This is a genomic window from Azohydromonas lata (genome assembly GCF_034427735.1).
Lineage (GTDB): Bacteria > Pseudomonadota > Gammaproteobacteria > Burkholderiales > Burkholderiaceae_C > Azohydromonas > Azohydromonas lata.
The window spans coordinates 57672-113207 of record NZ_JAXOJX010000011.1 but is presented as its reverse complement, the minus strand read 5'-3'; the positions used below and the strand labels follow the sequence as shown (position 1 = coordinate 113207).

Genomic DNA, 55536 nt, shown 5'->3' with positions numbered 1-55536 from the left:
CCGATCCGGCCAGCGTCGAGGATTACTACGCCAGTGACGCCGAGCGCGTGCTGCGTCCGGTGCGCAGCTTTCTCAAGCGCCATGGCATCCAGCCCACCTTTGTGCACAAGATCTGCCCACCGGCCCGGGAGATCGCCCGGCTGGCCAACACGGGCAAGTTTGATGTGGCGGTCATGGGCAGCCAGGGACGTGGTGCCGTGGGCGGTGCCGTGCTGGGCTCGGTCGTGCAGCAGGTGTTGGCCTCGACAAGGCTGCCGGTGCTCATCATCCGCTGAAAGAAGTAGCCTGGGAGAGCCCCACAAGAGCAGCCCCCATGGGACTGGACGGATCCTGGCCATAGGCCCCCCGGCGCGGGGCAGGTCGATGCGCCGGGCTGCTGCTTCGTCCGCGTGAAGCCCAGGCTGATATTTCTCAAGGGAGCCGTATCCTTTTCGCCAGCGAACGGAAAAGTGATCGGGCTGCGTAATCAACGGTTGCAGGCATTAGCCTGCACTTACGCCATAAGCACCTTGTCTATATTTTTCCGGGATTTGGCTGGACTTGTTTCGCACACTTGAATGCTTGCAAGCGGACCTGTCGTGACAGGAAGAATTTGTGTGCCGAGGGTGCGCCACAGCAGGTGACCGATACCGTGACCGCACACCCATCAAACAGCGACCGCCAACTGCAAGCCGTGAGGTACGGGAAAGGGAGGGGGTGAATGTTGAACGGACAAGTGCTGTACACAATGTTCAGTGGCGTAGCGAAGGCGTGTTCCGGCGGGAATCCCGCTTGGGCTGCGGGCCGCAGCGTCCACGGAGCAGGGCTGTGAGCGCGGTGCATATAACCGTCGTGGACGACGATCCCGACATTACGCAGCTGCTGGCGAACTACCTGCAGCCCCATGGTTTTCGAGTGAGCCAATTGCATGATGGTGCCGCGCTGATGGCGCTCATGGCGGCTGATGCACCGCAACTTGTGCTGTTGGACTTGGGGCTGCCGGGTGAGGATGGATTTGCCATCGCACGGCGGCTGCGTGAGCACTGGCACTGCGGGCTGGTCATCGTTACCGGGCGTCGTGACTCGGTGGACAAGGTGGTGGGCCTAGAGATTGGCGCTGACGACTACGTCACCAAGCCTTTTGATTTGCGCGAGCTGCTGGCGCGGGTGAAGGCGGTGCTGCGGCGTGTGGCGCCCACGGACGACCCGCCGGTGACTGCGCAGGCTTTGGCGCCGTCTGCGTCGCGCTCACGTTACCGCTTTCAGGATTGGAAGCTGGACACCGCCGCCCGCCGGCTGCTTGCCCCTGACGGGCGCGAAGTGACGTTGACCACCGGCGAGTTCGATTGCTGGCGGTGTTCGTTCAGCACCCCGGGCACGTGCTGTCACGCGACTCATTGCTGCAGGCCACGCACCGGCGTGAAGCCGCGCCTTTCGACCGCACGATCGACGTGCAGGTCGGCCGTCTGCGCCGCAAGCTCGAAGACTCGGCCGATGAGCCTCGCATCATCAAGTCGGTGCGTGGCGCGGGCTACCTCTTTGTGCCCAAGATCGAACTGCGCTGAATGCACTGCATCCCCGGTGCCTCGCAATCCATGGCGCTCCACCTTGCACAAACATCGGGTGCGTCGGCCGAAGGGGTCGACGAAGGCATGGTGTACCGCTCCATGTTCACCGCCTCGCCGGACGCGCTGTTGCTGGTGAGTACCGACGGCGACATCGTCCTGGCCAATCCGGCCGCGGCGCAGCTGCTGGGCTACACGGTGCAGGAGCTGCGCGGTCTGAACGTGGACGCATTGGTGCCAGAGGCTGCCCGGTCCCGCCACGCTGGCTACCGCGCCGGCTACGCGCAGCAGCCGCTTTGGCGGCGACGAGCTTCATTACCTGCAGTCGCTGGCCAACCTGCTGGCCAGCAGCTTGCAGCGCGCACATGGCGAAGAGGCGCTGTAGCACGCGCAGCGGCTGGAGAGCGTGGGCCAGCTCACCGGCGGCATTGCGCACGACTTCAACAACCTGCTCACGGTCATCCAGGGCAATCTGCAGGTGTTGCAGGATCTGCCTTTGCTGGTCGCGGACAGTTACGGCCAGCAGTTGATGGAGGCGGCGTTGCGGGGCTGCCGCCGTGGTGCGGACCTGACGACCCAGCTGCTGGCGTTTTTGCGCCGCCAGGTACTGCAGCCTCGCGAGGTCGATGCCGCGCAGCTTGTGGCCTCGCTGGCGGAGATGCTGCGGCGCACGCTGGGACAGAGCATCGAGATCGCCGTCGATATCCAGTCGACCCCACCCCTGCTCGCCGACCCGGGCCAGCTCGAGTCCGCGCTGCTCAACATCGCCTCAATGCCCGCGACGCCATGCCCGCGGGCGGGCAACTGCGCTTCAGTTGCCGCGCCTGCGACACGCTGCCGCCTGGAGCGGCGCGCGAGAGCGGGTTGCCGGCAGCTGAGGCGGGCTATGTCGCCATCGCCGTCAGCGACAGCGGCGTAGGCATGCCGGAGTCGGTGCGCGAGCGCGCCTTCGAGCCCTTCTTCACCACCAAGCCCGCGGGCCGCGGCACGGGTCTGGGGCTGAGCACGGTGTACGGTTTCGTGGCCCAGTCGCAAGGCCTGGTGACGCTGGACTCCGCGCCCGGCGAAGGCACGACGGTGACGCTGTACATCCCATGCGTGCCTGTGGCCACGGCGGCTGCGGTGACCGAGACCGTGCAGTGCGCAGCCGCACTGCCGGCTGGACTGAAGGCGCTGCTGGTGGAGGACGACGCTGAGGTGCGCGAGGTGATGCGCAACTTCCTGCTGTCGTTCGGCTGCGAGGTCACGGCCTGTTCAAGCGCCGAGCAGGCCCTGCTGTTGACCCCGCCGGCCGCCTTCGAGCTGCTGGTGAGCGACGTGGTGCTGCGCGCCGGCATGCGCGGGACCGAATTGGTCCGCCGCACCGTGTCGCGCTGGCCAGGGCTGGCCGTGGTGCTGATGACGGGCTACTTCAATCAGCCTGGGACGGCGCAAGATGCCCATCGCCATGCCTGGCGGCTGCTGCAAAAACCTTGCAGTCGCGAGCAGCTTGCGCAGGCGGCGGCGCAGGCGCTGCAGCGGCGCTGAACATGGGCTTTGGTGCAAGCGCCTGGCGAAAGGCGTTACTGCAGCGCAGCCGGCTCAGGCGTCAGGCTGCGTGCGATGTACGCGCCCAGTGCCTGCGAGTCCGCGATCCGCACGTGGCGACGGCCTTTCTCGGCGAAGTTGATCACGCCCTCGCGCACGAGCCTGGACAGCGCGCGGCTCACGCTCTCCAGCGTCATGCCCAGGAAGTTGCCGATCTCGGCGCGAGTCAGGCACAGCGTGATGCGGTCGGTGCGCAGGCCACGCCTGTCCAGCGCCTCGACCCATTGGCGCAGGAAGTCGGCCACGCGAGCGTCGGCCGACAGCGTGCACAGCGACAGGATCGATTCGCGCTCGCGCGCCATCTGGCGGCTCATGGCGGCGTGCAGCATGCCGGTGACGCCCGGCTTGTTCGCCGACAGTGTCAGCAGCGCCTCGTAGTACACGGACCAGACTTCGCCCACGTCCAGCGCCACGGCGTCGCAGGTGTAGGCACCGCTGGCGATGCCATCGAAGCCCAGCCAGTCGCCCTTGAAGTGCAGCCCCACCACCTGCTCGCGGCCATCGGCCGTGATGGTGACCATTTTGAAGAAGCCGGAGTGCAGCACATGCAGCGCCTTGAAGGCTTCGCCGCAGCGGTACACGGTGTCGCCGGCATGCACCAGCCGGCGATGCAGTGGCAGGCCCGACTCGCGCAAACGCTGCAGCGTGTCTGCGATCAGCGCTTGCGTGGCAGCGGCGGGGTCGGCCGCGGACCGGCGAGCCAGGAAAGTGGGGCGCAGGGGCGCCGTGCCTGCGGCAAGCGCGTTGGACGGGGTAGCTGCGTGGAGCATCATCGTGGACACCTGTGTGGGGTGGCAGGTGTACGCAGCATCGCGCCGCAAAGGCAACCGCCCGCCAATGGCATGCGTCTCTCGGTAACGCCGGGTGAACCAACGGTGAACGGGCCGTGACGATGGCCGTGCATACCGCCGCAGCGGTTCACAGCAACGTATGCACCAGCATGGCCTGCAGCAGGAGGCGATGACCGTCCTCGTCATGGGCGGGCGCGCCAGGCCCCTGTGCCTGGTCCCTGTCCAGGTGGGGCAGCAGTTGCGCCAGCGGATGGTCGCGGCGGCCCAGCCCCTCGTACACAGGTATGCCGCTGTCGCGGCGCAGGCTGTGGACCCACTCGGCCGGCAAACCCTCGCAATCCAGCGCGTCATAGAACCGTCCCAGCAGCCGTGTGGCTTCGTGGGCCTGTGGGCCACTGCCCACCTCCAACCCCATGGGCGGTACCCAGGCCACGCGTGCCCCGAGCCCACGCGCGGCGTCCGCCACCACACCCTGGGAAGGGCTGTGCCGGCCCTGGCACAAAAGGCCCAGGTGCTTGCTGTCCAGCAGCTGCGGCACGGAACCAGCCTGCATCATGGTGCGCAGCGTGTGGGCCAGGCGCAGCAGGGCTTCGCCATGATGTGTGGGAGAGGCGTCCTGCGTGAGCAGGGGCGGGACGAAGGGTGAATGCATCGACAAAACGGGCGCCAGTGTTCCGGCGCCCCATCCGTGCAGCTCAGGTACCTGGAACAGGCAAAACTCGGGCGCAGTCAATTGTGTCAGCGGCTGTCCGAACCATGAAATTGCTGGCGGCCACAATTCACACATGAGCCGATTCTTGCAACGCATCCGGCGCCGCAGCGGCATGGCACTGCTGCTGCTGTGCAGTGCGTGCTGGGCCGGACCCTGGGTCCAGGAAGGCCGGCCGGCGCTTGAGGCTCACGAGGCGCTGCAACTGCTGGAGGCCGCCGGTAGCCACGGCCTGGAGCCGCGCGACTATGGCACCGAAGCACTGCTCGGCGCGCTGCAGCGGCTGGAGCAGGCCGCCGACGCCGACACACAGGCTGGCGAGCAGTTCCAGCAAGCGCTGGACACCGCCCTGCAGCGCTACCTGCGCGAGCTGCACGGGGGGCGCGTCGACCCCGCTGCGCTGTACCCGGGCTGGAAGCACCCGGCGCCTGATGCGTTCGACCCCGCCGCGGTACTGGCGGCGGCATTGGCGCAGCACCGACTGCAGGATGCAGTCAATGCCGCCGTGCCACCGCTGCCCCAGTACCAGCAACTGCGCACCGCGCTGGAGCGCTACCGCCGTCTGGAAGCCCACCCGGCATGGGCGCAGCCACTGCCACCGTTGCCGACGCGCCCGCGCAGCCGGGGCTCGGCAGCACTGGAGCCGGGCCATGCCTGGGTCGGCCTGCCGCTGCTGGCGCAGCGCCTGCAGGCACTGGGCGACTTGCCAAGTGGGCCGGTGCCTCCGCGCTACGAGGGCGTGCTGGTGGAAGCGGTGCGGTCTTTCCAGCGCCGCCACGGGCTGCATGCCGACGGCTTGCTGGGCCGCGACAGCCGGGCGGCACTGGAAGTGCCGCCAGCAGCGCGGGCACGCCAGATTGCTCTGACGCTGGAACGGTTGCGATGGACGCCGCTGTTGCGCGCGTCGCGCATGGTGGTGGTCAACCTGCCGGAGTTCGTGCTGCGCGCCTACGAAGTGCGCGCGGGCCGCATCGAGCTGCGGCTGGAAATGAAGGTCATCATCGGCAAGGCGCTGGATACGCGCACGCCGCTATTGGACCAAGACATGCGTGCCATCGAGTTCAGCCCCTACTGGAACGTGCCGCCCTCGATCGCGCGCGGCGAGCTGGTGCCGCGGCTGCGGCGCGATCCGGCGTACTGGGCACGCGAGGGCTTCGAGTTCGTTGCCGCCGACGGCAGCGTGGAGTCCACGCTCACGACGGCGCGGCTGAATGCCGTGCTCGCCGGCGCGCTGCGCATCCGCCAGCGGCCGGGGCCGCGCAACGCGCTGGGCGACATCAAGTTCGTGTTTCCCAACGCCGAGAACATCTACCTGCACCACACGCCGGCGACGGCGCTGTTCGCGCGCGAGCGGCGCGACTTCAGCCACGGCTGCATCCGCGTGGAGCAGCCGGCCGAGCTGGCAGCATTCGTGCTGGAGGGCCAACCGGGCTGGGACGCCGCCCGCATCCGCGAGGCCATGGCCCGGGGCGAGTCCAGCACGCTGCGGCTGCAGCGACCGTTGCCCGTGCTCATCGCCTACGGCACGGCCCTGGTCAAGGGCGGCCAGGCGTACTTCTTCGAAGACCTCTACGGTCACGACCGCGTGCTGGACGCCGCGTTGCACAACCGCCCGGTCCCACCCTTGCCGGAGCCTGCCCGATGAACGCTGATCAAGCGCGACGCGTTTTCTTTCTGCGCCATTGCGGCGCGCTGGCGGCGTAGGCTTCTACCCGCACGAGCAGTTCGTGCACACGGACACGGGCCGTGTGCGCCCCTGGTAGGCTGGCCGCTCGCGCGCGTGACGCAAGGACCGCCGACGGGCAAGCAGCGCCCGCCGGCGGTTTCACTTCAGTCCCCGGCCCCCTCTTCGATCTGAATCCGGTTCACCACCCAGCGCACTCCCGGCGCTGCGCGAACCGTGCCTTCCGCCGCGCAGCGTTCGTGCCAGGAGTGCACTGTTCCCCGTAGCGTCACGGTGCCGCTGGGATGGGCCTGCACTTTGATGTGAAGCGCTTCGCGCTCGGCTTGTCGCACCAGCGCACGCCGAATGCGGTCGTTCAGATCTGGCGGCATGGAGTGATGCTTGAGCGTGATGTCGTTGGACACGCCCACGACGCCCGTGAGGTGGCTGATGGTCTTCTCCACCAGGCGGCGCTGAAACTCCCAGTCCACCTCACCCTGCAGCGTGATCCAGCCCTTGTCCACCATCAGCCGCACGGCGGCGGCGGGCAGCACGGCGAGTTGCTGCAATGCCGCCTGCGCGAATTGGGCGATCTCGGTGTCACTGCGCCGGTGGTTGGGCGCCAGAAGCACGTCCAGCTCCAGCGCATAAGCCTTGACCCCGGCCACGCGCCGCAGCGCCTTCTGCACCGCCCATTTCTGCGCATAGGTCTGCAGGTGGCCCGAGAGCGTGACCACGCCGTGTCCCACTGCCACGCCGATGGTGGTGGCATCCACGGCCGGATCCCATTCCAGCTCGTCCTGCACGTCCTGTTTCAGCTCGGCATCGGTCTTCATGGGCTTCTCCTTGACGACAGGATCGTGTCTCAGGCAGATGTGTCCTGCTGTCTCACCAGCAACACCGGCACCGGCGCACAGCGCACGGTGATCTCGGCATCGCTGCCCATGACCAGGCGACTGACGCCGCGGCGGCCGTGCGTGCCCATCACGATGAGCCGGCAGTCGCGTACCCGAGCCTGCTCGGCGATCACATCGCCAACACGGCCGGAAGCCATCTCGTGCAACAGGGTTTCGCACGGCACGCCGGCCGCCGTGGCGTCGCGGCTGGCCTTGGCCAGCAACTCATTGCCGCGCTTGATGAGGCCTTCGTGGATGTCGGCGATGCTGCTCACGGAGGCCATTTCCACCAGCATCGGGAACTCGTTGACCACATGCAGCAGCACCAGCGTCGCGTGCAGATCGCGCGCCAGGGCCAGCGCCTCACGCAAACCCGACGCGGCGGTATCACTGCCATCCAGGGGAACGAGGATCCTGGAGTACATCGCAATTCTCCTCGTGGGAGCCGTCCAGCGGCGGATGAGGTGCATGGTGACGAGACCCGCGCGGCGCGGGTTGCGAATTCTCAATTCCGGGGTCGATCCGCCCACGATGGCAGGACGACACGACGCCTGCCTCGCGGACGCCGATCCGAAAGCGGAGCCAGGGAACCTCGCTTGGGATGGTCACCCTGGCCCGGCTGCTGGCAACACAGCCGGTGCGCACGCTGCGCGTGCTGTCTCCTTTCGGCTTTGCCTGGGAGCGCATGATCCTGTTGTGCATGCAGACACTCGAAGGCCACCTCACGATGTGCTGGGTGCGGCGGTGGTTCTGGCCGTTCTCGAAGCGGCTGGTCACGCACGGGCGCAGCCTCCCGACCTTCATTCCGGAGGCCAATGCGTTCGCCGTCAGGGCCGCGCAGGCCGCCGGCGGCGTTCCAGTGTCCTCGGTGACCGCAGGAACCGCGTCTTCAACTACCGGAACATGTACATCTGCGACGGCTCCATGCTCGGTGCCAACCTGGGCGTCAACGCATGACGGCTGGCGACGTTCCACCGCCGCTGCAGGTGCGAAACCAGGACATCCGGCTTGTACTGAGGTAGCACGAAGATTTGGCGGATCTCCGAGTTGTACAAATTGCTCAGCACAAGATCGATGATTCGCCAACATCCTGCCAGCGGCAGAGCCGGCTTGGGCAGCGCCAGCGTGAACGGGCGAAGGCGGGTGCCTTCACCCCCCGCTAGGACAAACGCCGCGATGCGCCGTGCAGCCATGTCATCCCCTGCAATACCTGGCCGCGGTTTCCGAGGCGCCCCCGCTCACGTGTGCCCCGCACAGCTCATGGGTCTCCATCATTCGACCTTGAGTTGATTGGTGACCCAGTGCACCCCCGCTGCCGACCGGACGGTACCCTCGGCCGCGCTGCGCTCAGCCCAGGAGTGCACGACGCCGGTGAGCGTCACGCTGCCGTTGCCGCTGGTCTTGATTTCGATGTGGCGCGCCTCGCGTTCCGCCCGCCGCACCAGGGCCTTGCGGATGCGCTCGGCCAAGTCGGGCGGTTGGGGGCGATGCCTGAGCGCGATGTCGTTCGAGACACCAACCACGCCCCTGAGGTGGCTGACGGACTTCTCCACCAGCCGGCGCTGGTAGTCCCATTCCAGCTCGCCCTGGAGCGTCACCCAGCCCTTGTCCACCATCACCCGCACGGCATTGGCGGGAACGGAGGACAACTGCTCCACCGTGGCCTCGGCGGCCTGGGCGATGTCCGTGTCGCTGCGCCTGTGATCCGGCGACAGGCGCACGTCAAGCTCCAGCGCCACGGCCTTGACGCCGGCCACACGCTGCAATGCTTTCTGGATGGCCCACTTCTCGGGATAGGTCAACAGGTGCCCCGAGATCGAGACCACACCGTCCTTGACCGCCACCCCCAACGCCGTGGCGTTCACCGCGGGATCCCAGTCCAGCTCGACCTCGACGTCCTTCTTCAGTTCAGCATCCGTCTTCATAGGTTTCTCCTTGAAGCGCAACCTGCGGCCGCGCCGGCTCAGAGCAGTGCTGCTGCGCTGTCGCGCACCTCGGCACCGGCTCGACACATGGCGTCCAGCGCCTTGGCGCCGTCGCCGGGCTGCACGTCCACCGCGGCTATCGTGTCTCGCAGTACCACCACATCAGACCCAGCGGCAGCGCATCCGGCGTCGTGCGCCGCACGCAGTCGTCGGTGGCCAGGCCGCTTGAACACGCACAGGCCGCGGTTCAACGGCGCAAGCACCCGGTTGCCCAGGGGTGCGGCCAGTGCGCTACCAGGCAGGAAGTCATGCTGCACATCGACGATGGGCAGGGCGTCCCGGCCGTCTCGCTGGTGCGCGCGGCCACCTCGCGCAACAGCTGTGCGCCCATGTTCTCGAAGCGGTCCGGCAACTCGATGGCCCTGGCCACCACCACGCCGGAGTTGACGATCTGCGGTGCGCCAAACGCCCGGTCCAGGATGACGGTGCGTCCGCGCGGGCCAAGGGTCACCTTCACCGCATCGGCCAGGGCAACGGCGCCGCGACGGATCTTTTCACGTGCCTCGTCGCGAAAGAGCAGTTGCTTGACAGCCATGCTTGAACCTCCAATGAAGCGAGCTGCAGGCCGGCTCCAGGGTGTTGCGCGCCTACAGCGTCATCTGTGTGCCTGCAACGCCAGCAAGGCGGCGTCTGTACGGCGGACATGACTCAGCGGCGCTCGGCGGCGATTCGCGTCATGCTCGTGCCTCGGCCGGGGCGCTCATTGAGATTTCGCAAATGCGGCGGATGTCTTGCGACCCGAGAGGACAGCGACCACATTCATCGGTCTTGTCCTGGCGCACCAACAGCATCACACGCCACGCCGCACCCCTGCGTACGGAGTTGATTTTCCGCAAGCCATGCCACACCGGCCGGCCTAGATTGGAAGTGTCCTGTCTGCCGCGGCGCGCAGTGACGTGAGTTGATCCGCAGGCCACGGTTGCATTTGCATCCTAGAAAGTGGCCCATGGAAAGGAGTTCCCAATGACTGCTCTGACCCCGCTGTCGCGTTTCGACGACCTGTTCTCCGAGTTCCGCCGCCTGCTGCCCTCATTGGCCCAAGGCGCCGAGATCATGGGCATGGGCGACATCCGCCTGGACGTCGAGGAAAAGGACAAGAGCTACGCCGTGTGCGCCGAGCTGCCCGACGTGAAGAAGGAGGACATTCGGGTCGAAGTGGACGGTAACCGCGTCGGCATCCATGCCGAAATCCGCAGGCACACCGAGGAAAAGGACCCGAAAGACAAGGCCCGCGTGCTCATGCGCGAGACCTACCGGGGCAGCATCTCGCGCAGCTTCACGCTGCCCAGCGAGATTGATGAGGCCGGCGCGGCAAGGAGAAAGTGAATGAATTCCGTGGCTTCCATCCTGGTGCACGTCGATGCACTGCCGCGCAGCCGCATGCGGCTGGAGCTGGCCCAAACGCTGGCGCAGCGTCTGGACGCGGCGGTACAGGCACTGTATGCCGTCATGCCGACGGTGCTGGAGGAAACGACGCCGTTTGCAGACAACGGCGTTTTCATGCCGGGCATGCTGGAGACCGACTTCCAGCGCCGCGATCTGGCGCGCGCACTGGTCGATGCCGCGCAAGGTGATGGGACGCACGTGCGCTGGGCCGAGCTGAGTCCGCTGCACGCCCTGTATCCCGGCTTCGTGCACGAATGCTTTCATCACGACCTGGTGGTGCTGGGCCAGTACGACGGCAGCGATCCTGCAGGCGCCGGTGTGCCGCCGGACTTCGTGCCGTCGGTTGTCGTGGACAGCGGCAAACCCGTGCTGGTCGTGCCTTGGGCAGGCGACTTCGACGACGTAGGCCATCGGGTGCTGATTGCCTGGAAGCCCACTCGCGAGGCGACCCGCGCGCTGTCCGCCGTGCTGCCCCTGTTGCAGCCGGGCGCGACGGTTCACGTGGCGGGCTGGGACTGCGATCCTGAGGAGATACGGCTATTCCTGCTGCGCCACGGCATTGAAGCGACCTGTTCACGTGAGCGGGCGGCTGAAGTCCGGGTGGGGGAGGACGTGCTTTCGCGCGCGGCCGACCTGAACGCGGACCTGCTGGTGATGGGCTGCTACGGCCACACCCGAGCGCGTGAATTGCTGCTGGGCGGCGCCACGCGCACGGTGCTGACGTCCATGACGCTGCCCGTGCTGATGGCGCATTGACGCCGCTGCAACGGGTGGTCGGCATGAGCGAGCAGAGATTCACCGAGGCCGTATTGCGCCGCTATGCGTGGACCATCTCGATTTCATAGGGCATTTGCGCCTGGACGTGGAGCGCACCGTGACCGGGCCCAGCCTGCTGGACGAGCAGGGTCCCGCGCTCATCGCGGTCAACTATTCCTATACGCCATTTGCGCAGACGCGCTACGACAACGCATTGCGCCTGAATTCCAGCTCGCCCCTACAGGCCAGCTTGTCCCAGAGGTTGGTGTTCAGGTACGAAAACGCCACGGCCGAGCAGGGCAGTGGAATCTTCCGCGTGGAGGTGCAAGCGCAAGGCTTCACGTTTGCCAAGCCGGCGCTGCATGCGCTGTCGCTGGCGGCGCCTGTTCCTGAGCCCGGCAGCGCCGTGCTCGCACGGTGTGGTCTTGGCGTGGGGGCCGGTGCAGCGCGGTACACGCGGCGGCGCCAAGGCGGATAGGGCGGCCCAACCCTTGCAGGCCAGGCATGGCGCGGCGCGCATGCCCTGGCACGCGCGCTCTTTCAGCCGCGTGGAAAACCCTGCTCGAACTGGTGGACGCCATGCATGAGCGCCTCCTCCAGGCCCGGCGCCTCCTTGAGCAGATCGTGGTGCGTGAAGACCACCGCATGCGCGGCCTCGATGAGGGTGTCGATCACGGCGGTCGGGTCGCTCACCTCACAGGCGCGCGCCAGATCCACCAGGCCCAGCCGCGCGGCAAAAATCGACTTTCCGCCCGCGAGCTTCAGGGCCAGCGTGTCACCGGGCAGGTACAGCGTGGTATTGACGATGTCGAAGGCGGGGCTGAGCTGCACGTCGCCGCTGCCCGGCCAGGTGTAGGTCAGCCCGAAGTTCTTGAGGTGCGCGTCGCCGTTGCCGAGCATGCACGACAGCGCCACGCTGCTGAAGAGCTCGCGCAGCGAGCGCCGCAGGTGCGCCGCGTCGGCGTAGAGCCGCACCGCCTTGGCCACCATCTCGTAGGAGCCTTCGTACTTCTGCAGCGGCGTGCGCCCGGTGAGGACCGCGAAATCCTCGAAGCCCAGCGGCGCGCCGTCGGCTGTGCGGTCGAAGCGGCGCATGACGAACAGCTGCCGGTTGTCCGAGAGGAAGAACTCAGGCGTGCGCAGCCCGGCCTCGCGGGCGATGGACATGCAGACGAACTCGTTGACCGCCAGGTGCGGGAACTCGTCCTGGCCGCTCTTGACGATGAGGTTGTTGGTCAGCGTCGTGACCTTGCCGCCCTTGAGCGTGGCCTCGGGCACCAGCACCTTGGGCTGCACGCCGGAGATGCCGGAGCTCATAACGTACTTGTCGAAGAGCTCGTCGAACAGATCCTGCGCACCGTCCCAGGCCAGGATCTGCGCCAGGCTCTCGCCCGGCTCCGTGACGCCGTCCTTGGCGCTGTCGTTGTCGAGCAAGCAGCGCAGCCGTCCAATGGGCGCTTTCGCGCCGGTGAGCGACAGCAGCAGCATCGGGTCCACGGCGGTGGTCTTGGCCAGCCGGTAGCGGATCGCTTCGAGCACCCGGCCCTCGGGCAGGTTCATCTGGAAGATCGGGGGCAGTTCGCGCGATTCGTAGGGCCGGGCGCGGTGCGGCATCGACAGGCACACCTCGGTTGTCGGCTGCGTGCCGGGCGTGCTCAGCCAGTAGCCCGAGGCATCGTGGCTGAGGCTGGCGCACCAGCCTTGGGGCGCATGGACCTGCAGTTGGCGCACCGTCACCGGAACGTCTCCTTGAGCTCCTCGAACACCGGACGCCGGTAGGCCTCCAAGGCGAGCTGAAGGCCCAGGCTGCGGGCGACCCGGGCGTACGCGCCGATGGCCACACTGGCTGAGCCGCGTTCGATGTCGATGACGCGCAGCCGCGTCACGCCTGCCATCTCGGCGAGTTGCTGCTGGCTCAGGCCGCGATGAATGCGGGCCTCGCGCAGCGACTGGCTCAAGCTGTGCAGCAGCGGGTCCGGCTCGGAACGGGCAGTGGACGACATGTATGAAAAATCATACTCTAACCTCAAAAAGTATGCTATTTCATACACGAGGATCGAAAATGACCTGCGCCGCACGACCCGGCTACTGCGCAGCGCCAAGGTCGGCTGGCCTTGCATTTGGGCGGCGGGGCCGCCCGTGGTGCGGATGGACTTGGCGCCACACACCCGCGGCGGCCAAGTGCGCTGTGCGTGAAAACGGATACGAACCCTGCAACCTCAGATAGCTCGACGCCGGCATCCACGCAAGCCTGCACGGTGCCAAGTGCAACCACAGCTGAGCGGCCTGCCTTGCAGACGCCAAGCAGCCCGGCTCGTTGCGAACCGGCTGGGCGCACACGTTGGACAGCGCGTCGATTCCGGTTTCCCACTGGCCATCGGCAAGAGGCGTAGAGCCATGGCCACTTCCCTCAGGCTTGGGCGTGCGCGGCCGCACGGCCTGATGCTGCTCGCAGCGTGCCTGGCTACCCCATTGACCGCCGTGACGACAGGCGCAGCACACGCGGCCGTGAGCGGCACGGTCGTGGGCTGGGGCGCCAACGACTCGGGCCAGAGCAGTGCTCCGAGTGGACTGCACGACGTCGTGGCCGTCGCCGCTGGCGCCTACCACACGGTGGCGCTCAAGCGCGACGGCAGCGTAGTGGCCGGGGAGCCAGCTGGACATCCCTGCCGGGCTGCGTGACGTAATGGCCATCGGCGCCGGGCACTTCACCTCACTGGCGGTGCGCAGCAGCTACCGCCAATGCCCGCACCGACGAGGTCGAGCATAGTTGGCCTGCGCTTGTTTTGAGGCCGTACCCTGCTTCGCGACCAGCCACAAGGTCGAAGATGCCCGCGCAACACAACATGTGAACGCCAACCAGCTGTTGGTTCGACGGCGGGATGGCATTCCCATAACGCCAGCGGTGAGCCTGCGCTGTCAATTGGCTGGCAGTCTCCACTATTGAGCCGGCACTAATGAACTTGAATCAGGCGGCATAGCGAACCGGCTCGTGCTCGAAATAGCTGCGGATGCGATCGGGCTGGCGCTGCACGCTGCGCAGGTGCTGCGCGGTGGCCTTGACCAGTTGCAGCTTCGTGCGCGCCGGCGCCAACTTCGTGACGGCCAGCTTCAGGTCCGCGTTGGCCATTTCGTCGGGATTGAGCTCGGGGCTATAGCTTGGCAAATAGAACACCTCGATGGCTTCACGGTGCTTGGCCAGCCATGCTTTGACGGGCTTGGCATGGTGGACGCGCAAGTTGTCCACGATCAGGAAGATTTTCTTGGGCGCGCCCTTGATGAGTCGGCGCAGGAAGTCGATGAAGATGGTGGCGTTGAGCGCGCCATCGAAGATCTTCCAGCGCATCTGGCCGCGGTTGGTGACGGTGGAGATGACCGACAAGCCATGGCGCTTGTTGTTCACACGCACCACCGGCGTCTGCCCCTTGGGAGCAAAGCCGCGGCCACGCACGTCATCACTGCGCAGCCCGCTTTCGTCTCCCCAGTGGATCTCAGCGCCTTCGGCCTTGGCGCGCGTGGCGACGACGGGGTAGTCCTCTTGCAGCCACTTGCGCACGGCCGCGGGCGACTGCTCGTAGGCCTTCTTCATGGGCTTTTGGGGCGTGAAGCCCCAGCGTGACAGGTACAGCCCCATCGTGCGCACGGGCAGCCGGATGCCAAAGCGCTGCTCGATGAGTTGTGCCACTGCTTGGCGCGTCCACAGCGCGTAGACCATCTTCAACTGGTCCGGTGTCTTGTCGGCAATCAGGCGTTGCACCTCGTGCTCCTGGCTGGCGTCGAGCCGGCGGTGCTCGCCGAGCTTGCGGCCTGCCTCGGCGTCGTGCAGTCCATCAGCACCCTTGGCCGCGTGGCGCTTGCAGATGTCGAACACGCCCGTACGACTCAGGCCCGTAAACGCTGCGATCTCGTCGTAGGTGTGCTCCGCCTCACGCAGCCGAATGACCTGCGCGCGCCTCTCGTGTCGCGCCTCGCGCGACAGCGACCTCATGTCCATTACCTTCATCACCGCGCGATCATGACGCGGCAAGATTTCAAGAACATTACTGCCGGCTCAATAACTTGCTCAAAGTGACTGGGTGCGTGGGCTATCTGCCGCTGCTGTGGTCCGGGATGGGGTAATTGAATGGACGCCTCCACTCGACAGCGTTCGCCAGCCCACAGACAGCGCGCTCCCTGGTAGAGGGAATTGGAGCAACTGGGCAACCGCATGGTGGTGGCCTGCCGGACAGCGGCAATGGCGACTCGCCGGTGCAGCAGGCGGTGAAGCGCGTACGACCACATCTCCCAGCTCTAGCAGCAGTTGCAGTAGCCCGGCAGGGCTGCTGCGACGGCGAGGTTCCCGCGCGCCCCCCGCCGTACGGCATGCCGCCAGAGCATGCGACGCATGAGAACTTGTCGTTTGAGCCGGACGGGCACAGTTCCTAGCATCTGCGCCATCGACACCCTCGGCCTGCTCGCAACGACAGATGGACCCCTGCGCTTCCACGCCCCAGCCCGTCTCCTTCCCCGCTGCGGACGGGTACCGGCTCAACGGTTTCGCCTGGCAGCATCCCAGCCCCGCTCGGGAGCGCTCGGTGGTCGTGATCAACCCGGCTACCTCGGTGCGCTGCCGCTACTACGCGCGCTTTGCCGCCTTCCTGCATGCGCACGGCTTCGACGTGCTTTGCTACGACTACCGCGGCATCGGCGAATCGCGCCCGCGCAGCCTGCGCGGCTTCGAGGCGGGGTGGATCGATTGGGGCCGGCTGGACTTCGAAGCAGCACTGCAGTTTGCGTTGTGCCGTTTCCCGGGCCAGCCGATGCAGGTCGTGGCGCACAGCGTTGGCGGTTTCTTGATCGGGCTGGCTGCCTCCAGCCACCGTGTCTCGCGCGTGTTCACCATGGGCGCGCAATACGCCCATTGGCGCGACTACCACCGCGCCGGGCGCCTGCGCCTGCTGCTGAAGTGGCACGTGGTGATGCCGGCGCTGACCGCCGTGCTGGGTTACTTTCCGGGCCGGCGCCTGGACTGGCTGGAAGACACGCCGCGTGGCGTGGTGCGTGACTGGACCGCACCATATCCGCGCTTCGAGGACAACTGGCGCCGCGGCGCGCTGGTGCTGCCGCAGGCCGAGCTCGACGAGTTGGTGGAGCGCTTCGCAGCGGTGCACGGCGCGACGCTGGCACTGAGCCTGAGTGATGACGAGTTCGGCACGGTGGATGCGGTGCAACGGCTGCTGCGCTACTACCGCAACAGCGCGCGCACGCACCTGCACCTGAGGCCCGAGAACATTGGCCAGGCACAGGTGGGCCACTTCGCCTTTTTCCACAGCCGCTTCGAGCACAGCCTGTGGCCGCTGGCGCTGGAGTGGTTGCGCTACGGGCGGCTGCCGGCGCAGCCGCGGGGCGAGATTTTTACGCTGCCGCCGGGCACGCCTGCGCCGCCGCAGCCGGTGCGCCAGGTCGCGTAGCGGCGGCGCAAGGACAGCCGCTCAACATCCGACGGCCTGCGCCTCGGCACGGATCCAGTCTATGAACTCCCGAACCTCCGTCGCCGGGTTCGCCTCGGCTTGAATTAACCAGTACTCCACCGGGGCGGTTTGCGGCGCGCCAAGCGCGACCAGCCGCCCGTCGGCAAGCATCGGTGCGATCAGTGCGCGCCGCCCCAGTGCGATGCCCTGGCCGGCCACGGCCGCGTGGATGAGCTGGTCGTACTGGTTGAAGCGGAGCACGCCGCGCGGATGCAGCGCCTTGCAGCCCTGGCGCTCCAGCCAGTGGCTCCATTGCAGCCAGGGCCGGTAGGGGCCGTCGAACTCCAGCAGCACCTGCGCCTGCACACTCTGCGGCGCCGACAGCGCCGCAAGGCCCAGCGACGGGTGCGCCACCGGCACGATCTCTTCGCCGAACAGGCGCTCCGCGCCCGCCGGCATGGCCTCGCGCGCGCCGTAGCGGATCGCCAGGTCGATGCCCTCGGCCTGCAATTCCATCGAGCGGCTGTTGGCCGAAACGCGCACCTCGATGTCAGGATGCCGCTGCAAGAAGGCGCCCAGCCGTGGCATCAACCACAGCCCGGTCACGCCGATGGTGGACGTCAGCGTGACCATGCGCCGCCCGGTGCGTCCGGTCAGCGCGCCCACCACGTCCTGCAACTGCTGCACCGCGCTGTCGGCGCTGCGGAACAGCCGCTCGCCTTCAGGCGTGAAAGCAATGCTGCGGTGGCCACGTACCAGCAGCTTCAAACCCAGCGCCTCCTCCAACGCCAGGATCTGGCGGCTGACCGCCGATTGCGTCAGGCAGAGGTCCTGCGCCGCCAGCGTGATGCTCATGCGGCGCCCGACCGCAACGAAACCGCGCACGAGGTCCAGCGAGGGGAGGCGGATCAGAGGTGGTGACATTCCCTAAACGCATGCGTTGCTGACCAAGAACTCGTTTGATGCGCTCTTGTGCCGCCAGTGTAATGGCCGCATTCGACAACGCGGGCGCCGAGCGTGCGGGCCGGGCAGGAGCATGGAATGACTGCAGTACAGGAATGTGAAGCGACCCAGCGCGGCCGACCGTGGACCATCGTCGTGGCCGGCGGGCTGGTGATGGGCCTGGAGCTCGGGGTACGACATGCGCAGGGCATCTTCCTGGTGCCGATCACGCTGGATCACGGCTGGCCGCGGGAAGCCTTCGGCTTTGCCCTCGCGGTACAGAACCTGGTATGGGGCCTGGCTCAACCGTTCACCGGCATGGTCGCGGACCGCTACGGCTCGCGCTGGATGGTCGTCGCCGGGCTGCTCTGCTACGCGGCAGGCCTGGTGCTGATGTCTCTCGCTCCCACACCGGCGGCCTTCACGCTTTCAGCCGGACTGTGCATCGGCATGGCGCTTTCGGGCACTGCATTCGGCACGGTATACGGCGCGCTTAACCGCCTGGTGGTGCCGCAGCAGCGTAGCTGGGCGCTGGGTATGGCCGGTGCGGTGGGTGGGCTGGGGCAGTTCCTGGTGCTGCCCTTGTCGCAGGGGCTGATCGCGCAGCTCGGCTGGGCCGGGGCGCTGGCAGCGCTGAGCCTGCTGTGCGCGCTGCTGCTGCCCTGCGCGAAGCCGCTGAACGACCACCCGGCCACTGCGGGGCCGGGCCAGCAACGGCTGTCCAGCGCCTTGCGCGAGGCCTTTGGACATCGCGGCTTCTGGCTGCTCAACCTGGGGTTCCTGGCCTGCGGCTTTCAGCTTGCGTTCATTGCCGCGCACTTGCCGGCCTACGTGCTGGACCGGGGCCTCTCGGCCCGCCACGCCGTGGCTGGTCTGGCACTGGTGGCGCTGGCCAACGTCGCGGGCACCTACGTGCTGGGGAGCCTGGGCGGTAGGTACCGTCGCAAGCACCTGCTGGCCGGTGTCTACCTCGCGCGCTCGCTGGCAATGGCCGCCTTCGTGCTGCTGCCGCTGAGCCCATGGAGCCTGTACGCCTTTTGCGCAGTCATGGGCTTTCTTTGGCTAGGGACGGTGCCGCTGACCAACGGCTTGGTGTTGCAGGTATTCGGCGTGCAATACATCGCCACGCTGTTCGGCTTCGTGTTCTTCGGACACCAGTTGGGCGCGTTCCTGGGCGTATGGCTCGGCGCGGCGGTGTTCGATGCGACGCGCTCCTATGACGTGATCTGGCTGGCCGGCATCGGCCTGGGGCTGCTGGCCGCGCTGCTGCACTGGCCCATTGACGACCGGCCGCTCGTGTCTGCCACGCCGGCTGCCGCATGAGGCTTGTGCGTCGACTTGCCCTGGCCGTCGCGCTGGGCGCCGCCGTGGCCTGGGCTTTCAGCCAATGGTTGCGCCCGGAACGCCTCTTTGACCTCTTGGCCAGCCTTTCGTTCTGTCGCTAGAGGGTGCTATGAACTTTGGGCTTGCCTGAGCGGCTATGGTCCCATCTTGGCTGGATGAGCAGGAAGCCGTACCCGAGTGACTTGAGCCAGGAGACATGGGAGGTCGTGGCCCCGTACCTCACGCTGCTGAAGGAGCACGCGCCACAGCGCGAACACAGCTCGCGCGAGGTATTCAACGCGCTGCGCTGGTTGGCCCGGGCCGATGCGCCGTCGCGCATACTGCCCAGCGACTTTCCACCCTGGGCAGCCGTGCACCAGCAGTTCCGGCGCTGGAGCGAAGTGGGCTGCTTCGAGGCGGCGTGCGGCCATGCGTTGGAGCTGTTTTCCCGTACAGTTCAAGCTGGCCCGTCGCTTGACGGACCGCGTGCCAGCGACCTATGCAGTTCTCCTGGGCGCCAGGCATCTGTTGGAAGGAGCATGTTCATGGACGCTATCCAGGGTGAGCAGTGGATGCAGCGATTGGCGTCGATTCATCCCTCCGGTCTGCGGCACGAAGGCAAGCTGCTGGCACATGACCATGCGGCGCTGGTGTACTGGTCGCGGCAGGAATTTCTCGACACGATCGTGCCATTCCTGGTGGATGGAATCCGCGCTGGCGATCTGGTCGTCCACATTGCTCACGACGAGCCCCTGGCGCCCGTTGTTGACGCGTTGGCAGACGCCGGCATCGACGTGGCTTCTGCCGCCGCGCAGGGTCGGCTCATGCTGCTGAGCGCCCAGCAAGCGTTCGCTCCAAACGGCCGCTTTGACCTTGAGGCGGCCACCGCAGGCATCAAGGCCATGATCGAAGCGGCACAACTTGATGGCGCCCGCCAAGTGCGGTTCTCCGTGGACATCAGCTACGTGCTCTCGGGCACGCCGGGCATCGAGGACTTCATGGTGCTCGATGCGCGGGCCAATGACGACATCTTTCCCAGCCAGCCCTTCATCTGTGTCTGCGCGTACAACGCCGCGCGGGGCTCAAATCACATGGTCGAGGACATGTTCTTGACCCACCCGCTGGTATTCGTGCGCGGCATTCCGATGGCCAATCCTTACTACCAGCTGTGGGCGCAGATCTCGTCCCGCGCCGACTACCTGCAACGCTGGAAGGCGCGATACAGCGCGGTGGCCTCTGGTGCAGCCACCTGAGCCTGCCAACCGGCCTGCGCCAGCTGCCCAGCCAGTCGAAGGCGACGGTACCGCTTCGCCCTTTGAGCAACTGCTGCAACGGCGCAATCAGATCGAGAGCATCCTGCAAGTCGTCGTGGGCGACGATGGCGTCGTCGTCCAGGACTTCACCGGGCGCATCGTCTACGCCAACGAGCCAGCGGCCCGGCTGCTGGGTGACGACACCGTAACGGCGCTGCTGCGCACGCCCAGCGCCGACTTGCTGGCTCACCTTGTCATCCACGATGAGGCCGGGCGGGACGTTTCGGGCGAACTGCCTGGCACGGCCATCCTTCGAGGCTCCCCACCCGGTGAACGGACGCTGCGCATTCGCAACGCGGCGGCGCGCGAGCGCTGGGTGACGGTGCGCACCTTGGCCATGCGCGACGACCGTGGGACCGTGGCCACGAGCGTGAGCATTTTTCGGGACGTCACCGAGCAACGGCGCACGGCCGAGTTCCGCGAGAACCTGCTGGGCATTGCGAGTCATGACCTGAGGAACCCTCTTTCGGCCATCTCGACGGCAGCCGCTGTGCTGGCCCGGTTTCCGGACCGGCTGGACTCCTCGACAGCGGCAAAACTGGTGCGCCAGATCCAAACCTCTACCGACCGGGCCACCCGGCTGGTTCGCGACCTGCTCGACTTGACACAGGCCCAGCTCGGCGGCGGCATACCGGTTGCTAGGCGGGAGGTTGATGTCGAGGCGCTGGTAGCCGGCGCAGTCGAAGAGGTCACGACGGCCTTGCCTGACCGCACCATGGTGCTCAACTGCTCCCAAGCCGGCACGGCGTATTGGGACCCTGACCGGATCAGCCAAGTACTGGGCAATTTGCTGAGCAACGCCATGACCTACGGCACCCCCGACAAGACCATCACCGTGGACGTGTGCCCGGCACTGTCAACGGTCGCGATTGCCGTCCACAACCATGGCCCGGCCATCGCTGCTGATGAACTGCCGCGGGTCTTCGAGCCGTTCATGCGAGGCGTGACAGCACCCAACCCGCAGCGCAGCGTGGGACTTGGCCTATATGTGGTCAAGGAAGTCGTTGCCGCTCACGGTGGCACCGTGAGCGTCATGTCGGGGCCCCACAGCGGTACCAAGTTCACCGTCATCCTGCCGCGGCAGCTGTAACACGCTGATCCAGGCAGTGCCGTAGAGATTTGACGCTCAAGACACATCGGATGGAGCCAACACCGTTCCAATCGATCGGCACAACGCCCTGTGCAGGGTTGCCCATGTCCATTTTCAGCCAGCACAACGTCAAAGTTATCGGAAACCAAGCCGCGTCCATCGTGTTCATGCACGGCTATGGCTGTGATCAGCAGGTCTGGCGCCACGTAGCGCCCGCATTCGCACAGGATCACCGCATTGTTTTGTTTGACCTCCTTGGTTCGGCGGCGTCCAACAGCGGTACCTTCGACCGGCACAAGTACGCCAGCCTGGAAGGGTATGCGCGTGATCTCATCGAGGTATGTCGTGCAGCGGACCTGGAGCGCCCTGTGTTGGTGGGTCATTCCATCAGCGCGATGATTGCCATTGTCGCTGCACGCATGGCACCGGACCTGTTCGACCGCCTGGTACTGCTGGCGCCCAATCCCTGCTATCTCAAGGATGGCAACTACGACGGCGGATTCAGCCGAGAGGACATCGACCAGTTGCTCGACACGCTGGACAGCAACTTCTTCTCGTGGGCGCACATGATGGCGCCGGTGATTATGAACGCGCCCGAGCGCCCGGAGCTGGCCGAGGAACTCGCCAACCGCTTTTGCGCCATGGACCCGCGTGTGGCCCGCCACTTTGCCAAGGTCACCTTCCTGTCTGACTGCCGGCACGAGTTGTCGCATGTGCAGCTGCCTTGCCTGGTACTTCAATGTTCAGACGACGCCTTGGCGCCGTTGCACGTGGGCGAGTACCTTTGCGAGCAGCTGCCGCATGCTGAACTGGTCGTCATGCGGGCCACCGGCCACTGTCCGCACCTCAGCGCACCGCAGGAGACCATTGAGCTGATACGTCGTTACCTTGTCTCACCCGTGTCCCAGCCGGAGCCTGCACGTTGAACCAGGATGCACTGCTCGAGCACGTGCCTTGCGGTCATCTGCTGGTGCGGCACGACGGCTTGGTCCTGCGCAGCAACCGGCTCTTTTCGAACTGGTGCGGCCGGCCCGTTGGCGACATCGAGGGACAGCTGCGGCTGCGTGATGTGTTGACCGCGGCCAGCCGCATTTACCACGACACGTCTTACGTGCCGCTGCTGGCGTTGCAGGGCTTCGCCCACGAGATCTCCTTCGAACTGGCCGTGCCGGACGCTCCACCGCTGCCGATACTGCTCAATGCCCAGATGCAGCCGCGCCGGGACGGCCTGGAGCCTGTCACCAGCGTTACGGTCTTCAATGCCAGTGCCACGCGGCGCCACGAGCGCGCGCTGATGGTTGCCCGGCGTGAGGCGGAAGCATTCTCCGATGAGCTGGCCGACCGCAATGCCGAGCTGCAGGCGCAGCAGGAGCGGCTGCGCGTTACCCTGGACGCGATGGCCGACGCCATGGTGTCCGTGGATGCCGGAGGGCGCATTGATCTGGTCAACCCAGCTGCCATGGCACTGCTACGACTTGCTGCAGGCGAGGCCGTGGACCGGCCGTTTGCCGAGATCGTCAGCTTGATGTGGGCCGACGACCAGCAGCCCCGCCCGTGTCCAGTCACCGCGTGCCTGGAGCAGCAAAAGCCGCTGCACGAAACACGCGCGAGCATGCTGCGCTTGGGCGACGGGTCGCTCAACCGCATCAGCGACACCGTGACGCCCATCCGCAACGCGCGCGGAGAGTGCTGCGGTGCGGTATGGGTGGGGCGCGACCTGAGCGAGCAACACCGCCTGGCCGAGCGCGCCGCCTATGCGCTCAAGCACGACATGCTCACCGGACTGGTCAACCGGCAGGAATTTGAGCAGGCGCTGGTTCGCTGCGCGGCAACCGCACAACCGCCGGGCCAGATGCTGTGCTACATCGACCTTGACCAGTTCAAAATCATCAACGACACACTTGGCCACGCTGCCGGCGACGTGCTGCTACGCGAAATTGCACAACTGCTGCGCGGTGGGGTGCGACGCGACGACCTGCTTGCGCGCCTGGGGGGTGACGAGTTCGGAGTGCTCTTCGGGGCCTGCACGGTGGACGAAGCGCTGCAGCGCGCACAGGCACTGCGCCAGCGCATCGAGTCCCACTGCTTCTATTGGGAGGGCAGCCCTCATGGCGTGAGCGCCAGCGTGGGCCTGGCGCAACTGCCCGACCCCGGTGAGCAGCCTTCGCTGGCACTGATCCATGCCGACATCGCCTGCCACGCGGCCAAGGAGGCTGGGCGCAACCGGGTGCAGTTCTTCGCCCCGGCTGACACGTTGGTGCAGGCGCGCCGCGGCGAGATGCATTGGGTCTCAAAACTCCAGCGGGCGCTGGCCCAGGACCGCTTTGAGCTCTTCTTCCAGCCGATTGTCGGCACCCAAGCAGACCCCGACAGCCAGCCTTATGGGGAGATTCTGCTGCGGCTGCGCGGTGACGACGGCCAGCTCGTGTCGCCGGCACTGTTCATTCCCGCTGCCGAGCGTTACCAGCTGATGGGTGCGCTCGACCGCATGGTCCTGCGCAAGACCCTGGCATGGATGCAGCACACGCCGCTCGTGCGCTGCGCCATCAACGTCTCGGGCCAGTCGCTTGGAGACGTGACGTTCCTCGATGACGTGGTCGCCCAAGTTCAGCGCAACGGCGTGGACGCACGGCGGCTGTGCTTCGAGTTGACCGAGACGGCCGCCGTAGACAACCTGGAGGCGGCACAGGCCTTTATCGCGCGGCTACGCGCGCTCGGCGCGCGCTTTGCGCTGGACGACTTCGGTGCCGGGCTCTCGTCTTTCAGCTATCTGCGCACGCTGCAGGCCGACGTGCTCAAGATCGACGGCAGTTTCATCAAGGACCTAGACCAAGATGCCCAGCACCGCGCCATCGTAGAGGCCATACACCGGGTGGCGAGCGCGTTCGACATGCGTACCGTGGCAGAGTGGGTCGAGAACAAGGCCGTGCTCGACGAACTGCGTGCCATCGGCATCGATTACGCCCAGGGTTGGCACACCGGCCGCCCAGTCGCGGTGGAGAGCTGGAGCGCATTGCAGAGGACCATTGCTTGATGAATCTGTGCAGCAAGCGCGTAGGTGTAGGTTTACGCATCAAGCTCACGCTTGAATGCAGCTGTCCCATGCTGGCCTCCTCAGAAAGCCTGATGGACTTGAGCAATCTACGCGCCGATCAGTAACAGCACAAAATTACGATGCGTTGTCAACGGCCATTGATGTAGCTATAACGGACGTTCATGGCGTGACCTGTTTGATCAGGCTACAGTTCTATTCTTAACGGCAACTACATCGATAAAAAAACTTGTAGCTGCAGCAGCTTCCCTATGCAGGCTGCGAGCCACAACGCACCGGACGGCAGCCGCTACAAGCCCTGTCAATGACGGGCAGGCAACCCTTTGCGAAAGTCGATCTGGCGCAGGAGCTGCGCAGTCTCGCGGGTCAAGAGCGTTCCTGGCCGCGCCAGGGGAGTCGCCAGCACCAGGGTGTTCCAGATCGCGGGCGGGCCTATGGGGGCGCGAGACAACTTTTCCCCGACACTGCTGCTGGCCAGGGCGCTTTCCGGCACGATGGTGCAGCCCATACCCTCGGCCACCAATGCCAGCACGGTCTGCACGGCGCCGACCTCGGCCAGCACTTCAAGCGTGATCCCGCGTGGCGCGAGGATTTGATCGAGCAACCCGCGGATGGCATTCGGCGCGTTGGGCAGCACCATGGCGTAGTTCCCCAGGGCCGTCAGCGCAACACGGGCTGGCAGCTTGCTGTGGGGCGGCGCCACCAGCAGCAGCCGCTCGCGCATCAGCGGCTCGTAGGCCAGCTGGGGGGAAGGCAGCGGGTCGAACATCAAGGCCATGTCGAGCTTGCCCGTGACCAGCGATTCGCGCAGCGCCAGGCTCAGGCCCTCCAGCACGGTGATGACCGCACGTGGAAAACGTTTCCTGAAGCCCTGGATCAAAGGCACCGACATGCCCAGCGCAACCCGTGGTGGCATACCCACCGTGACGCGCCCGCTGGGGTTGTCGCTCATGTCGCGCAACTCGTCGCGAGCGCGCCGCGACGTGTCCAGGATCGCACGCGCATGGACGATGAACGCTTCACCCGCGCTCGTGAGCGCCACGCCTCGTCCGGTGCGCACGAGCAGCCGCTGACCAAGCTCTTCTTCCAACAGCGCGATCTGGCGGCTCAGGCTGGGCTGCGCCAGGTTCACGGCCACCGCCGCGCGGCTGATGCTGCCGGTGTCCGCAATCGCGACCAAGGACTCAAGCTGTCGAAATTCCATAGCTAACGAGCATAGCTGCTATAGCTTGGGCTGGCTATTCCAGGCACCGGCCGTTGCCCAGACTTGGCGCCCATGACGACCTCATCCCTGCCCAGCCTGCCGCGCGGTGCATGCAATGCGCACTGCCATGTCTTCGGCCCCCGGGACCGGTTTCCCTACGCGAACGGCGGCACCTTCGTGCCGGCGCAGGACGCTCCCAAGGAAGCTTTGGTGGCGTTGAATGACAGCCTGGGCCTGGAGCGCTGCGTCGTGGTCCAGTCCAGCTGTCACGGCTTTGACAACAGCGCCACGGAAGACGCGGTGGCCTACCGACCACAGTCCTACCGCGCTGTCGCGCTGCTGCCCACCGACGTTTCCGACGCCGAGCTGCGGCGGCTCGATGCCGCGGGCTTTCGCGGCGTGCGCTTCAACTACATGGGCCACCTCGGCCACCGCACGCCCATTGAGGACGTGCTGGCCCTGGCCCAGCGCCTGGAACCGCTGGGCTGGCACCTTCAGATCCATGGCGACCCCAGCCTGCTCACCGACATGGCCGAGGCGCTCAAGCGTTCGCCGGTGCCCGTGGTCATCGACCACATCGGCCGCATCGACGCATCCAAGAGCGTGCAGCAGCCCGACTTCCAGGCGCTGCTGCGGCTGATGAAGGACGAGCGCTTCTGGGTCAAGGTCAGCGGCATGGACCGCATCACGCGCTTGGGGCCGCCCTACGAAGACGCGCAGCCCTTCGCGCAAACGCTGGTGGCCGAGTTCGGCGACCGGGTGGTCTGGGGCAACGACTGGCCCCATCCCAACCACGCCGGCCCCCAACCGGTGGAGCGGCAGCTCGTGGACCTGATCTTCGCCATTGCACCGCACGAGGCCCAGCGCCAGCGACTGATGGTCGACAACCCCCAACGCCTCTATCGCTTCGGAGACAACTGATGAAACAACGGTTCGACAACAAGGTGGCCATCGTCACCGGCGCTGGCTGCGTCGGCGAAGGCTGGGGCAATGGCCGCGCCATCGCGGTGCGCCTGGCCGAGGAAGGCGCCAGCGTCCTGGCGGTGGACCGCGACTCCGAGCGGCTGGCGCAGACGCTGGAGCTCGCCGGCGAGGCCCGTTCGCGCATCAAGACCTGGGCGGGCGACGTCACCAGCAGCCAGGACATCGCCGCGATGGCCGCTGCCTGTGTCGAGGCCTTCGGCCGCATCGACGTGCTGGTGAACAACGTCGGGGGCTCCGCGGCCGGCGGCCCGGTGGAGCTGTCCGAGGAGATATGGGACCTGCAGATCGACGTGAACCTCAAGAGCGTGTTCCTGACCTGCAAGCATGTGCTGCCGAGGATGCTGGCCCAGGGCAGCGGCTCCATCGTGAACATCGCTTCGACCTCCGGGCTGCGCTGGACCGGCAGCGCCCAGGTGGCTTACGCCGCCAGCAAGGCCGGGATCATTCAGCTCTCCCGCGTGGTGGCGGTGCAGCATGCCGCGCAGGGCGTGCGCGTCAACACGGTGGTGCCGGGCCAGCTTCACACGCCCATGGTCGAGACGCGGCTGGCCAAGCAGCGCACGGGCGGCGACATCGACGCGCTGCTGGCGCAGCGCCAGAAGCGCATTCCCCTGGGCTTCATGGGCGATGGCCGCGACACGGCGGCCGCCGTGCTGTTCCTGGCCAGTGACGAGGCGCGCTTTATCACCGGCACTGAAATCGTCGTCGACGGCGGCATGACGGCGCGTTGCGACTGAGGAAAGGCCTGCATGAGCCACGATCACATCCGCGTTCCACTGGTGCAGCCCGGCACGCGTGCCGAGCTTGCCGAAGTCGAGAGCCGCATCATGGCCGAGCGCGGCCGCGTGTCGCTGCTGTACCAGGTGCTGCTCAACAGCGCACCGATCGCTTCCGGCTGGGAGCGCATGCTCACCGCCGTGCGCAACCAGACCGGGATTCCGGCTGACCTGCGCGAGCTGGTGATCCTGCGCGTGGCTGTCCTCAACGGCGCCGGCTTCGAATTCGACGCACATGTGCCGCACGCCGAGCGGGCGGGCGTGACGGCCGACAAGATCGCCGGGACGCGACAGCCGGCCCTGCCGGATGCGTTCACGCCGCTGGAGCGGCTGGTGCTCGACCTCACCGACCGCATGACCCGTGACATCGTCGTGCCGGACGATGTGATGGCCTCGCTGCGTGAGCACTTCGACGCCACGGGCCTCGTGGAGCTGGTGGCCACGGTGGCTGCCTACAACATGGTGTCGCGCTTCCTGGTCGCGCTCAACGTCGCGCACTGATCACCGGCTGCCGCCGACGCGTCAGCCCTTCCAGGCCGGGTGGGCGCTCCAGCTTGTCCTGGAGTGCCGCCAAGCCCTGGCTATCGAAAGACCGACACCATGAACAGCCCCCGCAGCGGCCTTCGTCGCCGAACCTGTGTCCTGTGCCTGCCGCTGCTTGCGCTCACGCAGCAGGCATGGGCACAGGCCTTCCCCACGAAAGCCATCCGGCTGGTTCTGCCGTTTGCTCCGGGCGGCAGCACGGACGTGATTGCCCGCCCGCTGGCCGACAGCCTCGCCCGGGAACTGGGGCAACCGGTGATCATCGACAACAGGCCAGGGGCCGGTTCCGTCATCGGCAACGACGCGGTCGCCAAGAGCCTGCCCGACGGCCATACGCTGCTGCTGACGACCAGCTCGTTCGCCATCGTGCCGGGCCTGCAGCCGAAGCTACCGTACGCAGGCGCATCCGCCTTTGTCCCGGTGGTGCTGCTCGGACGCGCCCCCAACGTGGCGATCGTGCGCGCGGGCAGCCCGCTGAAGTCGGCTGCGGACCTGCTGGCGCAGGCGCGCGCCCATCCGGGCAAGCTCAGCTACGGCTCGTCCGGCAACGGCACCTCGACGCACCTGGCGGCCGAACTGCTCAAGAGCACGGCCAAGGTCTTCGTCACGCACATTCCCTATCGGGGTGCCGGTCCCGTGGTCACGGACGTGCTCGGCGGCCAGGTCGATGTCGGTTTTGCCACCTTGCCCAGCATCGCGCCGCTGCTGGCCACCGGCAAGCTGCGGGCGCTGGGGGTGACCAGCGGGACCCGGTCCCCGCTGCTGCCGGACGTGCCGACCTTCGCCGAGTCCGGCGCTCCGGGCTCGCAGTCCGACAACTGGTACGGCGTGTTTGCGCCGGCAGGCACGCCGGCGGCCGTCGTCTTCCAGCTCCACAGCGCGTTCAAGCGTGCATCGCAAACGGCTGAATTCCAACAGCGCGCCCGCAACGAGGGCCTGGTCCTGACCCTGGACAGCCCGCAGGAAACGGCGCGCTTCGTGCGTGCCGAGGAGGCCCGGTGGCGCAAGGTCATCAAGGACCAATCCATCACGATGCAATGAACGTCAGCCGCCACGACGCGCCGCAGACCGTCGCCACGTGGCCGCGCAGCGTCCGGCACGGCGAACGCAACACGGACCGGAGACAACCCATGATGAACAGCATTGCAGCCCGCACCTGGCTGGCGGGAATCGCACTGTCCGCACTGGCATGCGCCGCACCCCGGGCCCTGGCTCAGGATTTTCCGACCAAGCCGATCCGGCTGGTTGTGCCGTTTCCCGCCGGGGGCGGCACCGACAACGTGGCGCGCGCGCTGGGCGAAGGGCTGGCCAAGGAGCTGGGGCAGCCCATCGTCGTGGACAACAAGGCGGGCGCGGGCACGGTCATCGGCAACGACACCGTGGCCAAGAGCCTGCCCGATGGCCACACGCTGCTGCTCAACACCAGCGCGTTCTCCATCGTGCCGAGCCTGTTCCCGAAGCTGCCCTATGCCTTCGACAAGGCCTTCGCGCCCATCGTGCTGCTGGGCCGCGCGCCCAACGTGGCCGTCGTGCGCCCGGACAGCCCCTTGAAGTCCGCGGCCGATTTCCTGGCGCAGGCGCGCGCCCATCCGGGCAAGCTCAGCTACGGCTCCGCGGGCAACGGCACCTCGACGCACCTGGCCGCGGAACTGCTCAAGACGACCGCGAAGATCTACGTCACGCACGTGCCGTACAAGGGCGCCAGTCCTGTGGTGACCGACTTGCTCGGCGGGCAGATCGACTTGGCCTTCGCCACGCTGCCCAGCGTCATGCCCTTCATCGCCAGCGGCAAGCTGCGCGTGCTGGCAGTCACCGGCGCGGCACGCTCGCCGATGCTGCCCGAGGCGCCTACCTTCGCCGAGTCCGGCGTGCCGAACTACCAGGCCGACGTCTGGTACGGCGTCTTCGCGCCGGCCGCCACACCTGCGCCCATCGTCGATCAGCTCCACGGTGCCTTCAAGCGCGCTGCCCAGGCGGAAGGCTTTCGCAAGCGGGCGGCATCCGAGGGCATGCAGCTGACGCTGGACTCGCCCGCGCAGACGGCACGCATTGCCCGCGCCGAGGAGGAGAAGTGGCGCAAGGTGGTCACGGACCAGGCGATCAAGTTGGACTGATGCATGCCGACGATGTCCTTCGAGGGTGATCGCTCCACAGCCTTCATCACCGAGCTTGAGCGCGAGGCCCGGCGCCATGAAGTCCCCTTCGAGGGAGGGCGGGTTGTCTGGCGCCGCTTCGGTGAAGGCAAGCCCTTGGTGCTGCTGCACGGCGGTCATGGGTCGTGGCTCCATTGGGCGCGCAACGTGCGGGCCTGGGCGGCGCACCGTGCGGTCTGGATACCGGACCTGCCCGGCTACGGCGGTTCAGCCTTGCCATCCGAGCCCACGCTGAGATCGCTGATCGACGCGACGCACCAGACGCTCGGCGCGCTGCTGGGGCCGCACACGCCCATTGACCTGGTGGGATTTTCATTCGGTGGCCTGGTGGCCGCGCATATGGCGCTGTGGCGCAGCGGCGTGTCCAGGCTGGCCCTGTTCGGCCCGGCCGGCCATGGAACCCTGCGCCGGCCACGCGGCGAGCAGCGCTCCTGGCGCCGAGCGTATGAACAGCGTGACATGGCGGCGCTGGCCGATCTGATGCGCCACAACCTTTGGGTGCACATGCTGCACCATCCCGCCAGCGCCGAAGGTCTGGCTTTGCGCATCCACACCAGCGCTTGCCTGAAGGCCCGGTTTCACAGCAAGCCGATATCGCGCGCAGGCGGGCTGCGTGACTGCCTGGCCCGTTTCCACGGGCCGGCGCTGCTGGCCTGGGGCGAACACGACGTCACGGCGGACCCGGCCCATTTGGCACCCTTGCTCGCGGGCGGCCGCGGCGACTGCAGCATCCGGGTCGTGCCCAACGCCGGCCACTGGGTGCAATTCGAAGCGGCCGATGCCGTCAACACGTTGCTGCTCCAATGGCTGGAAGAGACCAGCGACCCCCTGCAGCAGGAGACCTGAGATGTACGCCACCGAAATCTTTGCCAGGTATGCCGCCGAGTCTCGGCAGCAACCTTTGTCCGAGGAAGTCTTGCACCATGCCAAGCGTGCCGTGATGGACTGGTACGCCTCGCTGTTCCCAGGGCTGGACACCGATGCCGTGCGTCTGCTGGAGCAGACGCTGGGCGAGGACCTGGACCGCGGCCGCGCGCGGCTGGCCCAAGGGCGTGCAGCCACGGCCCGCGCCGCGGCGCTCGTCAACGGCACGGCTGCCCACGCCGCCGAGGTGGACGACAGCTTCCGGGATGCGATGTATCACCCGGGCGCCGCCACCATCGCCGCGGCGCTGGCCGCCGGCCAGGATGTGGGCGCCACGGGTGCGCAGTTCCTTCGCGCCGTGGTGCTGGGCTATGAGGTGTCCACCCGCATCGGCGTCGTGATGGGCCGGCCGCACTACAAGTTCTGGCACAACACCGGCACGATGGGCGCGTTCGGCGCCGCGGCGGCGGCCGGCAGCCTGCTGGGGCTGGACGAGGCGAGCTTTGCGCACGCGCTGGCGCTGGCCGGCACGTTCAGCGCGGGCCTGCAGCAGGCGTTCCGGCTGGAGACCATGGCCAAGCCGCTGCATGCCGGCCGGGCTGCCGAGGCCGGCGTGCTGGCCGCGCAGTTGGCTGGGCGCGGCATGCGTTGCTCGCTCGACCTGCTCGACGGCGAGCACGGGTTGGGCCAGGCGATGAGCACCGGGCCGGACTGGTCCCGGGTCGGCGCCACGCTGGGGCAGGACTTCCACATCACCCGACTGACGTTCAAGAACCACATCGGCTGTGGTCACACCTTCCCGGCCATTGACGGCGCGCTGGAGCTGCAACGCCAGCACGGCTTCGCGGCTGCCGACATCGAGCGGCTGCACTTGGGCGTCTACCAGCCGACGCTGGACATCGCCGGCCACGTCGATCCTCAGACTGCCAGCGAAGCCCGTTTCAGCCTGCACTACATGGTGGCCACCGCGCTGGTGCACGGCAGCGTGCGGCTGTCCGCGTTCGAGCCGGTTCGCCTGGACGACCCGGCCACCCGTGCGCTCATGACCCGTATCACGGCCGCGCTGGACCCCGAGGTGGAGGCCGGCTTCCCCGGCCGCCGCGCGGCGCGCGTCGAGGTCCAGCTGTGCGATGGCCGGCGCTTCACGCACCTGCAGCCGGACCGCAAGGGCGACCCGGAGCTGCCGCTGACCGATGCCGACCTTGAAGGCAAGCTGCTGGAACTGGCCTCGCCCGTCATCGGCGAGGCCGAGGCGCGAGCCCTGCTGGGGCGCATCTGGAACCTGCACCAGAGTGCCTCCCCGACTTGAACGAAAGCGGCCATGGAGATTGCAGGATCTGAGCAGGATTCGTATCGCGCGCATCGGGTCCGTGCCGCTGAAAATCAAGCTTGAATACGCGGCGCTGGGGTCCACGCTGAAGCTTACCCACCGATGGATTGTTACGACTGCATGCACCGGAGGCAGCGTGCCAGGCCTGGACCGGGCGCCGCTTCGGTGATTCGACTTTCCTATTGCTGTGTGAGCAAGACGGTCTTGGACAGCCTGCGCACGCCTTCCTACATTGCCTGAACCGCCTCACGCACGAGGCGCCACGCCACCGGCATTCAGGAGACAAGAGATGAAGTTGCTGTCCCGCGCGATTGCAGGCCTGGGCCTTGCGCTGCTGTCGGCTACTGGGCCGGCGCTGGCGCAGGGCTACCCGGCCAAGCCGATACGGATGATCGTGCCTTACACGCCGGGCGGCTCGATTGACACGGTCGGCCGCATCGTTGCCGATGAAATGCAGCGCATCCTGGGCCAGCCCATCGTCATCGACAACAAGCCCGGCGCCTCGGGAATGATCGGCTCGCAGGAGGCCGCGCGCGCTCCAGCCGATGGCTACACGCTGCTGTTCAACGCGTCGAGCCAGGTTTACATGCCGCTGGTCATCGGACGCAAGACCTACGATGCCGAAAAGGACTTCACGCCGGTTGCACAGGTGGGCTATGTCCCGCTCGCCGTGGTGTTGAACCCGGCTGTGCCGGGCAAGACGCTGGCCGAGTTCGCGGCGAGCGCGCGCAGCCAGCCGGGCAAGTTGACCTGGGCCACCTCCGGCCTGGGCACGACTAGCCACCTCACCGAGGAGATGATCAACCGCCAGCTCAAGCTGGACATGGAGATCGTGCTCTACAAGGGCGCCGCGCCACAGTTGACCGACGTGGTCGGCGGCCACGTGTCCGCGGCGGTTTCGCCGCTGCCCGGCGTTTCTCCGTTCATCAAGGCCGGCAAGCTCAAGGCCGTTGCCGTGACGAGCGCGAAACGGCTGGCGAGCATGCCGGACGTTCCCACCGTCGCCGAGAGCGGCATGCCCGGTTTCGAGCTGCTGTCGTGGTATGGCCTGTGGGGACCGGCAAACATGTCCAAGGAGGTGGTTGCCAAGCTCAACGCCGCGGTGCACCAGGCGGTGAAGAATCCCACGGTACGTGCGCGCTTTGCCGAACTGTCCTTCGAGACCGCGGACAATACGCCCGCGCAGTTCGCGGGCCTGATCCAGGACGAGATCCGCCGCGTCGGCCAAGTCGTCAAGGCAGCCAACATTCGCATCGATCCTTGAGGAGGTTGCCATGCTCACTCAAGCACTGGCCGGCTGGATTGCCGGGCTGCGGTCCGAGCACATCCCTGCCGACGTGAAGCGCCAGGTCGCGCTGCTGTCTCTGGACACCTTTGGTTGCGCGCTCAGCGGTGCCGTGCAGCCTTGGTCTGTTGCGATCCGCGACTGGGCGCTCGACGGTGGCACGCCCTCGACCGGCGCGGCGCGCATCTGGGGTGAAGCTGCGCCACGGCTGCGGCCGGCAGATGCGGCCCTGGTCAATGGTGCGGCCACGCACGGTTTCGAGGTGGACGACTTCCACAACGCCAAGGTGCATCTTGGCGCCGTCGTGTTGCCGGCCGCTTTCGCAGTCGGCGAGGCAGTGGGCGCGGCGCCCGCGGCGATAGAGGCAGCGATCGTAGCCGGCTACGAAGTCATCATCCGCAGCTCGCTGGCGCTGCGGCCGGCCCGCGCCCGCGAGCGTGGCTGGCACCTGACCTCGGTTTGCGGACCGCTCGGCGCGGCCACGGCCGCGGCCATGCTGCTGCGGCTGGATGCACAGCGCACCGCGTGGGCGTTGGGCCTGGCCGGCACACAGGCCTGCGGCCTGTATGCCTTCACGGCCGACGGCAGCGATTCCAAGCGGTTGCACCCGGGGCGCGCCGCGCAGGCCGGCGTGATGGCGGCGCAGCTGGCCGCGCGAGGACTCAGCGGGCCGACGCAGATCTACGAGGCGGCCGACGGCGGCCTGCTGTCCACGTTCACCGACCAGAGCGATCCTGCCCAGTTGCTTGATCGCCTGGGCGAGCACTGGCACGCACCGCACACCAACTTCAAGCCTCACGGCTGCTGCGGCAGCGCGCATGCGCATGTGGATGCCGCGCTCGCGCTGCGTCCACGCTGGCGACGCCGAGGGAGGGTGCGTGCCGGCATGGCCAGCATCGTGGACCAGCAATGCGGCTACCTGTACCGCCCCGGCACGGCGCTGAATGCGCAGATGAGCGGCCGCTACGCGATCGCCACCGCGCTGCTCAAGGGTGCGGTGCTGCCGGCGCAATTCGAAGCGCCGTGCCTGGCCGACCCGGAGGTCGTCGCGCTGGCGAATGCCATCGAGATCGTGCGCGACCCGGCGCTCGATGCCCTCTACCCGGCGCGCTTTTGCGGCTGGGTCGAGGCCGAGACCGTCGAGGGCCGACTCGAGCGGGTCGAGGTGCTGGACCCGTCCGGCAGCGCTTCGAACCCACAGCGCCCCCAGGCGATCCGAGCCAAGTTCAGGACCCTCACGGAAGGGCTGCTCGACGCCTCGGCCGCTTCGCGCGTCCAGGCCGCCTTCGAAGGCCTGGACCGCACGCTTCTACGCGTCCTGCTGGACGCCGCCGTCGTGCATCGCGTCGCCTGAGCCGCCATGGCCCATCTCACGCAGCACCTCGTCCACCACGCGGCGCAGGGCTGGCGATGGGTTGGCGCCACGCCAGATCGCGTCGATTCGAAGCCGGCCGGCCGTCGCCGGCAAGTGGTGAAAGGCCAACCCGGGGAGCCCGTCATCGGCATAGCCGCGCGGCACGATGGACACCCCCAGGCCTTGCCGCACCATGTGCAGCACGCTGGCCGGGTGGCGCGCGACGTGGGCGATGCGCGGGCTGAAGCCTTCGTGCTGGCACGAGGCGATCAGCGCGTCGAACAGCGCCGGCGCGTGCTCACGCGAGAACGCCACGACCGGTTCGGACTCGACGTCGCGAAGCTGCAATCCTGGCCGCCCAGCCAGCGGGTGGTCCGCGGGCAGCACCAGCGCGAAGCTGTCGTCAAGCACGTTCAGCCGCGCGAGCCCGCGCACGTCCGGCCGCGCGTGGATGAAGCCCAGGTCCAGCTTGTCGACGACGAGGCTGCGCACCTGCTCGTCGGTATTCATGTCCGAGACCGCCAGCGTCACGCCTGGCAGCCGCTGGCACAACTGCTCCCGCAGCCGCGGCAGCACGTGGAACAGCGCCGAAGTGGCCATGCCGACGCGCAGCACCGCCTGCTCGCCGTAGGCAGCCTGGCGCATGCGGTGCGCCACGGCCTGCGCGCGTTCGAGCAGATCGCGGCTCTCGCAAAGGAAAACGCGGCCCGCGTCAGTGAGCTTGACCTCACGCCGCGTGCGGTAAAGCAGTTCGACGCCCAGCTCTTCCTCCAGCGACTTGATCTGCTGCGACAGGGGAGGCTGGCTCATGTGCAGCCGCTCGGCGGCGCGGATGAAGCTCAACTCCTCGGCCACGGTCACGAAGTACTTGAGTTGTCGCAGGTCCATCAATCCTCCGTCATGCAGGCGCGGGCGGGTGCGCAGCGCCCTCTGTCGTCCTGCCCCTGCCCATTACCCTTCAACCAGGAACACCCATGACGACACCACACGCTTCCCATGCCGGTCCCACCGCGGCGCAACGCTGGCCTGCCGAAGAGCGTCGCGTACGCATGAGCGATGCAGTGGAGATCCTCGTCTACGTGCAGGGCCGTGGCCCGGTGATCGTGTTGTTGCCCTCGCTCGGCCGTGGCGCGACCGATATGGAAGAGCTGGCGCTGCCGCTGTGCGAAGCAGGCTACCGGGTGCTGCGCCCCGAGCCACGCGGCCATGGCGGCAGCACCGGCCCGCTGGAGGGCAAGACGCTGCATGACTGGGCTGGCGACATCGCCGCCGTGATCCACAGCGAAACCGACGTGCCGGTGTGGGTGGTCGGCCATGCCCACGGCAACTGGATTGCGCGGACCCTGGCGAGCGACCATCCGGCGCGGGTACGCGGGCTGATCCTGCTTGCCGGCTCGGCGGGCAAGGTGCCCGCGGGCATGCAGGCCCAGCCAATTCCTCCCGAGGTGCGAGCCATGATCGAGCGCTGCGCCGAGCCTGGCCTGCCCGATCGTGACCGGCTGGAAGCGCTGCAGCGCGTGTTCTTCGCGCCGGGCAACGACGCCAGGCCTTGGCTGACCGGCTGGGACCGCCACCTGATGGCCATGCAGACCGCAGCGCAGAAGCGCACGCCGGTTGACGAATTTTTCGCGGGTGGCGACGCACCGATCCTGAATGTTCAAGCGTCGCACGACGTGGTCGCACCGCCGGCCTACGCGAACGTGCTGCGCGAATACCTGGGCGAGCGCGTCACCAACGTGACGATCAACGGTGCCGGCCACGCGCTGCTGCCCGAGCGGCTGGATGAGGTCGTTGCCGCGGTGCTGGGCTGGATTCGAACGCACGAGACCGCCGAGACGTGCTGATTGCCACCAAAACTCTACGAGCCAGGAGAAAGAGCGCAGCATGTCCGCGACCCCCATGCGACAGAGAGCCGGTGACGGCACAGGTCATGATGCAGGGGGCGTGGTCATGGTGAGGCCTCTTCCGCTGAAAGGTCCGTGGGGAAGGAAAGGTCTGGGAAAGCGCGCGGCTTGCGTCAAGCCACGCGCTGGTACATCGTTCGCTGCGTGTTCCTGAACGAGGGCCTCACGCGCGAGCTCCAGGGCGTGCCGCGTACCGCGAGCCAGGCCGGGCTGTTGAAGGCCGCCCGATCGGCCAGGTCGTAGCAGGCGTGGTAGCGCGGGCCCGTGCCCTCGACCCTGACGTAGCGCGCCGCCTGTACCGTGCCGGGCACGGCAGCGAGCCCGGGCAGGTGCTCCTGCTCGTACCAGGCGTTGAAGTCGGCTTCGTGCTGCGGCAGCACATCCGTCGCGACGATGTAGTGCCACGGTGCGTCGGCACCTGCCGAAGCGCCGGGCACGACGAGCGAAGGTTTCAACCGCACCAGTGGCACGTCCGCGGCCAATGCGGCAGGGCGGTCGTCCTGCATCCAGTAAGCGCAGCCCTCGGAGCCGTCCTCCGAGCGGTAGACGCGTGCGCCTGAAAGCTCACAAGTCCCCGACAGCTGCTGCGATGTGTCCCAGGAGAAGCGGGCGAACCACATGGCCGGCCTCAGTGGATCTTCGGCGTTGTGCCGCGAGGGCAGCGGCCGGGCACGGAGCGAGTCGTCATCACTCCACCTTGATCTTCTTGTCCTGGATGAGCTTGCCCCACTTGTCGGTGTCGCGCTTGAGCAGCGCTGCAAGTTCCGCCGGGGTGGACGGCGCGGGCTCCGCGCCAACGTCCATCAGCTTTGCCTTCACGCTGGGCTGGGACAGTGCTCGGCGCACGGCGTCGTTGAGTGCGGTGACCGTGGCTGCAGGCGTTTTGGCGGGTGCAAACAGCGCGTACCAGTTGTTGGTGTCGACATTGGCAATGCCCTGCTCGGCCAGCGTCTTCACCTCGGTCAGCGCCGGATGGCGCTTGGTCGAGGCGATTCCGACCGGCTTGAGCTTGCCGCTGCGCACGAACGTGATCAGCCCCGGGATGTCGCCGAAGAAGGCTGATACCTGGCCGCCCATCACGTCGGTGATGGCCGGTGCTGCGCCCTTGTACGGCACGTGCAGCAGGTCCACCTTGGTGGAGTCCTTGAGCTGTTCCATGGCCAGGTGCGGGATGCTGCCGATACCCGACGAGGCCAGCGTGACCGGGTTCTTGGACTTCTTGGCGTTGGCCATGAACTCTGCAGCATCCTTGGCCGGATCGGCCGGGCTCACCACCAGCAGCTCGACGTTGTTGACGATGACCGAGACAGGCGTGAAGTCGCGTATCGTGTCGTAGGGCAGCTTCTCATAAAGCGAGGCATTGATGGCGGCGGCACCCACGCTCGTGATCCACAGCGTGCTGCCATCGGCCTTGGACCGCATCACCTCGCCAGCGCCGATCGCGCCATTGGCACCGGCCTTGTTGTCCACGATCACCGTCTGGCCAAGCTCCTTGCCCAACTGCTCAGCCAGGACACGCGCGACGAAATCCACCGGTCCTCCTGGCGGGAAGGACACGACAATGCGGGTGCTCTTGGCCTGCGCATGAGCTGCAAGGGGCAGCGCGGCACAGAGAGTGGCTGCGAGCAACGTGCGTCGGATCATGGGGCTGTCTCCAGGGTCTTGTTCGATGCCCTGTGCTGCACCGCTGCGCGGCGCCGCGAGGCATCCCGTTCGTCATGGCGCTGATTCTGGACAGCCCGTCACCATGAGAACAGGACGATGCATCGATAGCAGTTATGCGTGCAGGCTATGGCCTATCGCGCTTTGCCGGCTTGCTCGCATGTCCCAACCAAGGCCTGCGCACGGCTCGCTCCGGTTTCGGGTCAGGCAGCCGAAATCCCTTCTTGCAGACGCTTCGCGAGGGCCAGCAACGGCTCGTGCAGCCGATCCACCACGGCCTGAGGTGTCTCTTCGCCGGTAACGCTCATGTTGAGCACGTGCACGGGATGCTTGCCCAGCACGACAGGGGTGGCCAAGGCCACGACTTGTGGCTGCCACGAGGCCCAGCAGTAACCTGCGTTTTTCACGTTGGCTACGGCCTGGGTGATCTCGCGTGACAGGCCACTCCATTCGCCGCGACGTCGGGCCTTGAAGTGCGCGAGCAGCCGCTTGCGCACCGGTTCATCCGCCGCTGCAAGCCAGGCATGGCCCAACGAGGTGAGTTCCATCGGCACGCGCTGCCCGGCCACCACGTTTCGCCAGGCCACGCGGCGGCTGTAGCGCACGGACTCCAGGTAGACCATCTCATCGCGGTCTGCCACCGCCAGTCCGACGTTGATTTTGAGTTTCTCTGCCTCGGTGCGCATGAGCGGGCCCGCCACGGCCAGCACGGGCGATCCGGTGCGCATGGCATGCGCCAGGCTCAGGACCGGCGCGGCCAGCCGATAGGCCCGACGGCTTCTGTCGCGCTCCAGCATCCCGCAGTCCATGAGGGTCTGCGTCAGCCGGCTCACCGTTGCGCGCGAGAGCCCCGTGCGCTCGGCGAGCTCGCCGTTGCCCAGCAGGTCCGCCCCGGGCCGAAAGGCACGAAGGATCTCCACACCCCGCTCCAGCGAGCGATTGCGCTCAGCGCTGGAGGGCTTTTCATCGGCCGTTGCCTGGGGCTTTTCCATGGCGTCCTTCTCTCTGAGCTGACAGGCAATTTCCACCTGCCGGAAAGTCGGTGGTGCAAATGCCGAGTGTGCCACCTAACCTTCACGGCATCGATGGGAGCCATGCAGTTTGCTTTCCACCGTATCCAACAAGGCCGACGCCGACGTCGGCGCGTTTTTCAGGAGACACCGTCCATGCAGATGACCTTGCGTTCCGGCCTCGCACGGCTGGGTGCTTTTGTGGCAACCGTGGCCCTGGCCACGAGTACGGCGCTCGCAGCCTATCCCGACAAGCCGATCCGCCTTGTGGTGCCGTTTGCGCCAGGCGGCGGCACCGATCTGATTGCCCGCACGTTAGGCCAGGGCATGGCCAAGGAACTGGGCCAGCCCGTCGTGGTGGACAACAAGCCCGGCGCCGGCACGATCATCGGCACCGATGCGGTGGCCAAGAGCGCGGCCGACGGCTACACGCTCGTGCTGGCCACGATCGCGCATGCGGTGAACCCCAGCCTGCAGCCCAAGCTGCCCTATGCATGGGACAAGGGCTTCGCGCCGGTGATGCTCATCGGCCGCGGCCCCAACGTGCTGGTGGTGCGGGCTGAGAGCCCTTACAAGAGCGTCAAGGATGTGATTGCCGCGGCCAAGGCGGCGCCGGGCAAACTGACCTACGCCAGCCAAGGCAACGGCACCTCGGCCCACCTGGCCGGCGAGTTGTTCACGAACCTGGCCAAGGTCCAGATGACCCATGTGCCCTACCGCGGCGCCGGCCCGGCCATCACGGACCTGCTCGGCGGCCAGGTAGACATGATCTTCGGCACCGCCGCTGCGGTGTCCACCTTCGTTGACAGCGGCAAGCTGCGCGCGCTGGCCGTGACGACCCCTGAGCGCTCCCCGGCACTCAAGGACGTGCCCAGCGTCGCCGAGACCGTGCCGGGCTACGTGGTGGAGAGCTGGTACGGCGTCTATGCCCCCGCCGGCACCCCGGCCGACGTGATTGCCAGGCTCAATGCCGCGGCGAAGAAGGCCGCGCGCACGCCTGAATTCGCCAAGAAGGTCGAGCAGGAAGGTCTCGTCATCAGCGCCGGCACGCCGGCCGAGCTCGACGCCTACGTGCATGCCGAGGAGGCCCGCTGGCGCAAGCTGGTCAAGGACAACAACATCAAGTCGGAGTAAGCCCGAAGCCAGCCTTCCCCTCACCGAACTTACGCATTTCCATCATGACCAACGAACTCATCGACCTGCAGGTCCACGCCGGCATCGCCACGCTGACCCTCAACCGCCCCGACAAGCGCAACGCCATGAGCGACGCCATGCGCAGCCAGTTCATCGAGGCGCTGGAGCACGTGTCCGCCGACAAGGCGATCCGCGCCCTGGTGCTCACCGGCGCCGGCAAGGGCTTCTGTGCCGGCGGCGACATCGCCGGCATGGAGCGGCGCATGAGCGCCCCGGCCGGCGAAATCGCCTTCAACGGCTGGCACCGCCAGCAGCGCGTGCACCACACCCAGGCGCTGCTGCACACCATGCCCAAGCCGGTGATCGCCGCGGTCAACGGCGCCGCGTCGGGGCTGGGTGCCGACACGGCGCTGGCCTGCGACTTCATCATCGCCAGCGAGTGGGCCAGCTTCACCTGGTCCTACATCCACCGCGGCATCGTGCCGGACGGCGGCGGCATGTACTTCCTGCCACGCCGCGTGGGCCTGCCCAGGGCCAAGGAGCTGATCTTCACCGGCCGCAAGGTCGATGCCGACGAGGCGCTGGCGCTGGGCATCGTGGACCGCAAGGTCAGCGCCGAAACGCTGGTGGCCGATGCGCAGGCCTGGGCCGCCGAGCTGAGTCAGGGCTCGGCCACTGCGCTGGCGCTGGGCAAGACCATCCTCAATCAGAGCTTCGAGCTCAGCGCGCAGCAGGTCTTTGCCCAGGGTAGCCAGGCCCAGGGCATCTGCTACACGAGCACCGAGCACCGCGAATCCGTCATGGCGTTCCTCGCCAAATCCGCCGCCAAGTGAACTGCCCGCCGAGTACCGACATGAACGCCATCTCCCGACTCTTGAAGCCCCACAGCGTCGCCGTCATCGGCGCCTCGGCCGACGCCACCAAGACCGCCGGCCGCCCGGTGTCGTATCTGGTCAAGCATGGCTTCCAGGGCGATATCTATCCCGTGAACCCCAAGGCCGAGCGTATCGGCGAGCTGCGCTGCTACCCCGACATCGCCTCGCTGCCGGCGGTGCCCGACGTGGGCATCGTGTTGCTGGGTGCGGAGCGCGCGCACCTGGCCGTGCGCGAGCTGGCCCAGCGCGGCTGCGCCGCCGCCATCGTGCTGGCCAGCGGCTACACCGAGACCGGCGAGGAAGGCGCGCGGCGCCAGCGCCAGCTCATCGACGCCGCCGGCTCCATGCGGCTGCTGGGTCCCAACACCATCGGCCTGGTGAACCTCACTGACAACATCGTGCTGTCGGCCACCGGTGCGCTGGAGATGGAGCACTTCCCGGTGGGCGCCATCGGCGTGGTGTCGCAAAGCGGCGGCATCCTGGGCGCGCTGCTGTCGCGCGCCGCGGCGCGGGGCATCGGACTGTCCAAGCTCATCTCCACCAGCAACGAGGTGGACCTGGAGCTGGCCGACTTCATCGACCACCTGGTGGACGACGAGGCCACCAAGGTGATCGCGCTCTACGTCGAGACGGTGCGCAATCCCGAGAAATTCCGCGCCGCGGCGCTGCGGGCCGCGCGGGCCGGCAAACCCATCGTCGCCTTCAAGATCGGCCGTTCCGAGGCCGGCGCGCAGGCCGCCGTGTCGCACACCGGCGCGCTGGCCGGCGCCGACCGCATGTACGACGCGCTGTTCCGGCAGACCGGCGTCATCCGCGCCCAAACCTTCAGCGACCTGCTCGACATCCCGGCTGCGCTCTCCACCGGCCGCGTGCTGCGCAACAAGCGCGTGGCGATCCTGACCTCCACCGGGGGGGCCGGCACGCTGGTGTCGGACAGCCTGGGCGTGTCGGGCTTCGAGACGCCGGCGCCGGACGCCGAGACGGCCGCCGCGCTGCGCGCGCTGCAGACGGGCGACCACGCCGCGCTGGACCGCAACCCCATCGACGTGACGCTGGCCGGACTGCGGCCCGACCTGCTGCGCGGCGCGATCAAGGCGGTGCTGGCCAGCCCCAGCTACGACGCGCTGGTGGTGATCGTGGGCTCTTCCAGCCTGGCGATGCCGGAGCTCATGGCCGGCGCCATCCAGGACTGCCTGCCGCTGTCGGACAAGCCCGTGCTGGCCTACGTCAGCCCGCATGCGCCCGAGGTGGGCGCGCTGCTGACCCGTCGCGGCGTGCCGGCCTTCGCCGCAGCCGAGAGCTGCACGGCCGCCCTGGCCGGAATGCTGCAGGCCAGCCAGTGGAAAGCGCCCGTGGCCGAGGCGCCGCAGGCGGCCGCCGTGCCGGCGGACGACTTCCCTGCCGGCTCGCTGGACGAGGCGCAGGCCAAGCAACTTTTCGCGCGCTTTGGCGTGCCCTGCGCCCGCGAGGTCGTCGTCCAGACGGCTGCCGAGGCCGAGCAGGCCGCGCGCGAGCTGGGCGGCCGGGTCGTGCTGAAGATCCTGTCGGGCGAGATCACCCACAAGAGCGACGTGGGCGGCGTGGCCGTGGGCCTGACCGCCGAGCAGATCGGCGTGCGGCTGACCGAGATGGCCGCGCAAGTGGAAGCCCGCGCCGGCGTGCGGCCGCAGCGCTTCCTGGTGCAGGAGATGGTTGCGGGTGGCGCAGAGCTGATCCTGGGCCTGCACCGCGACGCGCTGGGCACGGCCGTGCTGCTGGGCATGGGCGGCGTCACGGCTGAGCTGTTCAAGGACACCACGATGCGGCTGCTGCCGCCCGGCGGGCCGCTCAGCCGCGAGGAAGCGCTGTCCATGGCGCGCGAGCTCAAGACCTGGCCGCTGCTCGACGGCTTCCGTGGCCGGCCCAAGGCTGACGTGGACGCGTTGGTGGATGCCATCGTCGCCTTCTCCGCCATGGCGGCCCAGCTTGGCGACCGGCTGTCCGAGGCGGAGATCAACCCGGTGTTCGTGCTGCCTCAGGGCCAGGGCGTGCGCGCCGCTGACGGCGTGGCCGTGCTCGCGCGCTGAACGAAGCGGTCCGCACCGCTCGGACCGTCACCACAAGGCCCTGGCGCCTGGCGCCGGGGCCAAAGTTGCGGCGCGCGCCCTCGGCACGCGCCGCCATGAATCAACACGCTCAAGGCCCTGGGGGCCGGGTATTGACATCACCGGAGCAGCGACATGAGCGCCCGTGTACACCTGGAACGCGACGGCGACGTGGCCGTCGTCGTGATCGACAACCCGCCCGTGAATGCCGGCTCGGCCCAAGTGCGCCGCGGCCTGCTGGAAGTTTTGGAGACGGTGGCCAGCGACGGAGGCATCCACGCCGCCGTGCTCATCGGCGCAGGAAATTGCTTCATCGCCGGCTCCGACCTGCGCGAGTTCGGCCAGCCGTTGCAGGAGCCGCAGTTGCCGGCGGTGATTGCGGCCATCGAGGCCTGCGACAAGCCCGTGGTGGCGGCACTGCACGGTGCGGCGCTGGGTGGCGGCTTCGAGCTGGCGCTGGGCTGCGATGCCCGCGTGGCTGCTGCCGGCACCGTGGTCGGCCTGCCCGAGGTCACGCTGGGCATCATCCCGGGTGCGGGTGGCACGCAGCGGCTGCCGCGCCTGGTGGGCGTGCCCAAGGCCATCGAGTTGACTTGCAGCGGCGCCCGCGTGCCCAGCGGCCAGGCCCTGGCGCTGGGGCTCATCGACTGCGAGGCGCAAGGCGATCTGCGCGCGGCTGCCGTGGCCCATGCCCGCGGCCTCGTCGGCAACAAGGCCCGCGTGCGTGACCGCGTCGTGCCGGCGGCAGACGCCCAGGCGGTGGAGCAGGCTGCGGCGGCAGCGCTCAAGGCCGGCAAGGCACGCCCGGCGGTGCACGCGGCCATCGAGGCCGTGATGTCCGCGGCGCAAGTTCCCATTGAGGAGGGCCTGGCGAGCGAGCGTTCCGCGTTCCAGGCGCTGCGCGTCTCGCGCGAAGCGCGCGCGCTGCGCCACCAGTTCTTCGCCGAGCGCGACAGCGCACGGCTGCCTGAGCTCGAAGGCGTGGCACCGCGCCCGGTGCAGCACGTCGCCGTCATCGGCGCGGGCACCATGGGAACAGGCATCGCCATCGCCGCGTTGGATGCCGGCTTCGATGTCGCGCTGCTGGAGCAGGACGAGGCCGCGCTGCGGCGCGGCACCGAGCGCATCCGCGAGCACTACGCGAGCCGCGTGCAGGCGGGCAAGCTCAAGGCATCGACGGCGGCGCAGTGCGAGGCGCGGTTGCAGCCCACCATCGACTGGTCGGTGCTGGGCTCCAGCGACCTGGTGATCGAGGCGGTGTTCGAAGACCTGGACGTCAAGCGGCAGGTGTTCGCGCGCATCGACACCCTGGCCCGGCCCGGCGCGGTGCTGGCCTCCAACACCTCGTACCTGGACCTGGACGCCATCGCCGGCGCCACGCGGCGCCCGCAGGACGTGATTGGGCTGCACTTTTTCAGCCCCGCCCACGTGATGCGGCTGTTGGAGGTGGTGCGCGGCGCGGCCACCGCGGCCGACGCGCTGGCCACCGGGCTGGTGGTCGCCAAGCGGCTGCGCAAGCTGCCAGTGGTCACGGGCAATGCCTTCGGTTTCATCGGCAACCGCATCTACGCGGCCTACCGTCGTCAGTGCGAATTCATGATCGAGGAGGGCGCCTGGCCCGCGCAGGTGGACGCTGCGCTGGAGGCTTTCGGCTTTGCCATGGGGCCCTTCGCGGTGGCGGACCTCTCAGGGCTGGACATCGCCTGGCGCATGCGCCAGGCGCAGGCCGCCACGCGCGACCCGGCTGCGCGCTACGTGCACATCCCGGACCGGTTGTGCGAGGCCGGTCGCCTGGGGCGCAAGACCGGGGCGGGCTACTACGTCCACGAAAGCGGCAGCCGCGGCCGCAAGAGCGATCCGGCGGTGCACACGCTCATCGAGCGGGCCCGTGCGGACAAGGGCCTGGTGCCGCGCACGCTGAGCGACGACGAAATCCAGCGCCGTGCGCTGCTGGCCATGGTCAACGAGGCGGCGCGGCTGCTTGCCGAGGGCGTGGCCCGCCGCGCCAGCGACGTGGACGTGGTCCTGGTCAACGGCTTCGGCTTCCCGCGCTGGGAAGGCGGCCCAGTGTTCTGGGCGCGCGAGCGCGGCGCCGAGGCGCTCGCCCAGGACATGGACTGGCTCGCCGATCTCAGCGGCCCCGGCTTCGTGCGCGGCGACCTGTGCCACGTGCTGCAGCAGCTCGCGTGACGCCCGGCTTTCACCAGACCTATCGGAGACTCCCATGACCCGACACGCCTTCATCTGCGACGCGCTGCGCACGCCTTTCGGCCGCTACGGCGGCAGCCTCTCGTCCGTGCGCGCCGATGACCTCGGCGCCGTGCCGCTCAAGGCCCTGGCCGAGCGCCACCCGAACCTGGATTGGGAAGCCTTTGGCGACGTGATCTACGGTTGCGCCAACCAGGCCGGCGAGGACAACCGCAACGTCGCGCGCATGTCGCTGCTGCTCGCCGGCTTGCCCATGAGCCTGCCCGGCTCCACCGTCAATCGGCTGTGCGGCTCGGGCATGGATGCCATTGGCACTGCCGCACGCGCCATCAAGGCCGGCGAAACCGAATTGATGGTGGCCGGCGGCGTGGAAAGCATGAGCCGCGCTCCTTTCGTCATGCCCAAGGCGACCGCTGCTTTCAGCCGTCAGAACTCGGTGGAAGACACCACCATCGGCTGGCGCTTCGTCAACCCGGCGATGAAGGCAGCCTACGGCGTGGATTCCATGCCTGCGACGGCGGAGAACGTCGCCACCGAGTTCGGCATCAGCCGCGAGGACCAGGACAAGTTCGCCCTGGCCTCGCAGCGCAAGACCGTGGCGGCGCAGAAGGCCGGCCTGCTGGCCGCCGAAATCACGCCGGTGACGATCGTGCAGAAGAAGGGCGATGCCCTGGTGGTGAGCCAGGACGAGCACCCGCGCGAAACGTCGCTGGAGGCGCTGGCCCGGCTCAAGGGGGTGGTGCGCCCGGACGGCACTGTCACGGCCGGCAATGCCTCGGGCGTCAACGACGGCGCCTGCGCGCTGATCCTGGCCGGCGAAGCCGCCGCAGTGCGGCAGGGCCTGACGCCGCGCGCCCGTGTGGTGGGCATGGCTACCGCAGGCGTGGCGCCGCGGATCATGGGCATCGGCCCGGCACCGGCGACGCGCAAGGTGCTGGCGCTCACAGGCCTGAGCCTGGAGCAGATGGACGTGATCGAGCTCAACGAGGCCTTCGCGGCGCAGGGCCTGGCCGTGCTGCGAGAGCTGGGCCTGCGCGACGACGACCCGCGCGTGAACCCGTGGGGTGGCGCCATCGCGCTGGGCCACCCGCTGGGCGCCAGCGGCGCACGGCTGGTGGCCACGGCCGTGAACCAGTTGCACCACACAGGCGGACGCTACGCGCTGTGCACGATGTGCATCGGCGTGGGCCAGGGCATCGCCATCGTGCTCGAAAGGGTTTGACCCCTCGGGGCTGCCTACGGCAGCCTCGCGAGCCGAGTTCCTCTTGTGCGGGCCTCTGCACCCGCTGCAGACGTCCGTCGCCTGCCTGGAAGCACTTCGCGTGCTGCCAGTGTCCCCAGCGCCGTACCGCCAAGGTGCGATGCGCCATCCCCAACCTCATGACGAGGAGACACCCATGATGAAAAAAATCGCCATCGCGGTGGCCGCCCTGCCCGCGGCCTTCGCCGCGCAGGCCCAATCCGGCGTAACCCTCTACGGTCTGGTCGACGCCGGCGTGGAATTCGTCAACCACGCCAGCGCCACGGGAGGTTCCGTCACGCGGCTGACCTCCGGTGGCATGAACACGTCACGCTGGGGCGTTCGCGGCAGCGAGGACCTGGGCGGTGGCCTCAAGGCCGTGTTCCAGCTCGAATCCGGCATCTTCATCGACAACGGCAGCGTGGATACGCCCAGCAGCGTTCCGAACGGGTTGTTCCGCCGCCAGGCCAACGTTGGCCTGGAGGGTGCCTTCGGCCGGATCATCGCCGGCCGCTCGTACACCACGGCCTACGACTTCATCCTGCCGTTCGACCCCATGGGCTATTCGCCGGCCTACTCCTGGGCCACGGCCAGCAACGGCACCACGGCCGCCGCCTCCAGTGCGTATGGCATGACCACCGCTTTCGACAACATCCTGAAGTACACCGGCACGTTCGGCGGCTTCAAGGTCGGTGCCTCCTATGGATTTGGCGAAGTGGCGGGCGCCAGCGGTGCCGGGCGGCGTTACGCGCTCGCCGTAGGCTATGGCGCCGGGCCCTTCAGCGCCGCGCTTACGGGCGAGCGCATCAACGGCACGCAGAATCCGACGCCCCGCGACGAGACCACGGCGTACCACGCGGGCCTGGGCTGGCAGCTCAACAAGGACGTGGCTCTCAAGGCCGGTGCCCGCTACTACAAGATGGAGCGGGCCAGCGGTGCTGCAGAACTGCGTGCCAACACCTACTGGGTGGGCGCGAACTGGCAGGCGACCCCGGCGCTGGGGTTGTCCGCGGGGCTGTACTACCTGGACCAGCGCAACCTCGCCACCGAAGCTGATCCCAAGATGCTGGTGCTGCGCGCCCGCTATGCGCTGTCCAAGCGCACCGACTTGTATGCCACCGCGGGCCATGCCCGCGCCAAGAACGGCCAATCGGTGGCGCTGACCCGCGATGTCAGCCCGCAGGGCGTCACGGGTTTCCGTGACACGCAGACCGGTGTGATCGTGGGTGTGCAGCACCGGTTCTGAGTAACCGACTTACGAGTCAAGTGCCGTGAAGTGAGCCGTTCCAGGGTGTACCGGTTCTGACCATGGCGTTGAGCATGCTTGCGCATACAAGCCGCCAGCGCCACCTTGGGCAGCTTGCCCGCGGCACGCAGCCGCTCGTGGAACGCCTTGAGCGGCGGGTTGCGCACGACGGCAGTGAGCATGGCCTGCCGAGCACGCGGCGCACGTCAAAGCGCCCGCCCTGTACACGGCGTCGTCCGTTGCTGTAGCCCGAGTCACAGGCCACGGGAGCCACGCCCACGAGGGCGGCGATCTCACGCCTGATCAGCCGCCCGATCTCAGGCAACTCGGCAATGAGCGTGGCGCTGGCCACGGGGCCAATGCCGCGTGCGGACTGCAACAGTGCATTGTGCAATCGCTGATGCTGCCCTTGCGGGGCTCGCCACTTTGGCAAACTGCTGCTACGTCTGTAGCAGCAGCCCGGCAGTCCGGCCGCACCTCCACATGAACAACATCCAGCACGGTGACTCTCCTACGGGGCTACATCACGGGCCCCTGGCCGGCGTAGCGCTTTGCGCAGAGGATTTCAATGCCGTGTTCGCCGCCATGCCGGGGGTCTGGCTGCTGCTGGCCGCCGACGCTCCGCGCTTCACGATGCTGGCAGCCAGCGACGAGCGCCTCGCAGCAACCCTGACGACCCGGGAAGCCACTTTGGGCCGGCCACTGTTCGAGGTGTTCCCGGATGCCAACCCGGACAACCCCGAGCCCTCTGGTGTCGGCAACCTGCGCATGTCGCTGGAGACTGTGCTGCGTACCCGGGCGCCGCACCGCATGGCCATTCAGCGCTACGACTTGCGCCGCTCCGATGGCACCTGGGAGGAGCGCCACTGGGCACCGCTCAACGTGCCGGTGCCGGGCGCCGACGGTGAAGTGCGCTTCCTGCTTCACCATGTCCAGGACGTCACGCACGAGGTCATGGGGCACCTGGCACTTATAAAAGCCGAGCAACGCGCGGCGCGTCTGCTGGAGCAGATGACGGACGCGCACTTCGTGCTCGACCCGGAGTTTCGCTTCGTCTCGATGAACCCGGCCGCCGAACGCCTGGTCAGCAAGTCAAGGCGAGAAGTGCTCGGGCGCACCCATTGGGACGTGTTCCCGGCTTCCGTGGATCTGGACGCGGGCCACGCGTATCGGCGCGTGGTGACCGAAGGCGTGGAGCAGCACCTGCATCAGCACTACGTCGGCGAAGGCTATGACGTGCACCTCGAAATCGATGCCTATCCGACCGAGGAGGGCGGTGTCGCGATCTTTGCACGTGACGTCACCGAGCGGGTGCGGGAGGCCGATACGCGCCGCAAGGCCCAGGCGCAGCGCTTCATAGCCCAGTTGGAAGACGCGCTGCGCCCGCATGGCGAGGCCAGCGCCATCCAGGCTGAAGTGGCGCGTCTGCTCGGCGTGCACTTGGGTGCCAGCCAGATCGTGTACAGCGAGGTGCCGGACGCCATCGTCCAGGATTTTGGTTCGTACGTAGCACAGCAGCTCGTGGCAAGGCAAACGGTCGTGGTCGCCGACGTGCAGGAAGCGGCGCAGCGCCAAGGGCTGGACCATCTCATTGAGGTGGCAGCGGGCATTCGTGCCTGCCTGATCGTGCCGATCGTGAAAGACGGATGCCTCGCGGCCTGTCTGGCAGTCAGCCAGAGCGTGCCGCGGCACTGGACCGCCGACGAGATCGCACTGGTGGAAGACGTGGCCGAACGCGCCTGGGCCGCCGTGCAGCGCGCACGCGCCGAAGAGGCCCTGCGCCTGAGCGAGGAGCGCTATCGCACGCTGTTCGAGCGCATGAACGAAGGTTTCTGCACTGTCGAAGTGATATTTGACGCTGCAGGCCGCCCGGTGGACTTCCGGCTCGAATCCGTGAATCCGGCTTTCAGCCAGCAGACGGGCTTGCTCGATGCCGTGGGGCGACGCATGCGCGAACTCGCACCGCAGCACGAGGCGCACTGGTTCGAAACCTTCGGACATGTTGCCATCACGGGCGAGCCCGTCCACTTCGAAGGTGCGGCCAAAGCGCTGCAGCGGAGTTTCGAGGTGCACGCTTTTAAGGTCGGCCAGCCTGGAGAACGGCGGGTGGCCATCCTCTTCAGGGATATCACGCAGCGCAAGCAGGCGGAAGGCGAACTCCAGGCGCTCAACGCCGCCTTGGAGCAGCGCGTGTTGAATCGCACCGCCGAGCTGGTCACGGCGCGCGATGCTGCCCAGTCCGCCAACCAAGCCAAGAGCGCGTTTCTGGCCACGATGAGCCACGAGCTACGCACGCCGCTCAACGCCGTCATCGGGTTGAGTCACCTACTGCAGCAGATGGCACTGCCCCCACGGGCACAAGGCTTCGTCGGCCACGTCGCCCAGGCCGGTGAGCAGCTGTTGGCCCTGGTGAACGACGTGCTCGACCTCTCACGCATTGAAGCCGGGGAGATGCGGCTGGAGCGTGTCGCCTTTGATCTGGCATCCGTACTCGACGCCGTGCGTGCCATTGTGGAGCCACAGGCCTTGGCCAAGGGGCTGATGCTGGAGTTCGATGCCGGAGCGGACCTGGCAAAAATGCTCACCGGTGATCCGCTGCGCCTGAAGCAGGTGCTATTGAATCTGCTGGGCAATGCCGTCAAGTTCACGCTGACCGGCAGCATCAAGCTGCACGTTCAACAAAAAGCTCATGGGGTTGGAGAGGTGCTGCTTCGATTCGACGTCAGCGATACGGGCATAGGCATCGCGCAGCAGGCGCAGGCACGGATTTTCGAAGCCTTCACGCAGGCCGACTCCTCCACCACGCGGCGCTTCGGTGGCACGGGACTGGGCCTTTCCATCGTGCGGCATTTGGTGGACATGATGGGCGGCGAGCTAGCGGTGCAAAGCCAGCCGGGGCAAGGCAGCACCTTCAGCGTCGAGCTGCCGTTTCGCTTGGCGTGATCGACCGGGAACAGACTGGATTCTCCTAAAAGGAGGGCGAGGGCAAAGACTTTCTCAGTGCCGACACCGGCTGCTTCGCGCCGCTTGCCGGCTAAACCGATACGCGCAGAATGCTGCCGTTGTCCTCGTCCGTCAGCAGCAGCAGGCTACCGTCAGGTGCCTGTCGAACGTGGCGGAAACGCCTTCCCAATTCGGCGAACATAGGCGTGCGGGACACCACGGTACGGCCTTCAATGCCCACCAGCCACAGTTCCTTGCCACCCAGTCCGGCAAGGATCAGGTGGTCGCGCCACTCCGGGAACATGCGCCCATCGCAGAAGGCCATGCCGCTGGGCGCGATGCGCACCCGGCCCCAATGCGTCACAGGCTGATCCAGGCCAGGCGCGGACGTGCTCCCGCCCACCACCGTGCAGGTATCTACCGGCGTCCCATATTCACAACCATAGGAAATCTTGGGCCAGCCGTAGTTGTGTCCTGGCTCGATGACATTGAGCTCATCGCCGCCTTGCGGGCCATGCTCACTGCTCCAGATGTCGCCCGTGACCGGGTGCATCGCCAGGCCTTGAGGATTGCGGTGGCCCAGCGTCCACAGCTCGGGCTGTGCGACCTCATGGCCTATGAACGGATTGTCCTGCGGCACGCTTCCGTCCCGGTTGATACGCACGATCTTTCCAAGATGACTGCGCAGCCATTGCGCCTGTCGCCTCAGCAGCTCGTTGCGCCCCTCGCCCACAGTGATGAAGAGCTTGTCGTCTCCCGCCAAGAGCAGACGGGAGCCATAGTGGAACGTGCTCAAGCTCAAGGGGTACTTCGGAAAGGCGCGGAAGATGACCGTGAAATCATGCAGCTCGGTGCCAACAAGACGCGCCCGGGCGACCGCAGCCCCGGCACGGTCGGATTGCTCGTCCGTACCCAGCTCCGCGTAGCTGAGATAGACCCAGATGTCACCGCCTTCACTGTGGTCCACCGCGACGTCCAGCAACCCGCCGTGGCCGGCAGTCTGGAGCCGCCCAATAGGGAAACCAGTAACCGTGCTGATCTTGCCGCCGTCCGCGCTTACAAGGCTCAAGCGACCGACGCGCTCCGTCACGAGCATGCTGTTGTCGGCCAGGAAGGCCAAGCCCCACGGGTGATCGAGGCCACTGCGCACCGTGCTCACGGTCGGCAGCAGGCCGCCCAAGGCCTTCACGCCCTCCAGGGCGCTTTCCGTGCGCGCCGCACTGCTGCCTCCGCCACAACCGGGCAGTAACGCGGCGACCCCGGCAGCGCTTGCAGCACCAGCCATACGGCGAAGTAATTCGCGTCGAGAATATCCGCTCAAGGTTGTTGCCAAAGCGGTATTTGGGCCCATGCGCATACATCTGTCCCTATGAAGTCGAAGGAAAGAGAACTTGGGAATTGTTTGGGAAGGCTCACCAAGCAGAAGAATCTCACACCAAGGCGCGCACTTTTGAATCGATTTGCATCTGATGCGGGGGCTCGTAGTTTTACGAAATGTACGGATCGGACGCTCTTTGCAAGCTCCACGTGGTGATGAGACCTGGCCTGCAAACATGTATACGGCTCGCTTGATGGGCAAGCCCTGTAGTCACGCCTGCGGCCTCGATGAGAACTCGCACAGCCACTTGCTCTGCGCGTCCGCCACGGATGTTCACGACAGCGGTCGATTGATGCACGAGCAACTGCCCTAGCCCATGCACTGCGCCCACTGAACCGAACGAGTGTGGCTCATAGGCCCCCGCGGGGTTTGACATGGACGATGAGCTTGCCGCCTGTGCGTTGATCGAACTCGCGGATGCGCTGTATCAGCGGTGCGGTGAGCACCTGCCCTACAGCCAGCATCAGCACGCCGGTAGGCGACACCAGGTCGCGCGCCAGCACCATCGTGGGTTCGAGCAGCTGCGAGCCCAGTATCACCTCGGGGTTGGACTGCCGCCGTTCGGGCTCGGTGATGTGCAGGAAGACATCCACCACCTCGGGGTCGAACTGAGTGCCGCGGCCATGGCGGATCAAGGCACGAGCCTCCTGCAGTGTCAATGGCGACTCGACCAAATGCCCGTTTTGCATCTCGTCGAAGGCGTCGACCACCGCGAGGATGCGAGCACCCAGTGGAATGGACTGGCCACTTTTTCCGACCGGAAAGCCCTTACCGTCGAATCGTTCATGGTGAGACCGGATGAGCGCCGCCACCTGCTGCATCTCCTCCATAGGCATCAGCGCCTGTTCGCCCAGTTCCGTGTGCCGCTGGTACTGCATGGACTCCTTGTCCGAGCACTTTGCGGCAGGTTTGGCCAACAGCGCATCGGGCAGTCCGATCAGACCGATGTCGTGCAGCAGCGATGCCACGAAGATCTGCTGCACCTCGTCGTCGGGGCAAGCCATGGCTTGCGACAGCTTGCGCGCCAAATCGGCAACCCGCCTGCCGTGCCCAGCCAAGCGCCCGCCGCGCATCTCGATCAGGCCCGAGAACACCTTGATGCCGGTGAGATAGCTGCGTTTGAGCGTGTCGTTGGCCTTGGCCAGCGCCTCGGTGCGCTCCTGTACACGCTGCTCGAGCGTTTCATTGGCTTGTTGCAGCTCCGCGTTTTGGCGTGACGTCAGCGCTTCCAGCCGACGGCGCTCGCGCTCAAGCTGAAGCATCTGCAAGCCCTGGCGCACGGTCGAGTGCAGCTCGCCATCGTCCCAGGGCTTGGTCAGATACCGAAAGATCCGCCCGCGGTTGATGGCTGCGATGGCCGCACCGGAATCGGCATGCCCGGTGAGCAACAGGCGAACAGTTTCGGGCCAGTGTGCGTGCACCTGTTCCAGTAGCGCAGCACCATCCATCGCGGGCATGCGCATGTCCGAGATGACGATGTCGACCGCCTGCGTGGCCAGCATCTGCAGCGCCTCGGCCCCACTGCCAGCGGTCAGAATACGCCAGCCGCCGGTGCGCAGCGTGCGCTTGAGCGCCGAGAGAATGTTGGGCTCATCGTCGACGCACAGCACGGTGGGCTCCGCAGCGGCGCAGGCCGCGGTTGCAGCAGGCGTCACCGGTAATTCGACGGCGTTCATGATGCGAGCGCCTCGCACAGGGCATCGGCCGCCGCGCCGCTGGACCGCAACACATCCAGGCAGAGCTCGACACTGACATTAAAGCGGGACCAGATGTCAACGCTAACCTCCGGGACGGCCTCATGAGCGTCCTCCTGCGGGACGACGCCATGCGCCAGCGCATCGGCGATATGCACCAGCTCCGTCAACGTCGCAGTACCCGAACCGGTCGAAGCAGGCGGCGCATGATGCGCGGCGATGGCGCTGGTGATGACGGCTGGCAGGTGCCAACGGTGGGCGAGCAGTTCGCCTGCGACACCGTGATCGACGCCGAGCACCACACGTTCGGCCTGCCACAGCGGCACATCGGCCTGGTGCGCGTACTGCTGCACGGTACCGTAGGCGGCAGGAAACGACGTCGCGAGCGCCAGCACGCCCACGTCGTGCAACAAGGCGGCGGTAAACGCCACATCGGCATCGAGCCGGACCACGGGTGCCAGCTCGCGCGCGATGATCGCGGTGGTCAGGGCACCACGCCAGAACTGTTTGAAATTCAGCGGGATATTGGCCTGTGCCGGAAACCGGGCAGAGACGGCCACCGCTGTCAGCAGCGCGGACACGGCTCGCAGTCCCAGAATGGAAATGGCCGCACGAATGGTCGCCACGCGCCCAGGCGCGCCATAGAAGGCGGTGTTGGCTGCCCGCAGCGTGCGCGCGACCATGGCCTGGTCGTGCTCGATGCGCTCGGCAATGGCCGTGGCGCTGATCCCCTCTGCCTGCAGAGCGGCCAATGCCTCCTGCACGGCCTGAGGCAAGCTCGGTAGCGCTATGACTGCACGCTGCAGTTCGCTCAACGTGATGGGCACATGCGGCGCTCTTTCCTGGCTTGCCGCGTGTGTTGACTCAGCAATGGCCAGGGGAGCCAACACACCGTGGTAGTGCCGCAGTAACGGAAGAAGCGGGTTCACCGAGCCCTGGGCCAATGAGCGTCGGAACAAGCGGGCCAGCGCGGCGGTGGCCCGCGGGGCTTCGATCGTAGGCACGTCACCGTGAGCTTGTTGGCTGACAGAGCCTGGCGCCTGTCCTTCGGATACAAGTGCAATCATTCAGTGGGCCTTCGCAGCGATCTCGGGGGTCAAGAGCAGGATGTGGCTTGGCATCTGCCCGTCACGCTGCAGCGTGCGGCGCAGCGCGCGGTGGCGCCTGCCGCCAAGCTC

The 55536-nt window shown here is 67.3% G+C and carries 52 protein-coding genes and 6 pseudogenes (2 of these 58 running past the window's edge); 37 read left to right on the top strand and 21 right to left on the bottom strand.

All coding sequences use genetic code 11. The features are described from left to right. From SM757_RS09400 to SM757_RS09375, 6 genes and pseudogenes are all read left to right on the top strand, one after another. Positions 1 to 275: the 3' portion of a universal stress protein gene (locus SM757_RS09400; RefSeq protein ID WP_322465234.1), read on the top strand. 142 nt of this gene lie to the left of the window's left edge; only the last 275 of its 417 coding nucleotides appear in the window; its start codon lies off the left edge, out of view; it ends in the stop codon at positions 273 to 275. Positions 276 to 594: 319 nt separating this feature from the next. Beyond that, positions 595 to 1092: pseudogene (locus SM757_RS09395) on the top strand (response regulator); the annotation flags it as partial. Positions 1093 to 1358: 266 nt separating this feature from the next. Then, the gene (locus tag SM757_RS09390) at positions 1359 to 1544 is read left to right on the top strand and encodes a winged helix-turn-helix domain-containing protein (RefSeq protein ID WP_322465220.1); all 186 of its coding nucleotides are present in this window, start codon (positions 1359 to 1361) and stop codon (positions 1542 to 1544) included. Beyond that, a pseudogene (locus SM757_RS09385) lies at positions 1545 to 1805 on the top strand (PAS domain S-box protein); the annotation flags it as partial. A gap of 145 nt (positions 1806 to 1950) precedes the next feature. Next, entirely contained in the window at positions 1951 to 2463 is a 513-nt protein-coding gene (locus SM757_RS09380) for a sensor histidine kinase (RefSeq protein ID WP_322465233.1), read from the top strand. Next, on the top strand, positions 2409 to 3071 hold the full coding sequence (locus SM757_RS09375; protein WP_407655748.1) for an ATP-binding protein: 663 nt from the start codon (positions 2409 to 2411) through the stop codon (positions 3069 to 3071). Before SM757_RS09380 ends, SM757_RS09375 begins: the two co-directional genes overlap by 55 nt. Positions 3072 to 3106: 35 nt before the next feature. Here SM757_RS09375 and SM757_RS09370 read toward each other — a convergent pair whose 3' ends face one another. Then, entirely contained in the window at positions 3107 to 3904 is a 798-nt protein-coding gene (locus tag SM757_RS09370) for a Crp/Fnr family transcriptional regulator (protein ID WP_322465219.1), read from the bottom strand. A gap of 145 nt (positions 3905 to 4049) precedes the next feature. Then, positions 4050 to 4574: a Rossmann-fold NAD(P)-binding domain-containing protein gene (locus SM757_RS09365; protein ID WP_322465218.1), complete on the bottom strand. Its 525-nt coding sequence runs from the start codon at positions 4572 to 4574 to the stop codon at positions 4050 to 4052. A gap of 133 nt (positions 4575 to 4707) precedes the next feature. Between SM757_RS09365 and SM757_RS09360 the strand changes: the two genes are divergently transcribed. Together SM757_RS09360 and SM757_RS09355 are read left to right on the top strand one after the other, a co-directional pair. Further along, the gene (locus SM757_RS09360; protein ID WP_322465217.1) at positions 4708 to 6276 is read left to right on the top strand and encodes a L,D-transpeptidase family protein; all 1569 of its coding nucleotides are present in this window, start codon (positions 4708 to 4710) and stop codon (positions 6274 to 6276) included. A 37-nt stretch (positions 6277 to 6313) separates the two neighbouring features. Beyond that, on the top strand, positions 6314 to 6394 hold the full coding sequence (locus SM757_RS09355) for a DUF882 domain-containing protein (RefSeq protein WP_322465231.1): 81 nt from the start codon (positions 6314 to 6316) through the stop codon (positions 6392 to 6394). 67 nt (positions 6395 to 6461) lie between these two features. On the opposite strand, the gene SM757_RS09350 is transcribed toward SM757_RS09355, so the two are convergent. Further along, complete coding sequence (locus tag SM757_RS09350) at positions 6462 to 7130, bottom strand: BON domain-containing protein (RefSeq protein WP_322465216.1); 669 nt, start codon at positions 7128 to 7130, stop codon at positions 6462 to 6464. A gap of 29 nt (positions 7131 to 7159) precedes the next feature. Further along, positions 7160 to 7660 carry a universal stress protein gene (locus SM757_RS09345; RefSeq protein ID WP_322465215.1) on the bottom strand — a complete coding sequence of 167 codons (501 nt, stop codon included), beginning with the start codon at positions 7658 to 7660 and terminating at the stop codon, positions 7160 to 7162. Positions 7661 to 7800: 140 nt separating this feature from the next. Here SM757_RS09345 and SM757_RS09340 point away from each other — a divergent pair. Then, positions 7801 to 8141 (top strand): annotated as a pseudogene (locus tag SM757_RS09340) (cholesterol oxidase); the annotation flags it as partial. Here the strand turns inward: SM757_RS09340 and SM757_RS09335 are convergent. From SM757_RS09335 to groEL, 3 genes and pseudogenes are all read right to left on the bottom strand, one after another. Further along, positions 8084 to 8383, bottom strand: a complete 300-nt coding sequence (locus SM757_RS09335; RefSeq protein WP_322465214.1) for a sugar phosphate nucleotidyltransferase — start codon at positions 8381 to 8383, stop codon at positions 8084 to 8086. The pseudogene SM757_RS09340 and the gene SM757_RS09335 overlap by 58 nt on opposite strands. A gap of 78 nt (positions 8384 to 8461) precedes the next feature. Beyond that, positions 8462 to 9115 (bottom strand): BON domain-containing protein, encoded by a 654-nt coding sequence (locus SM757_RS09330; protein ID WP_322465213.1) that lies wholly within the window; start codon positions 9113 to 9115, stop codon positions 8462 to 8464. 337 nt (positions 9116 to 9452) lie between these two features. Further along, positions 9453 to 9710: pseudogene (gene groEL, locus SM757_RS09325) on the bottom strand (chaperonin GroEL); the annotation flags it as partial. Between the two features lie 428 nt (positions 9711 to 10138). Here groEL and SM757_RS09320 point away from each other — a divergent pair. From SM757_RS09320 to SM757_RS09310, 3 genes are all read left to right on the top strand, one after another. Further along, positions 10139 to 10501 (top strand): Hsp20/alpha crystallin family protein, encoded by a 363-nt coding sequence (locus tag SM757_RS09320; protein ID WP_322465212.1) that lies wholly within the window; start codon positions 10139 to 10141, stop codon positions 10499 to 10501. Continuing rightward, positions 10502 to 11317 (top strand): universal stress protein, encoded by an 816-nt coding sequence (locus SM757_RS09315; protein ID WP_322465211.1) that lies wholly within the window; start codon positions 10502 to 10504, stop codon positions 11315 to 11317. It begins immediately after the preceding gene. Between the two features lie 67 nt (positions 11318 to 11384). Further along, positions 11385 to 11795, top strand: a complete 411-nt coding sequence (locus SM757_RS09310; protein ID WP_322465210.1) for a hypothetical protein — start codon at positions 11385 to 11387, stop codon at positions 11793 to 11795. Positions 11796 to 11857: 62 nt separating this feature from the next. Here the strand turns inward: SM757_RS09310 and SM757_RS09305 are convergent, their stop codons facing one another. Beyond that, positions 11858 to 13054 carry a type II toxin-antitoxin system HipA family toxin gene (locus tag SM757_RS09305; RefSeq protein WP_322465209.1) on the bottom strand — a complete coding sequence of 399 codons (1197 nt, stop codon included), beginning with the start codon at positions 13052 to 13054 and terminating at the stop codon, positions 11858 to 11860. Next, entirely contained in the window at positions 13051 to 13320 is a 270-nt protein-coding gene (locus SM757_RS09300) for a helix-turn-helix domain-containing protein (protein WP_066342355.1), read from the bottom strand. Before SM757_RS09300 ends, SM757_RS09305 begins: the two co-directional genes overlap by 4 nt. Positions 13321 to 13714: 394 nt before the next feature. On the opposite strand from SM757_RS09300, the gene SM757_RS09295 reads away from it, so the two are divergent. Then, positions 13715 to 13999 (top strand): RCC1 domain-containing protein, encoded by a 285-nt coding sequence (locus SM757_RS09295; protein ID WP_322465208.1) that lies wholly within the window; start codon positions 13715 to 13717, stop codon positions 13997 to 13999. A 286-nt stretch (positions 14000 to 14285) separates the two neighbouring features. Here SM757_RS09295 and SM757_RS09290 read toward each other — a convergent pair whose 3' ends face one another. Further along, positions 14286 to 15320 carry an IS630 family transposase gene (locus SM757_RS09290; RefSeq protein WP_322465207.1) on the bottom strand — a complete coding sequence of 345 codons (1035 nt, stop codon included), beginning with the start codon at positions 15318 to 15320 and terminating at the stop codon, positions 14286 to 14288. Between the two features lie 463 nt (positions 15321 to 15783). On the opposite strand from SM757_RS09290, the gene SM757_RS09285 reads away from it, so the two are divergent. Beyond that, positions 15784 to 16767, top strand: a complete 984-nt coding sequence (locus tag SM757_RS09285) for an alpha/beta hydrolase family protein (RefSeq protein WP_322465206.1) — start codon at positions 15784 to 15786, stop codon at positions 16765 to 16767. A 21-nt stretch (positions 16768 to 16788) separates the two neighbouring features. Here the strand turns inward: SM757_RS09285 and SM757_RS09280 are convergent, their stop codons facing one another. Then, entirely contained in the window at positions 16789 to 17691 is a 903-nt protein-coding gene (locus SM757_RS09280) for a LysR substrate-binding domain-containing protein (protein WP_322465205.1), read from the bottom strand. Positions 17692 to 17808: 117 nt separating this feature from the next. Between SM757_RS09280 and SM757_RS09275 the strand changes: the two genes are divergently transcribed. The 6 genes and pseudogenes from SM757_RS09275 to SM757_RS09250 all read left to right on the top strand — a co-directional run bounded on the left by SM757_RS09275 (position 17809) and on the right by SM757_RS09250 (position 24469). Further along, complete coding sequence (locus tag SM757_RS09275; RefSeq protein WP_322465204.1) at positions 17809 to 19032, top strand: MFS transporter; 1224 nt, start codon at positions 17809 to 17811, stop codon at positions 19030 to 19032. 176 nt (positions 19033 to 19208) lie between these two features. After that, positions 19209 to 19451, top strand: a pseudogene (locus SM757_RS09270) (transposase); the annotation flags it as partial. Positions 19452 to 19571: 120 nt separating this feature from the next. Then, a complete protein-coding gene (locus SM757_RS09265; protein WP_322465230.1) occupies positions 19572 to 20285 on the top strand; it encodes an MEDS domain-containing protein in 714 nt (237 codons plus the stop codon). Next, positions 20272 to 21435, top strand: a complete 1164-nt coding sequence (locus SM757_RS09260; RefSeq protein WP_322465203.1) for a PAS domain-containing sensor histidine kinase — start codon at positions 20272 to 20274, stop codon at positions 21433 to 21435. Before SM757_RS09265 ends, SM757_RS09260 begins: the two co-directional genes overlap by 14 nt. Before the next feature lie 104 nt (positions 21436 to 21539). Next, positions 21540 to 22361 (top strand): alpha/beta fold hydrolase, encoded by an 822-nt coding sequence (locus tag SM757_RS09255; protein WP_322465202.1) that lies wholly within the window; start codon positions 21540 to 21542, stop codon positions 22359 to 22361. Next, on the top strand, positions 22358 to 24469 hold the full coding sequence (locus tag SM757_RS09250; RefSeq protein ID WP_322465201.1) for an EAL domain-containing protein: 2112 nt from the start codon (positions 22358 to 22360) through the stop codon (positions 24467 to 24469). Before SM757_RS09255 ends, SM757_RS09250 begins: the two co-directional genes overlap by 4 nt. A 319-nt stretch (positions 24470 to 24788) precedes the next feature. On the opposite strand, the gene SM757_RS09245 is transcribed toward SM757_RS09250, so the two are convergent. Beyond that, positions 24789 to 25691 carry a LysR family transcriptional regulator gene (locus tag SM757_RS09245; RefSeq protein ID WP_322465200.1) on the bottom strand — a complete coding sequence of 301 codons (903 nt, stop codon included), beginning with the start codon at positions 25689 to 25691 and terminating at the stop codon, positions 24789 to 24791. 72 nt (positions 25692 to 25763) lie between these two features. Between SM757_RS09245 and SM757_RS09240 the strand changes: the two genes are divergently transcribed. The 9 genes from SM757_RS09240 (at position 25764) to SM757_RS09200 (ending at position 34980) form a co-directional block, all read left to right on the top strand. Next, entirely contained in the window at positions 25764 to 26612 is an 849-nt protein-coding gene (locus SM757_RS09240; RefSeq protein WP_322465199.1) for an amidohydrolase family protein, read from the top strand. After that, positions 26612 to 27412: an SDR family NAD(P)-dependent oxidoreductase gene (locus SM757_RS09235; RefSeq protein ID WP_322465198.1), complete on the top strand. Its 801-nt coding sequence runs from the start codon at positions 26612 to 26614 to the stop codon at positions 27410 to 27412. Before SM757_RS09240 ends, SM757_RS09235 begins: the two co-directional genes overlap by 1 nt. Before the next feature lie 12 nt (positions 27413 to 27424). Continuing rightward, the gene (locus SM757_RS09230; RefSeq protein WP_174548645.1) at positions 27425 to 27952 is read left to right on the top strand and encodes a carboxymuconolactone decarboxylase family protein; all 528 of its coding nucleotides are present in this window, start codon (positions 27425 to 27427) and stop codon (positions 27950 to 27952) included. Positions 27953 to 28051: 99 nt separating this feature from the next. Continuing rightward, positions 28052 to 29035 carry a tripartite tricarboxylate transporter substrate binding protein gene (locus tag SM757_RS09225; RefSeq protein WP_322465197.1) on the top strand — a complete coding sequence of 328 codons (984 nt, stop codon included), beginning with the start codon at positions 28052 to 28054 and terminating at the stop codon, positions 29033 to 29035. Positions 29036 to 29124: 89 nt separating this feature from the next. Next, positions 29125 to 30108, top strand: a complete 984-nt coding sequence (locus tag SM757_RS09220) for a Bug family tripartite tricarboxylate transporter substrate binding protein (protein ID WP_322465196.1) — start codon at positions 29125 to 29127, stop codon at positions 30106 to 30108. 138 nt (positions 30109 to 30246) lie between these two features. Beyond that, the gene (locus tag SM757_RS09215; RefSeq protein ID WP_322465229.1) at positions 30247 to 30993 is read left to right on the top strand and encodes an alpha/beta fold hydrolase; all 747 of its coding nucleotides are present in this window, start codon (positions 30247 to 30249) and stop codon (positions 30991 to 30993) included. Between the two features lies 1 nt (position 30994). Further along, positions 30995 to 32320: an MmgE/PrpD family protein gene (locus SM757_RS09210; protein ID WP_322465195.1), complete on the top strand. Its 1326-nt coding sequence runs from the start codon at positions 30995 to 30997 to the stop codon at positions 32318 to 32320. A gap of 310 nt (positions 32321 to 32630) precedes the next feature. Further along, positions 32631 to 33605: a Bug family tripartite tricarboxylate transporter substrate binding protein gene (locus tag SM757_RS09205; protein ID WP_322465194.1), complete on the top strand. Its 975-nt coding sequence runs from the start codon at positions 32631 to 32633 to the stop codon at positions 33603 to 33605. A 10-nt stretch (positions 33606 to 33615) separates the two neighbouring features. Continuing rightward, complete coding sequence (locus tag SM757_RS09200; protein WP_322465193.1) at positions 33616 to 34980, top strand: MmgE/PrpD family protein; 1365 nt, start codon at positions 33616 to 33618, stop codon at positions 34978 to 34980. On the opposite strand, the gene SM757_RS09195 is transcribed toward SM757_RS09200, so the two are convergent. Next, positions 34936 to 35868 carry a LysR substrate-binding domain-containing protein gene (locus SM757_RS09195; RefSeq protein ID WP_322465192.1) on the bottom strand — a complete coding sequence of 311 codons (933 nt, stop codon included), beginning with the start codon at positions 35866 to 35868 and terminating at the stop codon, positions 34936 to 34938. The genes SM757_RS09200 and SM757_RS09195 overlap by 45 nt on opposite strands. A gap of 173 nt (positions 35869 to 36041) precedes the next feature. Here SM757_RS09195 and SM757_RS09190 point away from each other — a divergent pair, with 173 nt between their 5' ends. Then, positions 36042 to 36824 (top strand): alpha/beta fold hydrolase, encoded by a 783-nt coding sequence (locus SM757_RS09190; RefSeq protein ID WP_322465191.1) that lies wholly within the window; start codon positions 36042 to 36044, stop codon positions 36822 to 36824. A gap of 173 nt (positions 36825 to 36997) precedes the next feature. Here the strand turns inward: SM757_RS09190 and SM757_RS09185 are convergent, their stop codons facing one another. The 3 genes from SM757_RS09185 to SM757_RS09175 all read right to left on the bottom strand — a co-directional run bounded on the left by SM757_RS09185 (position 36998) and on the right by SM757_RS09175 (position 39538). Next, on the bottom strand, positions 36998 to 37504 hold the full coding sequence (locus SM757_RS09185; RefSeq protein WP_407655746.1) for a hypothetical protein: 507 nt from the start codon (positions 37502 to 37504) through the stop codon (positions 36998 to 37000). A 67-nt stretch (positions 37505 to 37571) separates the two neighbouring features. Further along, complete coding sequence (locus tag SM757_RS09180; RefSeq protein ID WP_066340371.1) at positions 37572 to 38528, bottom strand: Bug family tripartite tricarboxylate transporter substrate binding protein; 957 nt, start codon at positions 38526 to 38528, stop codon at positions 37572 to 37574. 221 nt (positions 38529 to 38749) lie between these two features. After that, on the bottom strand, positions 38750 to 39538 hold the full coding sequence (locus SM757_RS09175) for an IclR family transcriptional regulator (RefSeq protein ID WP_322465190.1): 789 nt from the start codon (positions 39536 to 39538) through the stop codon (positions 38750 to 38752). Positions 39539 to 39712: 174 nt separating this feature from the next. Between SM757_RS09175 and SM757_RS09170 the strand changes: the two genes are divergently transcribed. From SM757_RS09170 to SM757_RS09145, 6 genes are all read left to right on the top strand, one after another. Beyond that, positions 39713 to 40690 carry a tripartite tricarboxylate transporter substrate binding protein gene (locus SM757_RS09170; RefSeq protein WP_157119148.1) on the top strand — a complete coding sequence of 326 codons (978 nt, stop codon included), beginning with the start codon at positions 39713 to 39715 and terminating at the stop codon, positions 40688 to 40690. A 44-nt stretch (positions 40691 to 40734) separates the two neighbouring features. Then, on the top strand, positions 40735 to 41523 hold the full coding sequence (locus SM757_RS09165) for an enoyl-CoA hydratase/isomerase family protein (RefSeq protein ID WP_322465189.1): 789 nt from the start codon (positions 40735 to 40737) through the stop codon (positions 41521 to 41523). A gap of 20 nt (positions 41524 to 41543) precedes the next feature. Next, a complete protein-coding gene (locus tag SM757_RS09160; RefSeq protein ID WP_322465188.1) occupies positions 41544 to 43631 on the top strand; it encodes an acetate--CoA ligase family protein in 2088 nt (695 codons plus the stop codon). 153 nt (positions 43632 to 43784) lie between these two features. Further along, positions 43785 to 45839, top strand: coding sequence for a 3-hydroxyacyl-CoA dehydrogenase NAD-binding domain-containing protein (locus SM757_RS09155; protein ID WP_322465187.1), 2055 nt, complete (start codon positions 43785 to 43787; stop codon positions 45837 to 45839). 34 nt (positions 45840 to 45873) lie between these two features. After that, positions 45874 to 47079 (top strand): 3-oxoadipyl-CoA thiolase, encoded by a 1206-nt coding sequence (gene pcaF / locus SM757_RS09150; RefSeq protein WP_322465186.1) that lies wholly within the window; start codon positions 45874 to 45876, stop codon positions 47077 to 47079. Between the two features lie 178 nt (positions 47080 to 47257). Continuing rightward, entirely contained in the window at positions 47258 to 48343 is a 1086-nt protein-coding gene (locus SM757_RS09145; protein ID WP_322465227.1) for a porin, read from the top strand. A 16-nt stretch (positions 48344 to 48359) separates the two neighbouring features. Here the strand turns inward: SM757_RS09145 and SM757_RS09140 are convergent. Further along, a pseudogene (locus SM757_RS09140) lies at positions 48360 to 48746 on the bottom strand (transposase); the annotation flags it as partial. A gap of 80 nt (positions 48747 to 48826) precedes the next feature. Here SM757_RS09140 and SM757_RS09135 point away from each other — a divergent pair. Next, positions 48827 to 51286: an ATP-binding protein gene (locus tag SM757_RS09135; protein WP_322465185.1), complete on the top strand. Its 2460-nt coding sequence runs from the start codon at positions 48827 to 48829 to the stop codon at positions 51284 to 51286. A gap of 91 nt (positions 51287 to 51377) precedes the next feature. Here the strand turns inward: SM757_RS09135 and SM757_RS09130 are convergent, their stop codons facing one another. The 4 genes from SM757_RS09130 to SM757_RS09115 form a co-directional block, all read right to left on the bottom strand. Continuing rightward, positions 51378 to 52475, bottom strand: a complete 1098-nt coding sequence (locus tag SM757_RS09130; RefSeq protein WP_322465184.1) for a PQQ-dependent sugar dehydrogenase — start codon at positions 52473 to 52475, stop codon at positions 51378 to 51380. A gap of 539 nt (positions 52476 to 53014) precedes the next feature. Continuing rightward, entirely contained in the window at positions 53015 to 54340 is a 1326-nt protein-coding gene (locus SM757_RS09125) for an HD domain-containing phosphohydrolase (RefSeq protein WP_084267574.1), read from the bottom strand. Further along, positions 54337 to 55425 (bottom strand): HDOD domain-containing protein, encoded by a 1089-nt coding sequence (locus SM757_RS09120; protein WP_322465183.1) that lies wholly within the window; start codon positions 55423 to 55425, stop codon positions 54337 to 54339. Before SM757_RS09120 ends, SM757_RS09125 begins: the two co-directional genes overlap by 4 nt. Next, positions 55426 to 55536: the 3' portion of an EAL domain-containing protein gene (locus SM757_RS09115; RefSeq protein ID WP_322465182.1), read on the bottom strand. It continues 2769 nt past the right edge of the window; the window shows 111 of its 2880 coding nt (coding positions 2770-2880); the start codon falls outside the window, past its right edge; the stop codon is at positions 55426 to 55428.

What these genes read in the sequence shown, in the direction of transcription:
- SM757_RS09370 (WP_322465219.1), bottom strand. Translation starts at nt 3,904, where the DNA reads ATGATGCTCCACGCAGCTACCCCGTCCAACGCGCTTGCCGCAGGCACG.
- SM757_RS09365 (WP_322465218.1), bottom strand. Translation starts at nt 4,574, where the DNA reads ATGCATTCACCCTTCGTCCCGCCCCTGCTCACGCAGGACGCCTCTCCC.
- SM757_RS09360 (WP_322465217.1), top strand. Translation starts at nt 4,708, where the DNA reads ATGAGCCGATTCTTGCAACGCATCCGGCGCCGCAGCGGCATGGCACTG.
- SM757_RS09350 (WP_322465216.1), bottom strand. Translation starts at nt 7,130, where the DNA reads ATGAAGACCGATGCCGAGCTGAAACAGGACGTGCAGGACGAGCTGGAA.
- SM757_RS09345 (WP_322465215.1), bottom strand. Translation starts at nt 7,660, where the DNA reads ATGCACCTCATCCGCCGCTGGACGGCTCCCACGAGGAGAATTGCGATG.
- SM757_RS09335 (WP_322465214.1), bottom strand. Translation starts at nt 8,383, where the DNA reads ATGGCTGCACGGCGCATCGCGGCGTTTGTCCTAGCGGGGGGTGAAGGC.
- SM757_RS09330 (WP_322465213.1), bottom strand. Translation starts at nt 9,115, where the DNA reads ATGAAGACGGATGCTGAACTGAAGAAGGACGTCGAGGTCGAGCTGGAC.
- SM757_RS09320 (WP_322465212.1), top strand. Translation starts at nt 10,139, where the DNA reads ATGACTGCTCTGACCCCGCTGTCGCGTTTCGACGACCTGTTCTCCGAG.
- SM757_RS09315 (WP_322465211.1), top strand. Translation starts at nt 10,502, where the DNA reads ATGAATTCCGTGGCTTCCATCCTGGTGCACGTCGATGCACTGCCGCGC.
- SM757_RS09300 (WP_066342355.1), bottom strand. Translation starts at nt 13,320, where the DNA reads ATGTCGTCCACTGCCCGTTCCGAGCCGGACCCGCTGCTGCACAGCTTG.
- SM757_RS09295 (WP_322465208.1), top strand. Translation starts at nt 13,715, where the DNA reads ATGGCCACTTCCCTCAGGCTTGGGCGTGCGCGGCCGCACGGCCTGATG.
- SM757_RS09290 (WP_322465207.1), bottom strand. Translation starts at nt 15,320, where the DNA reads ATGAAGGTAATGGACATGAGGTCGCTGTCGCGCGAGGCGCGACACGAG.
- SM757_RS09285 (WP_322465206.1), top strand. Translation starts at nt 15,784, where the DNA reads ATGGACCCCTGCGCTTCCACGCCCCAGCCCGTCTCCTTCCCCGCTGCG.
- SM757_RS09280 (WP_322465205.1), bottom strand. Translation starts at nt 17,691, where the DNA reads ATGTCACCACCTCTGATCCGCCTCCCCTCGCTGGACCTCGTGCGCGGT.
- SM757_RS09275 (WP_322465204.1), top strand. Translation starts at nt 17,809, where the DNA reads ATGACTGCAGTACAGGAATGTGAAGCGACCCAGCGCGGCCGACCGTGG.
- SM757_RS09265 (WP_322465230.1), top strand. Translation starts at nt 19,572, where the DNA reads ATGTTCATGGACGCTATCCAGGGTGAGCAGTGGATGCAGCGATTGGCG.
- SM757_RS09255 (WP_322465202.1), top strand. Translation starts at nt 21,540, where the DNA reads ATGTCCATTTTCAGCCAGCACAACGTCAAAGTTATCGGAAACCAAGCC.
- SM757_RS09245 (WP_322465200.1), bottom strand. Translation starts at nt 25,691, where the DNA reads ATGGAATTTCGACAGCTTGAGTCCTTGGTCGCGATTGCGGACACCGGC.
- SM757_RS09240 (WP_322465199.1), top strand. Translation starts at nt 25,764, where the DNA reads ATGACGACCTCATCCCTGCCCAGCCTGCCGCGCGGTGCATGCAATGCG.
- SM757_RS09235 (WP_322465198.1), top strand. Translation starts at nt 26,612, where the DNA reads ATGAAACAACGGTTCGACAACAAGGTGGCCATCGTCACCGGCGCTGGC.
- SM757_RS09230 (WP_174548645.1), top strand. Translation starts at nt 27,425, where the DNA reads ATGAGCCACGATCACATCCGCGTTCCACTGGTGCAGCCCGGCACGCGT.
- SM757_RS09225 (WP_322465197.1), top strand. Translation starts at nt 28,052, where the DNA reads ATGAACAGCCCCCGCAGCGGCCTTCGTCGCCGAACCTGTGTCCTGTGC.
- SM757_RS09220 (WP_322465196.1), top strand. Translation starts at nt 29,125, where the DNA reads ATGATGAACAGCATTGCAGCCCGCACCTGGCTGGCGGGAATCGCACTG.
- SM757_RS09210 (WP_322465195.1), top strand. Translation starts at nt 30,995, where the DNA reads ATGTACGCCACCGAAATCTTTGCCAGGTATGCCGCCGAGTCTCGGCAG.
- SM757_RS09205 (WP_322465194.1), top strand. Translation starts at nt 32,631, where the DNA reads ATGAAGTTGCTGTCCCGCGCGATTGCAGGCCTGGGCCTTGCGCTGCTG.
- SM757_RS09200 (WP_322465193.1), top strand. Translation starts at nt 33,616, where the DNA reads ATGCTCACTCAAGCACTGGCCGGCTGGATTGCCGGGCTGCGGTCCGAG.
- SM757_RS09195 (WP_322465192.1), bottom strand. Translation starts at nt 35,868, where the DNA reads ATGGACCTGCGACAACTCAAGTACTTCGTGACCGTGGCCGAGGAGTTG.
- SM757_RS09185 (WP_407655746.1), bottom strand. Translation starts at nt 37,504, where the DNA reads ATGTGGTTCGCCCGCTTCTCCTGGGACACATCGCAGCAGCTGTCGGGG.
- SM757_RS09180 (WP_066340371.1), bottom strand. Translation starts at nt 38,528, where the DNA reads ATGATCCGACGCACGTTGCTCGCAGCCACTCTCTGTGCCGCGCTGCCC.
- SM757_RS09175 (WP_322465190.1), bottom strand. Translation starts at nt 39,538, where the DNA reads ATGGAAAAGCCCCAGGCAACGGCCGATGAAAAGCCCTCCAGCGCTGAG.
- SM757_RS09170 (WP_157119148.1), top strand. Translation starts at nt 39,713, where the DNA reads ATGCAGATGACCTTGCGTTCCGGCCTCGCACGGCTGGGTGCTTTTGTG.
- SM757_RS09165 (WP_322465189.1), top strand. Translation starts at nt 40,735, where the DNA reads ATGACCAACGAACTCATCGACCTGCAGGTCCACGCCGGCATCGCCACG.
- SM757_RS09160 (WP_322465188.1), top strand. Translation starts at nt 41,544, where the DNA reads ATGAACGCCATCTCCCGACTCTTGAAGCCCCACAGCGTCGCCGTCATC.
- SM757_RS09155 (WP_322465187.1), top strand. Translation starts at nt 43,785, where the DNA reads ATGAGCGCCCGTGTACACCTGGAACGCGACGGCGACGTGGCCGTCGTC.
- pcaF (WP_322465186.1), top strand. Translation starts at nt 45,874, where the DNA reads ATGACCCGACACGCCTTCATCTGCGACGCGCTGCGCACGCCTTTCGGC.
- SM757_RS09145 (WP_322465227.1), top strand. Translation starts at nt 47,258, where the DNA reads ATGAAAAAAATCGCCATCGCGGTGGCCGCCCTGCCCGCGGCCTTCGCC.
- SM757_RS09135 (WP_322465185.1), top strand. Translation starts at nt 48,827, where the DNA reads ATGAACAACATCCAGCACGGTGACTCTCCTACGGGGCTACATCACGGG.
- SM757_RS09125 (WP_084267574.1), bottom strand. Translation starts at nt 54,340, where the DNA reads ATGAACGCCGTCGAATTACCGGTGACGCCTGCTGCAACCGCGGCCTGC.
- SM757_RS09120 (WP_322465183.1), bottom strand. Translation starts at nt 55,425, where the DNA reads ATGATTGCACTTGTATCCGAAGGACAGGCGCCAGGCTCTGTCAGCCAA.